Raw genomic sequence first — 57,671 nt, 5'->3', positions numbered from 1 at the left:
TCTATAGTTTCTATCTTTTCCTTTTTTTAAATCTATAATAAACTCCCTATTATCAATACTCAATTTTACTAATTGGCTATTATATTCTCTATGCTTTCCACCTGAAAATAAGAGTTCTGCAACTTTTAAAGAGTCTATACTTTTTGTATCAAAATTGGGTTTTACACCTATCTTATTTATTTTACTTCCAAAAGGCGAAAAAAATTCATGAGTTGTAAGCTTTAAAAAACTTTCATCTGTAAGTATAAATGATGTCTGTTGTACTCCTTTACCATAAGTTTTATTCCCTATAATAAAAGCTCTTTCATAGTCTTTTACTGCTGATGTTAATATTTCTGATGCCGATGCTGTGTTTTTATCCGTTATAAATATTATAGGAATATCTCTTAATAATTCTTGAGACGATCCTCTATATAAAGTTTCATTTCCTTTTTTGTCCTTCATTATAGTCACTGTTTTATTTCCAATAAAGTAACCTGCTATTTCATATGCAGAGCTTGTATATCCTCCAAGGTTTCCTCTTAGATCTACAACTAAGTTTTCTATATTACTATTTAATAAATTCTCAATTCTTTTCTTAAAAAGTTCTGGTGTCTTATTTCCAAAAGACTTTATATGTACATATCCTATATTTTCATCCAATATTTTCGAATCTACTGTTGGTATTTCAACAGCTCTTCTCTGCAAAATAAAAGTAACAATTTGTGTTCCCCTTTTTACATCCAATATAACTTTAGTTCCTTCTTCTCCCTTTATATATTTATCTATTTTTTCAACACTTAAACCTTTTATTTCTTCTCTATTCAATTGTATTACAATATCTCCTATTTTTAAACCTGCATATTCTGCTGAAGATCCTGGAACCATATCCGTTATTATAATTCCATCTTCATGTTTTTTATAGTATATACCTATTCCAGAAAATACATTGTTTATTCCCTCTTGTAATTTTTTAAATTCTTCTCCTGTATAGTATTGAGTATAAGGGTCTCTTATATTTTTCATAATTTCTTCTACACTTTTAGCATTAGATATACTTTCTGGTACATCATAATAATAAACATTATTTATTAAATATTTTATTTGCTCTATTAATCCATCATTGTATTCTTTATATGTATTGTCCTTTAATAATTCCGAAAATTGTTGATCTAGTTTATGATAATTATCATGTTCGTTGTTATTATTAGCAAAAACTACATTATTAGAATTTATTAAAGTAATAAATAGTAAGTAGAGAATAAATTTTATAATATTATTTTTATTATTTAATTTTTTCATTTTATCCCACCTTCCTAGTTGGAATAATTATACCATATAAATATATTTATCTAAACAATATCCTCTTTTCTATATACTTAATTCCATTTATTATGTTATATTAATTTATATAATTTGGGAGAGGAGAACTTTTTATGAAAATTGTTTGTATTGGAGATAGCATTACTTTTGGATATGGTGTTAAAAACACTGAAAATTGGGTAAGTATCTTAAATAATAATATTAAAATAGATTTTATTAACAAAGGATTAAACGGTGATACTTCTTCGGGAATGCTTTTTAGATCTTATGAAGATATAATAAAACTTAATCCTGATGCTGTATTCATAATGGGTGGAACTAACGATTTTTTAATGAATTATGATTGGAATAAAACCTTAGAAAATATAATTTACCTAAGTAGAGAAATTATAAATTATAATATAAAAGTTTATATAGGGATACAACCTCCTACTAATCCTTCAATTGCTAAAACTTTTTGGGTTCCTTTTGTAGACTATGAAAAAGTAAACATAAAAATTAACAATTATAGAAAAAACATTATAGAATTTTGTGAAAATGAAGACTTAGATTTCTTTGACTTTTTTACTCTTTTTAATGATCACAAGGATGAATGGGACTCTCTTTACGTTGATGGAATACATCCAAGTGCTAAGGGTCATAAATTAATTAGTGAAAAAATTCACCTCTAAAATATGCCTATTTTTCATAGTAAAATATTTTGATAATTTTTTAACAAAACTCTTTTACTTTTTTTAAAAACGTGTTAAAATGTTTTCGTCGGTATTCTTATGAAACCGAACACATGTGGTTTAATAAGAAATTTTCGAATTATATCCTTGTATAAAGGAATAAGAACGGAGGTAAAATTTATGGAGAAAAAATTAAAAACTAATCTTCAACTTAACACAAAACAAATAGCCATAATAGGTATGCTTTCAGCTATTTCTATTTTATTGGGAGTTACTAGAATAGGATTTATCCCAATTCCCCCTGTTAATGCAACCATAATGCATGTACCTGTTATAATAGGAGCTATACTAGAAGGTCCAGTAGTAGGAGCATCTATAGGGTTTATATTTGGGATATTTAGTGTAATAAATGCTATGACCAATTCTACCCCTTTATCTTTTGTTTTTATGAATCCTATTGTATCTGTATTACCAAGAATTTTAATTGGTATTATATCTTATTACTGTTATAGGTTAGCTTTTGTTAAATTTTCTAGTTTTAAAATAGCCTTAGGTGCTGTTGTAGGATCTTTAATAAATACTTTTGGTGTTTTAGGTTTAATGTACTTAATCTATGTAGAAAAATATGCAAAAATATTTAACATAAGTGTACCAGCTGCTAAAAAAGCTATCTTTGGAATTGGTGTGGCTAATGGTATTCCAGAAGCAATTTTATCTGCTGCTATAGCCATTCCAGTAGTTACTGCTATAAAAAAATTAAGAAAATAATATATAAAAATTATGGCTAACTTAAAAGTATAAGTTCCTTGCTTTTAAGTTGGTCTATTTTTATAATCTAAAGAAGAAATTATTATGAAGGAAATTAGCATTAGTTCAATAGATGGTATAAAAATAGGTCATGCTGTATATAAAGTTCATGGAATTGTTTTATATGATTTAGATATAGGTATGAGTAATATACGACCAAATAAGTCTATGGCTTATAACACTTACGGAAAAACCATGAATCTAGCTCATTCCATGTTCGATGGAGATACTATATTTACATTGGGAACAAATAAAGTTAAATGCGATGTGAATACCATTGGAATGTTAGCTGTAAAAGTTATGGAGAGGTCTGTTTTAAATGGAATAAAAATGCTAAATCTCATTATGAATACATAAGTTTTAGTAACTTAGTTTAATGAATGACTAATGGCTCAATAACTACTCCTCCCATCTTTCTATTTTAACGTAAAAAAGCCCCTCAAAGGGCTTTTTTATTTAACATTATTTTTATTCAACTTCAGATGGATCTTCTTCTTCAATATTTTTATTTGTATTCTGTGAACTAGATATTATAGCTATAGTATTTTCTAATTCATTAAATATCCTTATATTGCTTCCAATATTTAAATCTTTAACTTTTACCTCTTCACCAAGTTCTAAATTACCAACATTTAATGTAATATTATTTGGTATGTCAGAAGCTTTTCCTTCTACTTCTACCTCTGTTAAATATACTTGTATATAAAGTTCTTTTTTCTTTAATTGTTCTCTTCCTTCAAAGAATATAGGAATAGTCCATCTTACCTTTTCTAATGCTGATACCTCTTGTATATCTATATGTATTATACTTGATGTCACAGCATCCCTTCCAACTTCTTTTATGATCCCCTGTTTATTTTCACCATTTAATTGAAAGTTCATTTTTGATTTTTCTCCCTTTTCTTTAAGAAAAGCTATAAGTTTTCCTCTTTCAAAATTTATGCTCTGACCTTCTCTATCTTTTCCATAAATTATTCCTGGTATAAAACCTTTTTTTCTTGCTGTTTTTCCTTTTTCATTTCTTTCTGTTGCAATTAAAATCTCTGCCATAATAAAACCTCCTTGAGTATTAACTACAATTAAATATTAAATATTATGATTTTTAATTGAGTTACATTATAATCTTGTAAATATCCCCTTGTAAATATTATACACTTAAACCACATTTTTTACAATATATTTATATATTAAGATTATTTTTATTTAATTATATACATACTTTTTATTATCTTCATACAATAAAAATTATTCTAAATATTTCATGAATAGGATAAGCTTATATATATATCCTTCATATTTTAAATACAATTTATATAATAATTCTACATATCTTTTATATTTATTATATTATTACTATAGATAATTTAGTAATAAATGAACAAACTATATTTTAAGGTCTTTTTATTGTATTAATTCAATTTTAATAGTAAAATAGTAATCAATACTTAATTTTGAGTATTTTTCTATTAAAACAAATTGTTTAGGAGGAATTTTTATGAAAAAGAAAAACGACTTAATTTCAAAAATTGCCATTGTAACAGCTGTAGTAGGAATTGGATCTTATATATATAAAAAAGTAAAAAACTGTAGACATTCCTGTGATACTAAGGATTCAGAATACTATGAAGATGATTCTAGCTTTGAAATAATTTTAGATGATGATTTAGAAAATGATGAAGATGAAGATGTAAATGAAGAAATATCTAATAATGAAGAGATTGCTATTGAAGATACTATAGAAGATAAAAATAAGGATGCATAATATGCATCCTTATTTTTATCTTCCCATCGAAGCTTCTTCAATCTTTTTTAAATTATTATTTAAATTTAATACAACTTCAGCAATATTTAAAGAGTGATCCCCTACTCTTTCAAAATTGCTTATTATATCTAAATATATAGCACTAACTCTTGCTTCACAAGCTTGAGAATTCAATCTCTTTATATCATTATCCCTAGACTTATCTTGAAGTTCATCTATTTTATCTTCTAATACATAAACCTCACTTGCTAATTCTATGTCGTTATTTTGAAAACTTAATATAGTCTTCTCTAAAGCCAGTATAACACATTTATATATTTCAGATAATTCTTTCATAGCCGCTTCAGAGAAAATAAGTCTTTTAGATATCTTTTCTGAAGATAAGTCTGCAATATTTTTACCATGGTCTCCTATACGTTCTATATCTTTAACCACTCTAAACATAGACGTTACAACATCTATCTCCTTTGTAGATATTTGAGTGTTTGAAAGTTTTACTAAATACTTAGTTATCTCCTCTTCTAGTAAATCTACAAAGTCTTCACCTTCCATAGCTTTTTTTATTAATTCTTCGTCTCCAGTATGTAAAGATTCCACTGCTTGTTCTAATATTTCTTTAGATTTTTCAGCCATTCTGACTATTTCTTTACTACATTGTCCTACCGCTATTACAGGTGTTTCTAACAATCTGTCGTCTATATACTTTATTCCCAATACCTCTTCTTCTTCTTCTTGAGGTATTACTTTATTTACAAAGGCCACAAGATATTTAATAAAAGGTATTTGTATAATTACATTTGCTATGTTAAAAAATGTATGTGCATTAGCTATTTGTTTTCCCACATCACCTGGCGTTATGTATCCTACGAGATTACTTACAGGCGTCAATAATAATACAAATATTACGGTACCAATTATATTAAAAGTTAGATGTATAGTTGCTGCTCTTCGTGCATTTCTATTAGTTCCAACACTAGATAAAAGAGCGGTTACACAAGTACCTATATTATCACCAAATAACACAGGTAGGGCAACATGTACAGGTAATGCACCATTATTAGCTAATACTATTAATATACCAATAGTTGCTGATGAGCTCTGTACTATAGCTGTTAAACCTATCCCTACTAATACTCCTAAAATTGGATTAAAAGCTAATGTAGCTATTACAGATTTAAATCCTTCTGAGTCTGCTAAAGGTGCCATAGAAGATGACATAGTCTTCATTCCTAAGAATAACATACCAAATCCTAGCACTATACTTCCTATATCTTTAATTTTATTTCCTTTAGAAAATAAAAGCATTATAGCACCAACACCTATAAATATAGGTGCTATGCCAGTTAGATTAAGAGCTACCAATTGCCCTGTTACAGTAGTTCCTATATTAGCTCCCATTATTACACCTGTTGCTTGGAATAAATTCATAAGCCCTGCATTAACAAAACCTATTACCATTACTGTTGTCGCACTACTACTTTGAATAACTGCAGTAACTACCACACCAGTTAAAACTGCTTTTATTGGATTAGAAGCTATCTTTTCAAAAAAACCTTTCAGCTTGTCACCTGCTACGTTTTCTAGTCCATCTCCCATTATCTTCATTCCATATAGGAAAAGTCCTAGACCTCCAAAAAGCCCTACAAGCATTGACCAAATGTCCATATAATTATTCCCTCCAATAATTTAAACTGTCCAAACATTATGGATTGTTTACATGCTTTACTTTTGTTTTACTAATTTTAATATACATTAATTCAACACAAAATAAATATTTTTTTAATTTAATTAACATAGATTTAACATCAATATTCATCAAAAGTTTACAAAATAGAGGACATCTTTTAAGATGTCCTCTGATTTATATTTTAAAACCATATACTTTTTTCATGAGGTATTAGCTTATTTTATACTTACAACTTCATATCCAAAATCTTTTATTATATTTTTTATTTCTTCATTTGATATACTTTCTTTAAAATAAGCTTCTGCTTCCTTATCTTTTAAATTTACCTCTACATTTTCACATCCTAATTCTGATAAAGCTTCCTCAATATGTTTTACACAATGCATGCAACTCATACCTTCTATTTTTATTGTTTTTTTCATTTTGAAATTCTCCCTTCTTTATTTAAATATTTTTATCTTATAGGTTTAAAAGATTTTAACCTTAAAGCATTTAATAAAACTGACACTGAACTAAAACTCATAGCTGCTGCTGCAATCATTGGGTTTAATAGGGGACCATTAAAAAATAAGTATAATAATCCCATGGCTATAGGAATTCCTATGGTATTATAAGCAAAGGCCCAAAACAGGTTTTCTTTTATATTTTTTATAGTTTTTTTGCTTAATAGTATTGCTGTTGGTACATCCATTAGATCGCTTCTCATTAAAACTATATCTGCAGACTCTATAGCTACATCCGTACCTGAACCAATAGCTATACCTACATCTGATTGAGCTAAAGCTGGAGCATCATTTATTCCATCTCCTACCATAGCCACTTTTTTTCCTTCCCCTTGAAGTTTTTTTACCCAAAGTGCTTTATCTTCTGGTAAAACTTCTGCTAGTATTCTATCAATACCTACTTTTTTACCTATAGCTTCTGCAGTTCTTTTATTATCTCCTGTAATCATAACAACTTCTATATTCATCTTATGAAGCTCTTCTATAGCTTTTTTACTATTTTCTTTTAAAACATCTGCTACAGCTATTATTCCCTGTATATTATCATCTATAACAATATACATTGGTGTCTTTCCTTCCTCTGCAAGCTTTATAGCCGACTCTTCTGCCTTATCTAAATCTATATTATTTTCTATCATTAACTTTTTATTTCCTAAGAGTAAATTTTTGTTTTCTATTTTAGCTCTAATTCCATGACCTGGTACAGCCTGAAATTCTTCAACAGTTTTAAATTGAATTTTCCTATTTTTAAGTTCCCTTACAATAGCTTCTCCTAAAGGATGTTCAGATCCTTTTTCAGCACTAGCAGCTATTGCTAAGATTTCATTTTCTGCTATTTCACCTATTGTAATTATATCTGTAACTTTTGGATCTCCTTCAGTTATGGTACCAGTTTTATCAAAAATTACTGTGTCTATTTTATGAGTAGTTTCTAAAGCCTCACCGCTTTTTATTAAAACTCCATAATCTGCTCCTTTACCTGTACCCACCATAATTGCTGTAGGAGTGGCTAACCCCAAAGCACATGGGCAAGCAATTACCAATACAGATATAAAAATAGTTAAGGAAAAACTAAAATTCTTACCATATAACCCCCATGCTAAACTTGATATTATAGCTAAAGTAATTACTATAGGTACAAAATATCCAGCTATTACATCTGCCATTCTAGCAATAGGGGCTTTACTTCCCTGAGCTTCTTCTACTAATTTTATTATTTGAGCAAGGGTAGTATCTTTTCCTACCTTTGTAGCTCTGTACTTTATGTATCCATTTTTATTTATACTTCCACCTATTACTTTATCATCTTTATTTTTTTCTACGGGTATACTCTCTCCAGTAAGCATGGATTCATCTATAGATGTAATGCCTTCTACAATAATTCCATCTACAGGTAGTCTTGCTCCCGGTTTTACTATAACTATATCCTCAACTTCTACTTCATCTACAGATATAGATATCTCCCTATCTTCTCTTATGACTGTTGCAGTTTTTGGAGCTAAATTCATAAGTTTTTTTATGGCTTCAGATGTTTTTCCTTTTGTAACTGCCTCTAAGTATTTTCCTAAAGTAATTAAAGTTAGTATAACTGCTGCAGATTCAAAATATAATCTATGCACATATTCTATATTTCCCATAAATATTTCATATACTGCAAATATTCCATATAAATATGCAGATAAAGTTCCTATGGCAATTAGAGAATCCATATTAGGTTCTCTTCTAAATAGGGTCTTAAATCCAACACTGTAAAATTTATTTCCCATAACTACTACAGGCGTAGTTAATATTAATTGAGTCAGGGCAAAATTTTGTGGACTTTTTATTGGATCTAAAAATTCTGGTAAAGGCATTCCAACCATATGTCCCATGGAAACAAATAAAAGTGGTATTGAAAATATTATAGAGTATAAAAATCTATTCCATAAGGTTTTTATTTCCTTTTCCTTTCTTATTTTCCTCATATTAATACTTTCTTCTTCTGTTATCTTATATCCTGCCTTTTCTACAGCTTCTTTAATTTTAGATATCTTAACTACATCATTTATATAATCAACTTTGAGTTTTTCAGATGCAAAGTTTACACTAGCTTCTTCTACTCCTTCAAGTTTTTTGACACTTCTCTCTACAGCTTTTGCACATGCAGAACAAGTCATTCCTTCTATATTAAAAAGTTTACTCTCTGTATCTTCTAAAAGTTTATATCCAGCTTTCTCTATAGCTTTTTTTATATCCTCTTTCTTTACCTTATCTTCATCAAAGGTGATATTTAATTTTTCAGATGCAAAGTTTACGTTAGCTTCTTCTACTCCTTCAAGCTTTTTGCTACTTCTCTCTACGGCTTTTGCACATGCAGCGCAAGTCATTCCTTCTATATTGAAAATTTCCTTTTTCAAATATATACCTCCTTTTCTCTATTATTTGTCTATTAATTTAAATAATACCCCCATTATTTCATCTACTTTTTCTTCTCCTGTATCATGTAAAAAAGCATTTTTTACACAATGATTTAAATGTTGTTTTAATATATGCATATTCGCTTTCTTCAATAGCCCTTGAGCAGCAATTATTTGATTTGAAATATCTATACAGTATCTTTCATCTTCTATCATTTTTATGATTCCTTCTATTTGTCCTTTAGAAGTTTTTAAACATTGAATGGCTTTTTTCTTCTCTTCGTTCATATTTTCTCCTCCTATCCTCACCCCATATGGGGGGTGGTATAATCATATTATATACCTTTTTAGTGCAAATTTCAAGTTTAACTTAATATCTATCTCTACTATAACTAAATAATAATTCATAAGCTCTAAGTATATTTACTACACTGAAGCTTATGAATCTATTTATATTTTTTAAACTTTATTCTAACTGTTGTACCCTTATCTAACTTACTTTCTACGTCTATATAAGCGGAATGAATATTCAATATTCTTTTTACTATTGTTAATCCTATACCACTTCCATCTATTTCATGTCTACTTTTATCTCCTCTATATAACCTTTCAAATATAAAGGGTAAATCTTCTTTTTTTATCCCTTGTCCATTATCCTCAATTATAGTTTCTATATTGTTTCTAAATTCTTTTAAAACTACTTTAATATCTCCTCCATTTTCAGTAAATTTTATAGAATTAGATATTATATTTATAAAAACCTGCTTTAATGCATTTTCATCTCCACATATATAATAATTTTTATCTTCATTTATATCTTTTTCAAAAAATATATGCTTATCTTTAGCTATAATTGAAAAATCTTTTATAACTCCCTCTAATATATCTTTCAAAGATACTTTATCCATACTCAGACTAATATCTTCACCTTCGATTTCTTTTAATATATTTAAGTTATCTAATAATTTTCCAAATCTTATTACTTCTTCATTTAACCCTATTAAACTTTCCTCATCTATAGGAAATATTCCATCAATCATAGCTTCTAAATTATTTTGCAATATATTTAAAGGAGTCCTTATTTCATGAGAGATATCTGATACCAATCTTTTTCTTAAAGAATCCTGTTTTTCTAATTTTTCTTTTAATTCATTTATGCTATCTTGTAAGTTTTTTATTTCTAGTATATTACTTTTACTTTCTACTCCTATACCATAATATCCTTTAGAAAGGGCTACAGAAATATCTGATACTTTTTTTATAGGATTAGATATTTGTTTTGATATATATAGACTTATAATAATTGTAATAACAATAGTAAATAATATGGATATTAATATACTATTATTTAAACTATTTATAAATCGCTCATCCTCTTCTGACAACAATATAGAACTATATTGTCCAATAGCTACATATCCTACAATTTTTTCTCCTGTCTTTATCTTGTAAGTTTTACTAGTATAAATACCTTTGTTTTTATTTTGCATCATATTCATCATATGGCCCTTTTGTTTTATTCTATCCGGATTCATCATCCATACGATCTTCTTATCAGTATTCATAAGAGATAAACAATAATTATTCATATACGCTTCATGAATTAATTCTTCACCTGACTCTTCTGTCCAGTTTCCATCTCTTTTATAAACTTGAGAAAAATATTCTATTATTCTTTTATCTCTTTTATTTTGCATATCCTCCATATAATTATTAAAACTCTTATTTACATTTAAATTTATAAGTGCAAAGGATATAATAAGTCCAAATATAGAACATATTAAGATTGATATAAGTATTTTTTTTCTTATGCTATGCATTAACTTTCACCACCAAATTTATATCCAACTCTAGTAACTGTTAATACGTACTTAGGATTTCTACTATCCTTTTCTATTTTCTTTCTTATATTTTTTACATGTACGTCTACAGTTCTATCAAATCCTTGAAAGTCTAATCCTAGAGCTGAATTTATCAACATTTCTCTAGTAAACACCTTTCCTTTATTCGAAGCTAATGCATATAAAATTTGAAATTCATTAGGAGTTAGCTTTACATCTCTTTTTTCTATTTCTACTATTCTTTTTATTTTATTTATTTTTAATTCCCCATTATTGAAACTCAAAATTTCTTCATCTTCCCCACCTATTCTTCTAAAAAGTGCATTTACTCTAGCAGTTAATTCCCTGGGACTAAATGGTTTTACTAAATACTCATCCCCTCCTATATTTAAACCTTCTATTCTATTAGATAAATCTCCCTTAGCTGTCAACATAAATATATATACATCTGATATTCCTCTTATTATTTTACATACCTCTTCTCCTTCTATATCTGGAAGCATTAAATCTAATATTATAAGTTTAAAGTTTCCTTTTTTAAATATTTCTATTCCTTCTATTCCACTAGTTGTAGAAATAACTTTATATCCTTCTTTCCCTAAATAAGCTTTTAATACAGAAGATACTTTTTCTTCATCTTCAATTATCAAAATACTTTCTTTCACAAGTATACCCTCCTATTTAATTTTATATTTAAATAATACCATAGTTAAATAAAGATACTATGAAGATACTTTATTTTTCTTCATAGTATCTTCATAAGAAACTTCTATAATTAATTTAAACTTTAAATATTTTTATTAAAAGGATGTGTATATATTGTGTTTAATTGCATGAACATGTTTTCAAACTTTGGAGGATCTACCAAGAGTTATCCTATACAAGGTTCATTTTTAGGAGGATTCCCTATATTTGGGATACTTAATTTTATAATATTTGCTGCTTTAATATATTTTGCTGTTACTTTCATTGTGTCTAAATTAACTCCTGTAACTAGAAAATCTGAAAGTGTATCCGATATATTAAATAAAAAATTTGCATTAGGAGAAATAAGCGAAGAAGAATTTCTTCATAAAAAAAGTATATTAGATGAATAAGATAAATAAAAAAGTAGACTAAATAAAAGTCTACTTTTTTATTAACATTTTTTATTTATCTGAATAGTATGTTATTGTATTAATTTTGAGGAGTGAACAAACTTTGTACCAAAATTGTAATCCTTATATGAATCCTTATCATAGCCATTATGGAAACTGTTGCACATTTAGAAATTGTAAATTAACAAGAGCTTATATTCCACACCAACCTTATGGAAAACTTTTTCCTCTTAATGAGGCATTAAAAAGGGGAACTTTATTTGTTAATTTATATATTCCCTATCCAGAAAAATCTTATTGTAAGTAAAATCAATTTCTAGGAGGATATTAATGGAATGTTCATGTCATCATAATAATTCTAACCGTTTAGAATTATTAAAAACAATTCAAGAGTATGAATTTGCAGCAGTAGAATTAAATTTATACTTAGACAATAACCCTAATAATCAAAAAGCTATATGCGATTATAATTGTGTCTGCGAAAGTTTAATGAGATTAAAAAATCTATATGAAGAGAAATTTGGTCCCTTAACTAACTTTGGGCATGCAAAAAGTAACTGTCCTTGGCAATGGGTAGAAGAACCTTGGCCTTGGGAGTAAACTTAATAGGAGGAATTAGATTATGTGGATTTATGAAAAAAAATTACAGCATCCTGTAAAAATAAAAAATAAAGATTTAAAAATGGCTAAATTTCTACTTACCCAATATGGAGGACCAGATGGAGAACTTAGTGCAGCAATAAGATACTTAAATCAAAGATATACAATGCCTACTGGAAAATCTAAAGCTCTTTTAACTGATATAGGTACTGAAGAGTTAGCTCACGTTGAAATGATATGTTCTATGATATATCAATTGACCGAGGACGCAACAGTAGAAGAACTAGTAGAAGCTGGTTTAGGCTCCAATTACGCTATACGAAATAAAGCATTATTTCCAGCAGATGCAAATGGAGTACCTTGGACGGCAGCGTATATTCAAGCTCATGGAGATCCTGTTACAGATCTACATGAAGATATGGCTGCTGAACAAAAAGCTCGTTCAACTTATGAGCATTTAATAAAATTAACAGATGATCAGGACGTAATAGATGTATTAAAGTTTTTATGGGCAAGAGAAATAGTACACTTCCAAAGATTTGGTGAAGCTTTAGTAGATGTTTATGGTTATATTGATAGTAAAAAATGTTTTGTAATGGAAAAATGTAAAAAATAAAAATTCTTTACATTCATATATTAAAATAGGCTGTTAATCAGCCTATTTTCTTTAATTCTTTCCATTCTCTTTTTAATACTCCATAAAGATATATATCGTATCTCTTACCATCTCTATTTACTGCTTCCCTATAGATACCTTCTTTTTTGAATCCTAGTTTTTCATAGGATTTTATTGCCCTTTCATTGTAACTTATAGTTATTAATTGTAGTCTATGAAGGTTTAATTCTCTAAAAGCAAAATCCATAGCTAAAGATAAGGCTTCACTGCCATAGCCTTTTCCCCATTCACTGCTATCACCTATACCAATTGCTATACCACCTACTCCATTGTTCCAGTTTATTTTTTCTATTTCTACATAGCCTAATATTTTATTTGCGTCCTTTTTTCTAATAGCAAAAAAATAATTATTAGAACTAGACACTTCTTCCATAAGCCATTCTCTAATTTTCCAACTAGTTTTTGGGGCACTAGGATTAAAATCAAATACTCTTAAAAAGTTTGTATCCTCATACCATTTAGTTATGGTTTCTATATCCTCTTCTCTAAGTGCTGTAATCTTAATTCTATCACTTTTTAATAAATCTTCACTAAACATAAAATCACTACCTTTATCTATACTATGTTTATTATTCTACATATTAATTTAACAATAGTAAAGGAAGTTACATTAATTTAAAGGCTCATCTTCTTTTTGTGCTTTTTCTAATCTTTCTTTATATATTTTCCTATAATCTAACTTTTCATAATTTCCAAAGGTTTTTATATTAACTTCTCTTATTCTATTTATAAACTTCTTTACTCTATCTTCCATTACATCTCCCTCCCTTTTTTATATATTCTATATTATTTTCCCCAAATTCTTTTTTTATATTGACTTTGTGTAAATATCAATTTATTATATGTTCATACTACAATTCGTAAGATAAAAATTTTGCGTAACAAAATTTTTATTAATGAACAAGGAATAATGAAGAATGAACAATAATTGTTCATTGTTAGTTGCTCATTAATAAAAAAAGTGCATCGCACTTTTTTAGGAGGTGTATTTTTTGGAAGAACATGCTTTTTCAAGAACTGAACTAATAATTGGTGAAGATAACCTTTCAAAATTAAAAAATAGTACTGTAGTAATATTTGGTATTGGTGGAGTTGGGAGTTTTGCAACTGAGGCATTAACTCGAAGTGGTATTGGTAATTTAATACTTATTGATAATGATACAGTTTCAATAAGTAACTTAAATAGACAAATAATCGCTAATTTAAATACTATAGGTATGTCTAAGGTAGAAGTTATGAAAAAAAGAATAGAATCTATAAATCCTAATTGTAATGTAATAACACATGAAATTTTTGCTAAAGAAAATAATTTACTGGATATAATAACTCCTAATGCGGATTATGTAATAGATGCTATAGATACTGTATCCTCTAAACTTTCACTTATAAGTCTATGTAAAGATAAAAATATTCCAATAATAAGTTCAATGGGTACTGGAAATAAATTAGACCCTACAAGGTTTAAAATTGCGGATATATATGAAACAAAAGTTTGTCCATTAGCTAAAGTTATGAGATATGAATTGAGAAAAAGAAATATACCTAATTTAAAAGTCCTTTATTCTGAAGAAGTACCTATAAAAATAAAATCCAATGATGAATCATCAACCAATTCTATTAAAAAAACTAGAAAAAAAATAGCACCTGGAAGTATATCTTTTGTTCCTCCCGTTGCTGGAATGATTATAGCTTCTCAAGTTATAAAAGATATTTTGAAAGTATAAAATAAGCTAGGAAACTTTAATCTCCTAGCTTATGGTTTACTCAAAATAGCCTTGTAATTTCTTAATTCTAGTTGGATGTCTAAGTTTTCTTATTGCTCTTGCCTCTATTTGTCTTATTCTTTCCCTTGTCAAATTAAATTCTCTTCCAATCTCTTCTAAGGTTCTACTCTCTCCATCTCCAACTAAACCGTATCTTAATCTAACTATTCTTTCTTCTCTGGGTGATAATGTAGATAAAACATTAGATAATGTATCTCCTAACATTTGTTCTGTTACTTTATCTTCTGGTAAATATCTATCATCTGATATAAAATTTTGTAATATAGTATCTTCGTTTTCACCTACAGGTGTTTCTAAAGATACAGGATCCTGAGAAACATTATATATTCTCTTTATTTTTTCTATAGAAATTTCTGCTGTTTCTGCTATTTCTTCCTCTGTTGGTTCTCTATCTAATTCTTGTTCTAATTTCTTTTTAGTTCTTATCATCTTACTAATCACTTCATTCATATGTACAGGTATTCTTATAGTCCTTGATTGATCGGCTATTGATCTTGTTACCGCTTGTTTTATCCACCAAGTAGCATAAGTACTAAATCTATATCCTTTTTTATAATCATATTTATCTACAGCTTTCATCAATCCTAGGTTTCCTTCTTGCACTAAATCCAAAAAACTTAATCCTCTTCCTATATACTTCTTAGCTATGCTAACAACTAATCTTAAATTACTTTTAATTAACTCACTTTTTGCTCTTTCATCGCCCTTTTCAATTCTCTTTGCTAAATCAATTTCCTCTTCAGCTGTAAGTAAATCTGATTGACCAATCTCTTTTAAATACATATTTATATAATCGTCCACTACTTTTGCGTTACTAGCCTCCAATTATTTTCACCCCTTTTACATATCCTGTTATGCTTATAGGTAATTCATATTTGAAATATGGCACCAGATTATATACTTCAATAAACTTCTACTTATTCCTTCTTTATTTTTAATATTTTATAGAAAGGTTACAATTTATTAAATTTTTATACAAATTTATACATAGAATAGCTATAGTGTCTTACTAAAATAAACACTATAGCCTATAAAACTACATATAACCATCTGGGTTATTTTTATGCCATTTCCAAGCTGTTTCTATAATCTTTTCTAAAGAATTATATTTTGGGTGCCAACCTAACTGTGTTTTTGCCTTTTCAGAAGATGCTATTAATACTCTCGGATCTCCCTTTCTTCTATTTGCTACTTCCCACTTTATTTTTCTACCTGTAACTTTTTGGACCATATCTATTACTTCCTTTACTGAAAATCCTTCTCCATTTCCTAGATTATAAATTCCGCTTTTTCCTCCATTCTTTAATTTATTCATGGCTAAGAGATGAGCCTCTGTAAGATCCATAACGTGAACATAGTCTCTTATACAAGTTCCATCCTTTGTATTATAATCATTCCCAAATACTTGTATTTTATCCCTTTTTCCTAAAGCTACTTCTATTATTATAGGAATTAAATGAGTTTCTGGCCTATGGTCTTCTCCTATCTTTCCTGTGTCATATGCTCCCGCTGCATTAAAATACCTTAAAACAGTGTATTTTAATCCATAAGCTTTATCACACCATTTTAATATTTTTTCTACAGCTAATTTAGACTCACCGTAGGGGTTAGTAGGATTAGTTTTATCTTCTTCCCTTATAGGTATATTTTCTGGTTCTCCGTAGGTTGCTGCTGTAGATGAAAATACGATATTTTTCACGTTATGTTCTATCATACTTTTTAATAATACTATAGTACCACCTATATTGTTATCAAAATACTCTAAAGGTTTTTCTACACTCTCTCTAACTAAAGAACTAGCTGCAAAATCTATAACTCCTTCTATTGAGTTCTCATTAAATATTTTATCTAGTAAGGCTTTGTTCCTAATATCTCCTTTATATACTTTCCCCCCTAATATAGCCTTCCTATGTCCTTTTTGAAAATTATCTAATATAATTATGTCTTCTTTTTCTTCTAAAAGTCTAGCTACCATATGACTTCCGATGTATCCTGCGCCACCACATATTAAAATACTCAAATTTATTCCTCCCAAAGTTCTAATATTATATACTCTTTAATTGTAATTTTATATAAAAATTCAATTCTTCTTTTGATTCTAAAACTTTTAACTTATTATTCTTTTTAGCCATATCTATAGTATCGTAATATCCATTAGTTGTCTCTAAAGCACAATTATATTTCATAAGTGCCTTCTCCTATTTCACTTGTGTAAAACCCTGGCTTGTACCCTATTATTTTATTATAATTATTTGAAACCTTTTTCTTAAATAAATCTAATTTACTCTTTTCTACTAAAGCTATAGCACATCCTCCAAATCCAGCTCCAATCATTCTAGCACCAATACAACCTGAAACATTTAGTGCTTCACCTACTATGGCATCTAATTCTTTTCCTGTTACTTCATATAAATCCCGTAGTGAAAAATGAGATTCTGCTAAAAGCTTTCCAAATTCTTTTAGATTTCTTTTTGATAAAAGATAGTAAGCTCTTTTAACTCTTTCATTTTCATACACTACATGAGTTGCCCTGTTTAATACCCTGTTATCTTTTATTAAATATTTTAAGCTTTCAAATTCCTCTAAAGAAAGTTCGCATAAATAGTTTATTTTCTTTTCTTTGTTAATTAATTTAAGAGCCTTTTCACATTCTAATCTTCTTTCATTATATTTAGAATCACTTAACTCTCTTCTTTTATTAGTATTCATTATAGTTATAACATAATTCCCTAAATCTACAGGAGCATATTTATATTCTAGGGTATTACAATCTAATAGTATAGCCATATCTTTTTTTCCCATAGCCACTGCAAATTGATCCATTATTCCACAATTTAATCCAACAAAATCATTCTCTGCTTTTTGACTCAACTTAATTAATTCTACCTTATCTAATTTTCCATCGTTAAATATATTATTTATCATAATTGCGATTAAAAGTTCTAAAGAAGCTGAAGAGGACAATCCTGAACCATTTGGTATGTTTCCACTTATCAATATATCCATTCCTCCAACTTTATACCCTTTATCAATGATTTCTTTTATAACACCCTTAGGATAATTACCCCATCCATGTTTCTTTTCATATTTTATATCCTCTAAATTTATTGAAACTTTTAATGGTATATTAGTAGATGCTAAATTCACTTTATTATCTTTTCTTTTTCTTACACATCCTAGAGTTCCAAAGTTCAAAGCACATGGAAAAACATGTCCTCCGTTATAGTCTATATGTTCTCCTATGAGATTTACCCTCCCTGGTGAAAAAAAGTTTCTCATGGAACCTTCTCCGTAAATCTTTATAAATTCTTTTTTAAGTTCATTTATATTCATATTATTCCTCCATTTCACCATTAATGTTTGATAAATCCCATAGATCTTATAAATTTTATGAATCCATATTTACCCTTTTCATCTCTTTTAAATACTCCTGTATTTTTTAATATATTTGTAAATATTTCCCCTACCTCTTCTTTTATTACATTCTCTGCTTCTTCTTTCAGTAATTTATCTCCATATTTATTTAAAAGTTCTTCTATCCATTGTAAGTGTTTTTTCATAAAGATATTTTCATCAGATTTTATCTTTAACAATAGTTCTTTATTTCCCATTAAAATTTTTTCTATACAATTTAATTCTTCTTTTAATCTCCCTGGAAGAACAGCAAGTCCCATTACTTCTATTAATCCTATGTTTTCTTTTTTTATATTGTGATACCTTTTATGTGGGTGAAATATACCTTCTGGATGTGCTTTATTAGCTCTATTATTTCTAAGAACTAAATCCATTTCAAACTCTTCTTTAGAATTTAATCTACTTATTGGAGTTATGGTATTATGAGGAATTTTCTTGTTCTTCTCTAAGCTATAGCTTAATATATCTAATTCTTCATCATCATAATTTCTCCAGCTACTTAAAATATATTGGCAAAGCTTTACCAAGGCATCTTTGTTCTTTGATGTTAGTCTAATAACTGACATTGGCCATTTTACAATTCCCAATTTAACATCTTTAAATGATTCATGATGAAATTCTTCTTCTATTAATGCTTTTTCCATTGGAAAAACATGATTTCCTCCTTGAAAATGTTCATGGTTTAAAATAGATCCACCTACTATGGGTAAATCAGCATTAGAACCTATGAAATAATGAGGAAATTTTTCTATAAAACATAAAAATCTATGAAAGGTTTTATTAGAAATTTTCATAGGTACATGTTTTTCATAAAATAATATGGAATGCTCTTTATAATAAACATAGGGTGAATACTGTAAATACCATTTTTCCTCTTCTAATTCTACTGGTATTACTCTATGGTTTTGTCTTGCTGGGTGATCTAATCTTCCTTTATAACCTACATTTTCTAAACAAAGAGGGCATTTAGGATAAGAGATTTGAGGTACATTTTTTGCTTTAGCAATATCTTTCGAATCTTTTTCAGGTTTTGATAGATTTATAGTAATTTCCATATCTCCATAATCTGTATCATGTTTCCAGCTCAAATTCTTATTAATTCTATCACATCTTATATAATTTAAAGCCTTTGCTATATTATAAAAATAATTAGTAGCCTCCTTAGCTCCTTTTTTATGATAGATGTTATAAAAATTTCTCACTATTTCCGATGCTCTTGGAGTTAAAACACCCATTATTCTAGTATCAAATAAATCTTTATCAGTTCCGGTATCCTCTATAATGTCATTGTCTATTGCATACTTCAACATATTATTTAATATATCTGTTGCTGTATTTATGTCCTCAAATTCTACATCTTCTTTGTAAGGTTCATCTAATTTAAATAATTCTAATAAGGAATTTCTAGCAGCTACTTTATCTATTTCTTCAATTAAATTATTCTTCTTACCAAATATGAGTAATCTTTCTATCTCTCTTTTTATATCAATCATAAATAATTACCTCCTTACAGAAAACCTTTTCTACAAATTTAATTAAAAAGTGCATAAGCACACACTTTTTAATTAAACTCATTTTAATAGCAGCTTTCCCTAACTATAAGTTTGGTCTCCATAGTATACTTTATGGATTTATTTTTATCTTCTATAATCTCTAGTAATTTTAAAGCAGCTATGTTACCTATTCTTTTCATATTAAGATCCACTGTGGTAAGTTTAGGATGGATTATATTAGATATTAATGTATTGTCAAATCCAATTATGGAAATATCCTGTGGTACATTTAAGTTTAACTTATTGCATGCATTTACAACACCTAATGCCATTAAATCATTACATGCAAATATGGCCGTAGGTTTATTTTTATTTAAAAGAAATTCTTCAACCTTTTTTTGAGTATTTTCTACAACTTCTATACTATTACCTTTACCTACGTCTAATATTTCATTATACTTTAAATTATTTTTTTCTATAATATCTGTATAAATTTTCTCTTTAATATCATAGGAATAGCTCTTAGAGCCTCTTATAAATGCTATTTCCTTATGACCTAATTCCAACAAATATTCAAAAGCTTCTAATGTTCCAACTTTTTCATCATAACATATAAAATTACCTTTAAGTTCTTCTGGTGATCCATTTACTATTATAATGGGTAATTTCATTGATATATCTTCTAAATATTTGTTTTTCAAATTATCTAAGGTAGGGTCTATAATAATTATTCCATCTACACCCTTTGACATTAAATTTTCTATAATTTCTTTTTCTTTTAAAGCTTCTCCTCTAGTATTACATAATACAATACTATATCCTTGATCTTTACTATAATCTTCTATACTCTCTACTATAGTAGGAAAAAATAAATTAGTTATTCCCGGAACAATTACCCCTATAGTAGAAGTTTTTTTAGTTATAAGACTTCTTGCTAACATATTAGGCTTGTAATTTAGCTTCTCTATAGCTTCCTCTATTCTCTTTCTCGTTTCTTCTTTTACAGGGTAATTATTGTTTAAGACTCTTGATACTGTACTTATAGAAACTCCTGCTTCTCTTGCTACGTCATTAATAGTTGGCATCATTAAATCATCCTTTTGGCATCTTTAGTTAGTTACAATTATTCCTTTAATTTATTCTATCACTTCATTATGGCAAATTCTATTAAATTATTGAAAATATTATTTTTTAGCAATATATTTTCTAATATCAAAGGCTACAGCTCCTATGATTATAATTCCCTTTATAACTTGTTGCCAATATGCAGATACACCTAAGATAACTAATCCATTATTTAAAACCTCAAATATTAAAACACCTGTTATTATACCTTGAACCGTTCCAATTCCACCTGAAGTTGAAACTCCTCCTATAGTAGCCGCAGCTATGGCATCTAATTCATACATTAGACCATAATTATTTGTAGCTCCACCTGTTCTTGCAGCTAGTAATGCTCCTGCTAATCCATATAAAGCTCCCGCTAATGCATAAACTTTTACAAGTGTAAGATCTACATTTACCCCTGAAACTTCTGCAGCATTTGGATTTCCCCCTATGGCATATATATGTTTTCCAAACTTAGTTTTATTTAATATAAACCACATTACAAGTATTACTAGTCCAGCAATTATTATTAAATTAGGTATACCTAGCGTTGACCCTGTTCCCAGTTCTGAAAAATCTTTTCTTAGACCTCCTATAGGTTGAGCATTAGTATATATACATGCTGCTCCATATACTATAACCATCATTCCTAAAGTAGCTATAAAAGGAGGTACTTTTAAGTAAGCTACAACTAATCCATTTATTACACCTATAAGAAGCCCTATAAATATTACTAATAATATAGGTATTATTAAAGGTAGTTGAGGTGCATTTTTAAATAGTTTATATGCATAATCTGGTCTTTGTAATAAACTAGCCGATATACATGCAGTAAATCCAACTACACGTCCTGCTGATAAATCTGTTCCTCTGGTAATCAATGCTCCACCAACACCTAGTGCTATTATTACACGTACAGATGCTATAATTAATACATTTATAATATTTCGTTTTGAAAGGAAATTACTATCTAGAAATCCTATGGATAATAACAAAGCTAAAAGAACCAAATATATTGCATACTTACCTGCAAATTCTTTTATATTTTTTGTATTTATTTTTTTCTCCTTGTTTACAAATTCCGACATATAAAAACCTCCTTACATACTAAATAAATCGAGTAGCATATTTCATTATTTCTTCTTGGGTAGCTTCTTCACCCTCTATTATTCCGCTTAATCTTCCATCACACATTATCATTATTCTGTCAGACATTCCAATTAATTCGGGCATTTCAGAAGATATCATTATAATACTCTTTCCCATTTTTGATAGGTCAGATATTATACTATATATTTCATATTTAGCACCTACATCTATTCCTCTTGTAGGCTCATCCATTATTAATACATCTGGTTCTGTAAGTAACCATCTTGAAAAAATAACTTTTTGTTGATTTCCACCAGAAAGATTTTTTATTTGAGTAGCATGAGAAGGTGTTCTTATATTAAGTTTTTCTATACTGTTTTTAATATCTTTCATTCCTCTTTTTTGATTTACAACAAATTTTAAATCAATGTATTTATCTAAACCTGCTATTATAGTATTGTCACCTACTGTTAATACTGGAAAAATTCCAGTTGAGCGCCTCTCTTCTGTTAACAAAGCAATACCATATTTCTTGCTATTTATAGGACTTTTAATTTTAACTTCTTGTCCATTTATATATATTTTCCCTGTTTCTATTTTCCTTAATCCAAATATAGACTCAACAAGTTCTGTTCTTTGAGCTCCAACTAAGCCTCCAATTCCTAATATTTCTCCCTTTCTTAGTTCAAAACTTATATCTTTAAAGGATTTGTTATTAGCTGAAGTTAAATTTTCTACTTTCATTATAACTTCACCTGGGGTGTTTTCTTTAGGTGGAAATCTATTTGTTAAATCTCTTCCTACCATCTTTGATATAATCAAATCCGTTGTAAGCCCTTCTGCTTCCCAAGTCCCTATATACTTACCATCCCTCATTATAGTTACTTCATCAGCAATTTTTAAAATTTCCTCCATTTTATGAGATATATATATAATTGCTACTCCTTGATTTTTTAAATCACTAATTATATTAAAAAGATGAGTAACCTCATTCTCTGTTAAAGAAGAAGTCGGCTCGTCCATAACTATTATTTTGGAATTATAAGAAACAGCCTTTGCAATTTCTAAACCTTGAACTTGTGATACTGATAATTTGGAAACTAATGTATTTGGATCTATATTCATTTTCAATTTACCTAATAAATCCTTTGTATCTTCATACATCTTTTTATGGTCAACAATGCCCAATCCAAATACCTTTTTTACAGGAAATCTACCTAACCACACATTCTCCATAACACTTCTATGTGGTACTGGATGAAGTTCTTGATGAATCATAGAAATTCCATTTTCTAGTGCATCTTTTGCATTTTTAAACTGTACTTTTTTCCCACCTAAAACTATTTCCCCATCATCCGATCTATATATGCCAAAGAGACACTTCATAAGTGTAGATTTTCCAGCTCCATTCTCCCCCATTAAAGCATGTACTGTTCCTTTTTTTACTTTTAAATCTACTCCATCTAAAGCCTTTACACCAGGGAAATTTTTGGAAATACCATTCATTTCTAAGATAATATTATTTTCCACCATATAGATACACCTCTTTGAGAATTATTCTACATATGTGATATGTAAATAATGTTCAGGGAAAATCTTCCCTGAACTAATATATTCTATTTTTCTACATCCTTTAAGTTTTCCTTAGTTATAGATTTATATGGAACCCATTTATATTTCCCATCAGTTATTCCCTCTACTGATTTAATAGGATCTTCCTCTTTAGCTAATGAATATGCTATATCAAATATAGCTTTTCCTTGGTTTTTAGCATCATTTAATACCGTTCCTAGCATTTCACCTGCTTTTAATGAATCTAATGCTGGTGCAGTAGCATCTACACCTACAACTGGTATAAATTTATCTCCTTTATAATAACCTGCTGCCTTAAGAGCTTCTATAGCTCCTAGAGCCATATCATCGTTATTTGCAAATACTGCTTCTACCTTGTCCCCATAAGCAGATAACCAAGCTGACATTTTTTCTTGTCCTTGTGCTCTTTGCCAATTTGCAGTATCTGTAGCTAATTTTTCTGTTTTTATACCTTCTTTTTCTAACTCCTTAACTGAATGTTCTGTACGAAGTATTGCATCTTGATGTCCTGGTTCTCCTTCTAACATTACATATTGTAACTTTCCATCTTTATTCTTATCTGCTGTAGGATTCTTCTTCCAGTAATCTGCAATTATTTGCCCTTGCATAGCTCCCGATTCTTCAGCTTTTGCTCCTACATAATACATCTTATTCCATTTATCCATATCTTCCTTTACAGGTTCACGATTGAAAAATACAACAGGAATATTAGCTTTTTCAGCTTTTTCTATAAGAACAGAAGCTGCAGTTCTATCTACCATATTAACAGCTATAACATCATACCCTTGAGTAATAAATGTATCTACTTGATCATTTTGGGTTGCTTGTTGACCTTGTCCATCAACAGCATTTATAACAATTTTTTCTCCTGTTTCTTTAGACTTTACATCTGAATTTTCTTTAATAGCATCTCTAACTGTAGATATAAAAGTATCATCAAACTTATATAGGGCTACTCCCACTTTAAGTTCTTTTCCTTCTTTTCCTCCTTTCTCTTTTCCAGAACCACAACCTGCAAATAGAGTAGTTGCTAATACCGCTGCGGTAACAAGTGATATAATCTTTTTCATTAAGACACCCCCAAATTTACATGATTTAATTAACATAATCATGTTGTATTTATATTATAAAAGTAATAGTGTTATTACTATTATTCTTACTTCTAAAATGATAAAAGAAAACCTTTTCTATTATCCTATCAAAAAATCCCTCAACACTATTACCCTTTGTCCTATGAAATTATAATTACGAATAAAGTCAAAAACTTCATTTATGAAAACCTTTTCTAGACCTATTATATACTCTTTTTCCATTCCTGTCTATATGAATATACTAAAAATTATGTCAAATTCTAATAACAACTTTTATTATTTTCTCCTAAGTTGTAGTTTTTATTACAAAATCACTTTTAAATATCTATTTTTAAACAAATTAAGTTCTTTAAATACAAATTTGGTAAAGATATTACAAAAAAATACGAATAATTAAAGTGTATTCTCAAATATATAATAAATTAATATAAACAGAGTAAATGGAGGACAAAAATGACTAAATTAAACAGAAACGTAATTATTAAATCAGTAGGTACATATGTACCCCACAAAAAGGTTCATAAGAATGAGCTTATCCAACACTTCGAACAATATGGTTCACAAAATGAAGCTAAGGAGCTAATGGATGAAATAGGAAGAGAAACTATTTCCATGATGGATGAAAACGAAACGGTTATAACTATGTCATTAGCTAGTAGTAAAATATGTTTAGAAAAGGCTGGGTTAACTCCTAATGATATTGATGTAATAATATCAGCTTCTAACACACCAGAATTCTTATCACCAACTGGAGCAATGTTAATTAGAGATGGTTTAAATTCAAAGGCTCATCAAGTACTTGATGTTAATTGTGATTGTATAGGTATGTTACAAGGATTAAATGTTGCAACAAGTCTTTTAAAATTAAATAAACAATATAAAAGAGCTTTAGTTGTTGGAGCTTTTGGTTGCCTAAGAAATTCTAGAAAAGATAATATAATATCATACGCTACAGTTGGAGACAATTCCACAGCTATGATATTAGAAGTGCAAGAAGAAGAAATAGAAAGAGGATTTTTAGGTCATAGATCCTTTACAGATTCTCAATATATAGAAGCTATACAATTCCCAGCATGCGGCATGTCTAAAATATTTGATAAAAATATAGATGAATTTGAAAAGAGATTAAGATGGGATAACTTCAATTCTCATTTTATACCACAAAGTTCAGCTGATGTAATAACAGAATTGTTAACAGATTACAATTATAAACCTGAAGATGTTACTCAATTCTTTTTATCTCAGTTCTCTATTGAATATAATGAATTAACAATGGATGCTATGAGCTTACCACACAATAGATTTACATTTATAGCAGATAAATATGGCTATACCGGTCCATGTAGCCCATTGCTTGCCTTACACGATAGAATACAAGAAAAACCCTTTAATGAAAGTGAATTATGTATAATGTGTTCTGTAGCTGCTGGTTGCATTATCACAGCATTACTTTATAAGTGGTAAAATTTATTTTAGAAGGGGATGTAGTTTTGAATAGTACTTTATCAAAATTTCAACGAAATACAATTAATGTAATAATGAAAAGTTTTGCTTTCGGCGTTGTATTAGGTAATATAATTATGATATGTTTAAAATTATTTAATGTATATGATAATTTTGAACTATTTAAATTAGAAATTTATATTGCGGTTTCCATTATAGAATTACTTATACTTTTTATTTTACATAAAAAAATAAAATCCAATAAAAATTTTATTGATGATAACTATAATAATATTGGATTTATGTTTGTTATAATTGCATATATTAATTGTATAACTTTTAATTATACAATTCCAAGTAATGAATTTTGTTTAGCTATACCATACTTTATGACATTTACTTGTTTGTTTTTAAACAAAAAAATAATAACTGTAAGTGCTATTTTTGCATTTATATCAGAAGTAATATTATTAATTCTAAAACCTTCTCTAATTCCTTTAGGTGAAAATTTAATAATAGATATGACACTTAAAGTCACAGTTATACTATTAAATATTTCAGGGATTTATTTATTATCTGTTACAGCTGCTAATTTGCTAGAAAAATCTAGTAACTCAGAAGATAAATTAATAAAAAATAATGATAAAATGACAAATTTATTTAATCAAATTAAAAATATAAGTAATACATTAGTAATTTCTAGTAAAGATTTGACCACTGCTTCTGAAACATCTGCTAATGCTTTACAGGAGATATCCGCTAGCTGTTACAATATTAATCAAAGCTCAGATAGTGTAATGGAGGATACAAAAAAGAATAAAGAAATATTACAAGATTTACTTTATAGCAGTAATCAAACTTCTGATAAAGTAGTTAAGACTGGTAATTTTTCCAAAGAATTAGTATCAATATTTAATAAAAATGAAGAATCTCTAAATGAAATTTTAAGTATTATTTATAGTATAAAAGAAGGAACAACTAAAACATTTGACTCTACTAAATTTCTAAAAAATAAATCTAATGAGATAGATCAAATTATAGCCGTTATTGCTAACGTCTCAGAGCAAACAAACCTACTATCATTAAATGCTTCAATTGAAGCAGCAAGAGCTGGAGAAGCCGGTAAAGGATTTGCTGTAGTTGCTAATGAAATAAGAACTTTATCTGATAATACTAATAAATCTTTGCAAAATATCGCAAAAATAATAAATGATTTTAAATCTAGTATATTGGATGTGGAAAATCTTATGCTAAATAATAATACAAATATCACAGGTGGAGTTAGAATATTAACGGATATAGTAAAAGAATTAAAAACTAATATTAATAACTTAAATAATGTTAACACAGATGTTAATGAAATAACTATATTTATTAATAAATTACTAAAAGAAATAGATACTGTAGTTAATTTAAATGAAAAAATTTCAAATGGAACTGAATTAATAGTTGATGAATTCAAAACAGTAACAGTAGCTATTGAAAACAATACTGCTGTATCTGAAGAATTAAATACTAGTGCTGAAGAATTAAATGACATAGCAACAAATATGTCTAACCTTATTGATTAAAAAGTGTAAAATATCTATGTAAACTATGTAAAGAGTATATAATAATTCCAAAGGCATCTATATATTTAAATATCTTGAATATATAGATGTCTTTGCTTTATCTAAATAATGTTAATTATTAATAATATCTACTAATCGTGAATAAAGTATTCTATAAATATTTTATTTATTTTTAAAAATGACATTGAATAATTGATTTTATTAGTAATATATTCTAGTTCTTGTTCCTTGAATATAAATCCAATCTAAATATAAATCATTTGTTCTTCCATATACAAATTCTGACTTACCCCTAACTCCTGTATGAACATTACTTCTTAAATGACTTATCCACGCAGCAACACCTAAAGCAGATCCTACTATAACACCTACACTTTTTATAACTGCTTTTAAAACTGCGCTAGGAGTCAATTTAGCTATAAATGTACATGCTCCTGCTATACCTCCTCCAGCATAACCTAAGTCACTTGCAAGATTTGCAAAATTTATATTATATGATTCTATGTGCTTTTGCCCTTCTCTCGGATTACTTGGAAATGCAAATAACAGATTATTATTATTTTTTTTATTAGGTTCCACATAGTCTTTTCTGTTGGCTTGTCTTAAACCACTTGGTAACATAATTTTAGAATTGAATCTATTAGCATCACTCTGATATAAATCTATTAACTCTTTATCTGTAAACCCTAGATTCCTCAAAAATACTAACATTTCATCACTACTTGGATTCATACCTTCCCTATATCCTAATCTATCTAATTCTTGATGCAAACTTTGTTCAAAATCAACTGATACTCCTTGAGCTAATACTACTTGAGGTTTAATTAAACTAATAATACACGATAGCATTAATATAAATGCTATAACACTTTTTTTATTCATACTTGATCCCTCCATCTTAGTAACTTAACTTTCAATAAACAAAATATCAACACTTTATTCCACTAATTAGTAAACTTATTAAAAAAGTAAATTAAAAAACAAATTAAATTAATTATTGCCACTACACTTTCTAGTACACTAGATATTGTAATTATTGCATTTTTATTAAAATATAAATTTTCTCCTTGTTCTTTTTTTATAATAATTATATTAGATATTGACTTAAAGCTCATTACCATAATGTTTATAATCATTATATATATATGATTTATATTACTTTTTTCCAATTTGTATAATAAAACCAGTAATCCTAAAAATACCACTAACACAATATGAATAAAACTTAATACTTTAGATAATTTAGACTTATTCTTTAAAACATTTGAATTGGCATTACCCATAAATCCCCCTCCTAAAATAATATTTAAAGCCCTGCTCATAATTTAAAAGCTTTATTAGTAAAATGGTGTTATTAAGACAATATTACTCTTATATCTTAAGGCAGAATAGCTATGTAGTACCATAATAAGACACTTCACTTCATTATTTTACCTAATTATATCATTATTACCACATCATTTCAATAGAATAAACAAAATAATGAGATTATTATGAATATTGTTTATAAAGAATAAAACTTATAAAAAACACGAAGTTTAAAATTTAATATTAAGACTATTTTAAATACGTACTTTATAAGTTTCATTACATAGAAAAAAATAGCTTTTGACTTACAAAAGCTATTTTTTTCTATAATAATCTATATTCATCTTCTTTATAATAAAAATCTCCACTTAATATATTATCTATTGTTCTTGTTAATTTTTCTTTATCTTTTGGTAGGGTACCTTTTAAGGGAACATAATTGGAGGCATGGTTACTTCTAAATATACAGTTAGTTACATCCATATTTTCTAACATTAATTTTGTTTCTATCATAACTTCTTCTGGCTTTAATAAAGTGATTTCTCCTTTTTTCACCTGTTCAGCCATTTTGGTATCTTCATTTAAAAGAAGAGTTAATACTCCTAGGTAATCTGGATCTATTAAGCTTACTGCCTTCCCCGTTTCTATGGCATGTTCTTTCCACTTTTCCTTTCCACCAAGGCTTGATATTACAGTTACAGATAGCTTTATCCCACTAATTTTTACCTTTTTAGAAGCTTCTATAAAATCTTTTAAATAAACTCCTTTATTTATGTCTTTTAAAATTTCATCACTACCACTTTCCAGTCCCATATAGATTATTCCTAATCCCAACTCTTTAAGTTCTTTTAATTCTTCTATGGATTTTCTTAGTATATCTTTAGCTGTACCATATATACCAACTCTGTCACATTGTGGATGAGTTTCCTTTATTTTTAATAATATTTTTTTTAAACTTTCCGTTTTTAAACAAAGCGCATCTCCATCTGCTAAAAATATTCTATTTATTTTTCCATAATATAATCTACCCTGCTCTAAGTCTTCAAATATCTCTTTTAGTTCTCTTACTCTAAACTTCTTACCTTTATACATAGAACAAAAACTACATTTATTATGAGAACATCCAATAGTGGTTTGTATAATTAGACTGTTGGCTTCACTGGGTGGTCTATATACAACTCCTTCATACCTCATAGAATCATATTCCTCCATTAAAGTTACTTTTCTACTTCTCTATACTCTACATCTATAATTTCTCCATTAAATACTTTTTCTTCATTTTTAACTTCTTCTATATCTATTTTATTATTATTATATTTTACGTTATTCCTGATCTTACTAAACTTTTTCATTAAAAAATTCATTCCAAAAACAGCTGCTATCAGTAATAATATGAAAGGTAACACGGTAGTAAACAATACAAAAGCTAAAATTATCATTCCTATTGGAACTATCATTCTTATTAGTGTATTTATATTTCTATTTATAAAATCCATTATATCACCTTCTTTATGTATAATAACCTTTATTAGATTATATCATATAGCCATATAGGTAATGATAATTAATGATTAACAATTTATTAATTTTTTATTATATATATATGTTGTATTATATTTATGCAATAGCACTTTTAGAAAGGACTGATATATTTTGAAAAGAATTCTATTAAAATCAATACTAGTATTAGTAACAATTATTTTGTTATTACTTGTTATAAAATATGTAACATATATCAATACTACTTTTAGTATTAATATTTAGTAGCATTTATTAAACAATTTGTAAGATTGGGTGGTGTAAAAATGGAAACTTATCCTAAGTATTATATTGAGATTATAATATATCTAATAAGGATATTATTTTTAATTAAAGGAATTAATTATCTTATTATAGAAGATTTCTACTTTGCCTTAATTTCTTTTTCCTCTATTGTTTTGACCTTTTTTTCCTTTATTTATTTTAAGCTTTTTAAAAAAACTTTAGATAATAAATTAAATTTATCTGTAGTTATATTTATCTTTATATCTCTTTATTTAGGAACCTTAAGTGGATTTTATAAATTTACTTGGTGGGATACAATGTTACATTTTGTTTCTGGAATAATCTTAGGATTCTTCTCTATAGATATTCTACAAAATTTAATCAAAGATAAAAATCTTCTTAAAAAATTGCCAAAAAAATTTATATTTTTATATATAATATCTTTTGTGGCTTTAGGATGTGTTTTATGGGAAATATATGAATTTGCAATAGATTCTTTACTTGGCTTAGATATGCAAGGTTCTAGCTTTACTGGAGTAACGGATACCATGATAGACTTAATAGCTGGTACTTTAGGTGGTATGTTAACAGCATTTACTAATTACCATAAAATATCTGAATCCATTAATTCAAACTAATGTTATAATAATATTTGAATCTTAATTTGGAGGTGTACTCATAATGAAAAAAGCTATTTTAAAACTTTTAAAATTAAATAGAGATACTTTTTTATCTGGTCAATGCATAAGTGATGAATTTCAAGTATCTAGAACTGCTATATGGAAATGTATGAACTCATTAAAAGAGGCGGGGTATGAAATAGAATCTATACCAAATAGAGGATATAAACTTATTTCTACACCAGATATATTAACATATGAAGAAATTGAACCCTATTTAAATACTATTAATATGGGGCGAAATATTATGTATTATAAAGAAGTTGATTCTACAAATAATAAAGCTAAAGAGTTAGCACTTAATTCTCCTGAAGGCACAGTGGTTATAAGCGAGTTACAAACTTCAGGAAGAGGAAGACTAGGAAGAGATTGGTATTCTCCTTTTGGAAAAGGAATATATATGTCAACAATATTAAAGCCTGATGTTGATCCTGTTAATGCCTCTAAAATAACTCAAATTGCCGCAGCAGCTCTTTGTAAAAGCTTTAATGAAATCGGAATTAAATCATATATAAAATGGCCTAATGACATAATAATTAATAATAAAAAAGTCTGTGGAATTTTAACAGAGATGGATGCTGAGCTGAATCAAATAAACTATATAGTATTGGGGATTGGCATAAATGTCAATATGGAAAAGGATAGTTTTCCTGAAGAAATAAGCACTATAGCTTCCTCTTTAAAAATAGAAAGCGGTATACATATAAATAGACAGGAGTTAGTTTCCACTATTTTAAATAATTTTGAAATACTTTATAATGAATATTTAAATAAAAAAAATATTTTATCTTCTATTAAAATTTGTAGAGAAAACTCTATACTTTTAGGAAAAGAAATTAAAATTATAAAAGGAAATGAAGTTTTACAAGGAACTGCTATGGATATAGATGATGAAGGTCTTTTAATAATTAAAGATAAAGATGATAATTTAAATAAAATAATATCTGGTGAGGTTTCCATTAGAGGACTTAACAGTTATATTTAAAGGGGGTAACCGCTTTGCTATCTTCTAATTCTAATAAAAATAAAAACGAAGATACTATTATATATAAAAAAGAAGACTTACAAATATCTAATGAAAATAATCAGATTTCTCCTAAAGATATAATTGATAGAGATGCAGAGGAAAATAATTTTTTTTCCAAGAACAAACTATATTTTACAGTTCCAATAGCCTCTGCTTTTATTGGATTTTTTATAATAGGATGCACTTACATTTACGAAAACAATTTAAATAAACGTATCCTTTCTTGGCAGTCCCAATCAGAAGCTTTGGCATTATCCGGTGATTTAGATAATGCTTTAAAAATAGTGGAAAAGCTTGTGGTTAAGCGACCTAACTATACTTCTTTACAAATGAACTTGGAATTTTTAGTGAAAGGTAGAGATTTTCAAAAACTTTTATCCAAAATAGAAAATCTTAAAAAGCAAGGTAAGCATAATGAAGCTTTAAAGGAATTATCTTCTCTAGAAAAAGAACTAGAAAATTCTACTGGTCCCTTTTGGTCTACTTTAAAGAAACAACAAATTAGTTTAAAAAATAGCATATTGATTGCTCAAATAAAAAATAATATGACCAATAAGAATACTATTGACCAGTTAATACCCTATTATATAAAAATATCTCAAATTGAATCTGAGGAGAGCCAAGCATTACTAGAAAAAGTAAAAGAAGAAATATCAAATATAGCCTATGTTAATGCTGATAACTATTTAAAAAGGAAACACTTTGATGAAGCCGTAAAAGAATTAGATAAAGCTTTACAATATGATAAGGATAATGAAAAATTATTATCCTTTAAAAATATAATTCAAAGGAAAAAGGAACAATTTGAGATAGATGAACAAAAAAGAATAGAACAAGCTATTAATTCAGCTAAAGAAGAAGAAACTAAAAATAAAACCGATTCAGTAAAATCCTTATCAATAAATGGTTCCTTTAATGAAAAAGGTGAGTTTATCGTTAAAGGTGAAATAGAAAATATAGGAACCAAACCTATTTACTCTGTAGAAGTTTTTTATTCAATATTAGATTCAAAGGGAACTGTGTTAAAGTCTAATTCAATATATGTATATCCAAATTATCTTAAACTTAAAGATAGAGGAACCTTTGAGTTTATTCATAATGATTTAAAGAATGCCTCTACTGTTAAAATTGATAAGTTTACGTGGCTATTAGAATAGGAGTGTCTAATTTATGAAGAAATACAATTTTAAATTCATACTATCATCTATTTTATCTATTGTTTTTATAAGTTTTGGTATAACCGGATCATATGTTATACACAGTACCATGAAACACTCTACTCTATCCACTAACTCTCAATTAGGCTCCATAGAAGATCTAAAATCCATTCAGAATAGAGATAAGGGATTAAGCAAAATCATAAATGAAAGCCAAAAGTTAGTAATGCTTGTATATGCGGATACAGAAAAAGGTCTTAGTCAAGGTTCTGGATTTTTATATAATGATAAAGGAGATGTTATCACTAATGCACATGTAGTAGGTGATGCTATAGATGTAAATGTTAGATTAATAGACTCTACCTTATATAAAGGAACAGTTATTGGTAAGTCCCCCTCTTTAGATATTGCATTAATTAGGGTACCTGCTTTAAATAAGAAATCACCTTTAAAAATTAATAAAAATTATAAACCTAAAATAGGTAATGAAATTATAGCCATAGGAAGTCCTTTTGGATTAGAAAACACTATTACTACAGGAATTATAAGTGCTATAGATAGAAATTTTACTATAGGACAATATGAATATAAAAACATGTATCAAATAACAGCTCCTATTGACAATGGAAGTAGTGGAGGGCCTTTATTGGACAAACATACTGGTGATATAATTGGAGTAAATTCTGCTAAAGCTGGCGATTCTAGTATAGGTTTTAGCATCCCAATAAATCAAGTTATAGAGTATGTTGAAACTTGGTCTCAAAATCCTGCTGTGGATGTTACCAAAGATACTAGTCCTAAAGCAAGCATAGATGACATAAAAGAAAAAAAATATACTTCTGAATATTTAATTAGATATTTTTATGATGGTATAAATGCCCAAAACTATTTAGAAGCATATACTCTTTTAGGTAGTGAATTACAATCTAAGCTAACTTATGAGAACTTCAAGAAAAATTATGCTGATATAAAAATTACAAATATCAAAAATATTTCATCTAAAATAAAGGAAGATGAAAGCATTTCTGTAACTACTACAATTCAAAATGCCTATGATAAAGTTACTCAAGAAGTAAAGATGAATTTTATCTTGGATTTTGAAAATAATACTTTAAAAATAATAAATTATAAAGAGATAAAATAAAAAAACTGCAATGCAGTTTTTTTATTTTACTATTCATTGTTCACTATCTTATAAAGTTTTATTTTAAATCTTGCTCCTTTATCGATGTCACTTATAAGCTTTATTTCCCCTTTATGCTTTTCCACTATAGCCTTAGTTATTGCTAACCCTAAGCCTGTTCCGCCTTGTTTAGAATTTCTAGAAGTGTCTACTCTTATGAATGGGTTAAAAATATCTTGTTTTAATTTTTTAGGAATTCCTATTCCATTATCTACTACTTCTATTCCCACACTATCTTCATACTCTTCTAAGGATACTTGGATTTTAGTACCTTTTTCATTGTATTTTATGCTATTTTCTAAAAGATTGGATATAGCCCTATATAAATTTTTCTCATTTCCCATTATAAACACTTCATTCTCTGGTAAATAAAAGCTATAAACCATATCTTTGTCCTCCATTTGTGGTATATGATTAGCTATTATTTCTCTAATCAATTCACATATATCCATCTTCTCAAAATCTATAGAAAAATCTATGCTTTCAAACTTAGATAGTTCAAATAAATCCGTTATAAGATCATTTACTCTTATACTATTATTTTCTATTATTTTTAGATATTTCTCTTTTTCCTTATTAGATATTTCTTTATTTTCTATTAGATAATTTGAATATCCTCTAATGCTTGCTAATGGATTTTTTAGATCATGAGAAATGTCTAGCATTAATCTTTTTCTATTATCCTCTGATTTTTCCTTTAATTTTCTTTCCTCTTCTATTTTTTCTACCATTAAATTAAAGGCATCTCTTAAATCTCCAAACTCATTTTGAGATTTTAAATATATTCTAGTAGAGTAATCGCCCTTTATGATTTTTTTTACTCCCTTCATAAGCTCTTTTAAAGGCATAGTTAAATTCTTAGATGTAAATTTTGCATACATTATCATAATAAGTGCAAATATTATAATATACCCTAGTATTGCAATTCTAAAAAAAGTTCTAGGCTTTATCTTTTGGTCTTTTATAGTTGTAATAAAATAATTATCGTTAGGTAGATAGACCACTAGAAAAAAGTCTTTATTTTCATTATAATCTATGTTTATTATGTAGTTTTTATTCTCAAATAAACCATCATTATTTTCTTTAACTAGTTTATAAAATTCTTTCTTTGTGTAAAAGTTCCTTTTATTTTTTTGTTCACCTTTCACCTTAACTACTTTAAAGTTGCTATCAACTACCTCAACCCATCCTTCCACCTTTAAAACTTCTGAGGCATCTATTTTTTTATAGTCATCTGCCATTATGTTTTCCGCTAATAATTTTGATTTTTCTTCACTAAGTAGATTATTTATTGGTAGGAACAAAGTAATCCACATAATTATTGTAATTATAAAAAATATAATTAATGTTATAAACATCATTATATTAGATATAATATAGTTTCTTAGGAGTAAATTTGATATTTTTTTCTTATTTTTCATTCTAGTTTTCATATTATTCTACCTTTTCTAATTTATATCCTATTCCTCTAATAGTTTTTAAATATATAGGCTCTTTTGGATTATCTTCTATTTTATCTCTTATATGACTTATATGTACCATTATTGTATTAGCATCGCCATAGTATTCATAGCCCCATACCTTTTCGTATATTTGTTTTTTTGTATGTACTCTGCCTTTATTCTCCATTAGAAACTCCATTATTTTATATTCCTTTGCATTTAATTCAATTGGATTTCCATTTTTGTAAAAAGTGCAGGAGTCTTTGTTTAATGATAACTCTCCATTTTCAATTTTATTAATATCTTTACTGCTATTTTGAGAATAGGTTCCAACCCTTCTAAAAAGAGCTTTTACTCTTGCTACTACTTCCATAGGACTAAACGGCTTTACTATATAATCATCTGCTCCTAACCCCAGCCCTAATATTTTATTTTCATCTTCTCCTCTAGCTGTTATAAATATTACTGGTATATTACTTTTTTCTCTAATTTTTTTTAAAACTTTAAATCCATCTAAACCTGGCATCATTATATCTAATATTGCTAAATCTATATCATTTTTATTAAAAACATCTAATGCTTCTATACCATTACATGCTTCATAAACATTATAATCTTCCTTTATTAGATGTAATCCTAAAAGTTCTCTTATATCCTGTTCATCTTCTGCTATTAATATATTCATATTAATAAACTCCCTTTCTAAAAATAATTAATTTAATTTTAATTATATCATAGCTTTTAATAGAAAAATAATTTTAGTATTATTTACATCTATATTCCTCCAATCCCAAAATATATAAACTCATAAAAATAGATAATATACCTCCTATTAATTTAGACACTATAAATGCTGAAGTCATACTAGGTTCCATTCCTGAGACAAAAGCAAGTTGTCCTCCAAGCATAAAGGGGGCACTTACAGCTAAAGATGAATTTATTATTTTTCCTCTATAGTCCATTTCTTTAAAAGATTTAAATACTAATATATTGTTAGCTAGGTTTCCCAACACACCTGTAGCTGAAGCTATATTTATTCCAATTTTATTGCCTATTCTTTGTAAAGTTTTATAAAAAAATTTGTTTACAACTAAGAGCATTGGATATGCCCCTCCTAATATGAAAGCTATTTTTCCTACCACTTCTATTGCTTCAGAAAAAGGTATCATATTTTTAAATATTTTCATATTGAAAATCATATAGCTTCCTTGAGCTAATAAACCTATACTACTTAAAATCAAAATAAGCTTTCCAATAATATTAAAAATATTAATGAGTTTATCAGGAATTTTTATAAGACCTATAGATAGTAAAAAAGAAAATAAAATGATAGGTATCATATTGTACAACATGTATCCTTTGTCTACATCACATAATAATCCTCCTGCAATGCATCCAAAGGGTGTTGCCATTATTCCTATTATTAATCCTTTAAAGAAAAATTTAAAATCATCTTTATCTATTATTCCCAAAGCTAATGGAATTGAAAAGCTAAAAGTAGCTCCTATATTAGATGCTAATACAATTCCTGAAAATACTCCCATACTGTTATCTAATGCCAAAGTCTTTGATAGATTATATCCCCACCATGCTTAATGCTAAAGTTCCCATAGATTTTATTCCCTCTTGAAATTTTTCACCTAGTTTAAATTTATTTCCCAGTAAATAATCTATACCTCCTATTATAAAAAATATTCCGATTAAATATATTACTAGTTTGTTCAATACTACTTTTCCTCCATTTAATTATACATATTTTAAATAGATTTTTAACATTTGATAAATAGCTTTTATATTTCCACTAAATAACATAGAAAACTCTACGGCAAAAAGATATCCACATTCATGGCATAAACCCTCTACTTCAACACATCTTCCACAAATATATCGTTTATTGTTTTCAGAAACTACACATTGGTAACAAGGTCTTTTCCATTTATTTTTAAGGTATGTATCAAGTCCACATTCTAAATTAAAAATTGGCATGTCCTTTTTCATCATATCCTTTATTACTTTTACAGTTTCTTCTTTTTCTTTATAACTTAAAGAAAGAAGTTCTGTTCCTTTATAGGGAGTATGAAAATTAAAAGAAATAGAATTTATATTGGGATGATCCTTTGCCAATTTTGCCACCTTGGGAACAGTTTTATAATTAAGCTTATTTATTGCCATGTATATACATATATTTGAATTACTAGCTTTTTTAGCATTATCCAATATAGTATCAAATGTATCTCCCCTTATTAAATTATGTGCTTCTTTATCTCCATCAATGCTTAAGAATATGACATCTGCTTCTTCTATATTCAAATCTATTGTACCATTTGTAACAATATTTACTATATAAAATCCTATATTTCTTGCTGCTTTAATTAAATCCCTTATATTCTTACCATTATCCTCCCAAAGCAGAGTTTCCCCTCCACAAAAAAATAATATTCTTATGCCGTCATTATAAAAAGCTTTCATTTCTTTTACTATACTTTCATAAGGGTGCATAATTTTATTTATATTATTTACAGCACAATGTTTACAACTCAAATTACAATAATCTGTCAAAATTATTGTACCTAATATAGGCTTTTTCTCTTTAAACATAATTGTTTTCATACCAAATAGAGCTAATTTTAAAAAATCTCTTTTTTTCATATGATCCTCCTTAATCTATAAACTTATTTCATCTATCCAAGCTTTCTTCATAGAGCTTTCCCATAAATGATTTAGATAATATATGGAATACTGTTTTTCCACATAATGATATGCAAATCTTCCTAGTTCCGTTAGATAGATTTTATCTACTTCTTCTTTTGACATACTAAATATTTTTAAAAAATTAAAAAGTAATCTAAATTCTTTTTTTATATCTTTGTTAAATAGTTTATAAAATCTATTCTTATCTATAATTCCATCATAGCATCTCCAAAATATCCAGAATATCATCTTTTCTCTATTACTCATAGTGTTTACTATATTTATAGGCAGTTTGTTTTCATTTAAAACTTTTATATATTCTTCAACATTAAATGTATTTAAGTAAAAATAATTTGAAAAAAGCGAACTAGCTCCTGCTCCTATACCTATGAAACTTTCTCTTGTGACAGATGTATATCTATTATCCTCTGATTTTCCATAGGTCCATATAGAACTTCTCTCATAACCACACTCTTTTGATACTTTATCAATTATATTAAGTATTTTTCTCTCCCCTAATTCACTAAATCTCTTTAACTTCTTTTCTCTTATAATTTTATCCATAGGTGTCATAGGAAATACTATTAGCGGATATATAGAAAGTTGATGAATATTATAAGAATAAACCTTTCTTAAATCCTGTTCTATATCTTCTATAGTTTGTCCAGGTAAATTAGTCATAATATCTATATCTACACATTTAAAGTTAAATTTCTCTATTTTTTCTAAAGCATTTTCTATATCTTTAACTGTATATTTTCTTCCCAAAAATTTTAACTTATCATCATTAAAAGTTTGTACACCTAAACTTAAAAGATTTACTCCTAAGGATTTCAATTTTGTTAAAAGCTCTTCTGAAACTTCTGTTGGATAGATTTCTATACCTATATTCCCATTAAATTCAAATTCATCTTTTATATAATTAATTACCTCATTTAGTTCATCAACTAAAAGTGTGGGAGTACCTCCCCCTATATATAGAGATGTGATATTTTTATTTTTTAGATATTTTTTATACATTTTAATTTCTTTCATTAAGGAATTTTTATAATCTTTAGCTTTTTCTTTTTCATAAAGCACTTTGTTATACGGACAATATGGACATATACTTTTACAAAAGGGTATATGTATATATATGCCTGTATTCTCATCTATTTCTCTAAAATCTACCATACTTTGACTATAGCCTTTAAACATAAATTTATCTTTTTTACCAAGTATTATTCTTCTAAATATATCTGTAATCATTTTTTTCTCCTTATTCACATAATTCATTTTATCTTGAGTGAAACCTTTTTCATTTCTTATAAGTTTTAACTTTTCATCTATCTTTTTTATAAACTCTTCTCTATTCAAAAAAACATCTTCTTAATTACACTTATAGTGTAATTTTATAACATAAATGTAACTAAGCAAAATAAAAAATATCGCAGAATGAAATTTGATACCATTCTACGATATTTTTTATTTAAACTAGATTATTCTACTATATTTTCTGGATTTCCTTCTATCCATTTTTCTATATTTCTAAATACTATTTCCGCTCTTCTCTCCATTGCTTCTTTTGTAGCAAATCCTATATGAGGTGTTAATACTGAATTATTAGTCTTTAATAATTCATACTCCTCTGGTACAGGTGGTTCCATATCAAATACATCTATTCCTGCTCCACCTAATTCTCCTTTATTTAAAGCTTCAGCTAATGCTTTATTATCAACAACAGGACCTCTAGCAGTATTTATTAATAGTGCATCTTTCTTCATCATTGCTAATTTTTCACTATTTATAAGTCCTTTTGTTTCATTATTGGACGGAATGTGAAGAGTAACTATATCACTATTTTTTAATACTTCATCTAAGGTAGTTTGCGTAGCTCCTAATTCTTTAATATGTTGCTTTTCACTTCTATTATATACTAGAACATTACATCCAAAGGCTTTACCTATTCTGATAACTTCTGTTCCTATATCTCCAGCTCCTATAACCCCTAAGGTTTTTCCAGCTAAATCATATTGAGAATATCCTTGTTTTGTATTTCCATTTCTAACTTCATCATTTAATGGAACTATATTTCTTAATAATGATAAAATCAATCCAAATGTAAGTTCTACAACAGATGAAGTACTGTAACCTGCTGAATTGCAAACCATTATATTATTTTTTCTGCAAGTTTCCATATTTATATGATCTATCCCTGTAAAAGCAACAGAAATCATTTTTAAATTTGTAGCTGCTTCTATAACTTCTTTTTTTAATGGCATATTGGCCAAAATTAATACATCTGCCGTTTCAACTCTTTTCTTTAGTACTTCTATATCTTCACTTTTTTCATTGTGTAGTATTAACTCATGATCTTTGTCCATTAATTTTAATGCTATATTTTTTATTTTCTCTTCACTTACACCTAGGGGTTCTAATACAACTATTTTCATAAAAATACCCTCCTTATATAATGCAGTTATATAACCTAATGGATAGATATTCCATTTATAACAAACATTATAATTTATTTCTCCTAATATTATAATATAAGTTGTATTATAATATTTCAAGTTATTATATTGTTATATTAAAAACACCTTATCTAGTTCCTCTATATTGCCTAATTCGGTCAATAAATCTACTATTCTTATGCTTCTAGGTACAAGTATTGTATAAACACTTGATACATGGTTACTTCCTTTATGATGTTCTTCATCATATTCATCATCATACTCCTCATCATCTTCTATTAAATATTCTATATTCTTTACTTTAATCTTGTTTTCTAGAAAATATTTTTGCAGCTCGTCTCCTATTAAAGCACTTTGATTACTATAATCTATCCTCATTCTATATAAATTATTCTTTTCTAAAAATTTATTTTCAAATTTTTTAAGGCTGACTAAGGTTATAACAACACATACCGCTGCCATTATACTTAAACTATAAAAGCCCCATCCTACTGCAAGTCCAATACAAGCTACTACCCATAAACTTGCAGCAGTAGTCAATCCTTTTACAGATCCTTTTTCTCTTATTATAGTACCCGCTCCCAAAAAACCAACTCCACTAATTACCTGAGCACCTAATCTACCTAAGTCTGTTTTTATAACCGCTCCTGCATTGGGGTTCTTTATTCCTATTTCTAATATATTATGCATTAAATTAAGCTGTATCATAGATATAACAGCTGCTCCTACACATACTAATATATGTGTTCTAAATCCAGCTGGTCTATTATTATATTTCCTTTCATATCCAACAGCTCCCCCAATTGTTATAGCAATCAATAATCTTATAGCTATTACTTCTATACTCAATTTCTCTCGCCCCTTTTTGGTAATTTCTTTATTTTTCAGTGTATAAAATAAGTATACCAAAATTGGACCTTTATACAAAATAAATGTATTTTTATTAATATAAAAAGACCTGTTTTTACAGGTCTTTTTAATGATAAGCTGTTTTACATAATTCTCTATTATTCTTCTTTTAGTGCCTTATCAATGGCAACTTTATTGAATCCAACTATAATTTCACCATTAATATCTATTACAGGTACAGATTGTTGCCCTGATTTTTCTATCATTTCTTCTTTTTCCTTTTCATCTTGTGCTACATTAACATCTTTATACTCTACATTTTTTGAATCAAAATAAGCTTTTGCTTTCTTACAATAAGGGCAAGTTGGTGTTGAATATACTTTAATCATTATTTTCCCTCCTCTTTTTAGATATATATTTTTCAGCAGATAATGCTGCTACAGCTCCATCTGCATTAGCTGTTACTAATTGTCTAAATTGTTTTGCTCTTACATCACCTGCTGCAAAAACTCCTTCTATATTTGTTTTTGTACTTTCATCAGCTATTATATATCCTCTTTCATTTAAATTTATATAATCTTTATATAAATCTGTATTAGGAACCATACCTATATAAACAAATATCCCATCAACATTTATTTTATATTGTTCTTTTGTCTTTAAATCTTCTACTAAAACCTCTTCTAATTTATTTTCACCAAAAGCATTTTTAATATCTGTATTCCAAAGTATTTTTATCTTACTATTATTAAACACCTCATCTTGAAGGGATTTCTCTCCTTGAAAATAATCAAGTTGATGCACCATAGTTATATTCTTTGCATATCTTGATAAAAATATAGCTCCTTCTAAAGCTGAATTTCCTCCTCCTACCACCATTATACTCTTATTCTGATAAAATTCTCCATCACACAACTCACAATGGTGAATTCCATTACCATGGTACTTTTTCTCTTCTGGAATAGGAAGCGGTCTGTATTTAGCACCTGCTGCTATTATTACTGCTTTAGGTTTATATATATATTCATATGTTTCTATTAGCTTTTCTTCCTCTGTTAATTTTATATATTGTATTTCGTCAAATTCATCTATCTTTGCTCCTAAATCCACTGCATGATCATATATCTTATTTACTAATTCTTCACCGGATATACTTCTAAAACCTGGATAATTCTCTATAGAATAGGTAGATCTTATCTGACCTCCAACAAGCTCATTTTCTAATACTATAAAATCTAATTTCATTCTAGATGCATATATAGCTGCCGTTAATCCCGCTGGTCCAGAGCCTATAATAACTAAATCCAGTATCTTTTCTTCTTTATTCACCTAATCACCTGCCAATCAATATTTTATGTTAATTAATAGTAATTATTAACTAATATAGTAATATACATCTTTATTTCTGTCAATACTTCACATTATAAATTTTATAATTCTCCTATTTTTAATATCCTATTATATTATTAGTAAAGAGTGATTTTTTTATTTATTATTTTTTTATAAAACTATTGATTTATTAATATTTATGCACTATAATGTGTGATGTTGCATAAATATTAATTAAAAGGAGTTTGTTTAAATGGAAAATGAAGTTAAAGTTCAATATTCTTTAAAAGAATTTTTACAATTTTTTGTACCTTCTTTAATAGGAATATTACTTTTTATGATACCTATATCACATAATAATGAAATTACCATACCTATAGCTGTATTGTCTAAATCTTTACAGTATTTATTAAAAAGCTTTTTACCAGCTATAATGGTAGCACTCATAAGTATAACTTGTATTTTTACTATAATTGCAAAAGTTATAAAACCTAAATTTATTTTAAATACTAAGTTTTTAAATTCTTTATTTAATGTTTCTCCATTATGGTTTTTTGCTCGAATATTTGGATTTATATTTGTAGTATCAACCTATTTTAAAATAGGGCCAAGCTGGATTTGGAGTGAAGCTACAGGCGGACTTTTATTGTATGATCTTCTTCCTGTCCTATTTTCTGTATTTTTATTTGCAGGCATGCTTTTACCGTTATTATTAAATTTTGGTCTATTAGAATTTTTTGGTGTGCTTTTAAATAAAGTAATGCGTCCTATTTTTACATTGCCCGGTAGATCTTCCATAGATTGTATAGCTTCATGGCTTGGAGATGGCTCTATAGGTATTTTACTAACTAGTAAGCAATATGAAGAAGGGTACTATAATAAAAGAGAGGCTGCTGTAATTGGGACAACTTTTTCAGCTGTATCAATAACCTTTAGTTTGGTAATTATATCTCAAGTAAACCTTTCTCACTTATTTGTTCCTTTTTATTTAACAGTAACTTTAGCTGGTATAGTAGCCGCTATAATTATACCTAGAATTCCACCACTTTCTAGAAAACCAAATACTTACTATAGTGATGCAAAATCAGAAAATTCTGAGTTAGTACCTAAAGGATATACTCCTGTTAAATGGGGTGTGATAAAAGCTGTTAATAAAGCAAAAACAAACACTAGCGCTTCTAATTTTTTAAAAGATGGAATGGAAAACATATTAGATATGTGGTTAGGTGTAACTCCTATAGTTATGGCCATGGGAACTTTTGCTCTTATTTTAGCAGAATTTACTCCTATTTTTAAATGGCTTGGAATGCCTTTTATACCCTTATTAAATCTTTTAAATGTACCTGAAGCCGCAGCTGCTTCTCAAACACTTATAGTAGGATTTGCTGATATGTTTTTACCTTCTGTAATAGGTGCTTCTATAGCTAATGAAATGACTAGATTTATTATAGCTTGTGTATCTGTTACTCAATTAATATATATGTCTGAAGTTGGAGGACTTCTATTAGGATCAAAAATACCCGTTTCTTTAAAAGATTTAATAATAATATTCCTTCAACGTACTTTAATTACTCTTCCCATAATTTCCCTAATAGCACATATTATATTTTGATTATATGCTGAATGTAAATTTGCATTCAGCTTTTTATTTTTTGTAATAATGCTATAATATATATATAATTTATATTATATAAAAAGGAGATATTTATGAATTATTATGGTATTATAATAGGATTTGTTTTCTTATTATTAACTGGAGTAGGACATGTAATAGTTATTAAATCAGAATATTATTTTGGAACTAAAGTATGGCCTCTATTCTTAATAATAGCTGTTTTATCTTTATTCTCATCTTTAAAAGTAGATAGCAATATTTTATCTGGAGTATTGGGCATAAATGGCTTTGTATTTTTATGGGCAATACTAGAATTATTTCAGCAAAAGGAAAGAGTTAAGAAAGGATGGTTTCCTAATAACCAAAAAAAATTGCTATAAAACTGTACAGTTTTATAGCAATTTTTCTATTATTTCTTTTTTTCATACCATTTAGAAATTATCTTAATAGTTTCTTTTGATGGATAATATACCTTATCCTTCCCATTTTCCCCTATAGCAAATACTGAAAAACCTAGTAGCCAAGTTTCCTTTTCAAAAACTTGTCTATACGCTTCGAAACAATTAGCTTGCTCTTGTCCATTTTCTATATTAGATACATTTACATACCAAGGCTTTATAGAAGCTTTATTTCTTTTAGGAAATCCTAACTCTCCAAAGAATATAGGCTTACTCCATTTATTATGAAATGTTTTTAATTCCTCTTTTACATTCTGATTTCTATTATGTCTTTCTGTTGAGTTTAATGCTTTGACCAAATTTCTTACTTCATTAGTATCATTATCTGTTAATTCAAAATAAGCTGCTATACTTATAAAATCTACCTTTGAAAAAAGTTGATTGTCCAGCTTTTTATTATATGATTCTTGAGTTTTGTAATCCCAATCAGCTGTATACCACCAATTTGTTCTATAAGTTATTAACCCGTTAAATCTCTCTTTTACATAATCAATAGTTTCACACCAATAACCTTCTGCATATTCCATATTTACAAAATTAGAAGCTACATTTAAAACCTCTACCTTTAAAGGATTTGCTATATCTTCTATTAGTTCATTTAGTATTTCTGTTTTCCATTTCCAAAAAAACTCATTAATATCATCTGGCTTCCAATCCGTTTCATAAAGTTCTCCGTCTTTTATCCAAGGATAGGCTTCTAAAATAACCATTATATTATTTTTCTTTAATTTTTTTATGAGTTTTCGTGCCTTCTTTTTACTTTCTTCATTTATTCTCATCTCCGTAGATGTTAAAGATTTAATTTCAACCATTACAGGTACATTCACAGTATTTAAATTTAATCTATCTACATCTTTCATCACCATATCAATATTATAATCCATTGACAGATTAGCAGATTTAATTTTTCCTTCTAAAAATTTCTCTCTATTAAATTTACTTACTATGCTCTTAAATGGTATCTGTTCTTTTATGTAGGAAGGCCATTTGGGAATATATAATAATATAAATATTAATATAAGTGCTACACTTATATTAGCATACTTTTTAACCATAAGTCCCTTCCTCTCTTAATAATGATTTTTATATTAAATTATAATATTTAATTTTATTTGTTCTTTTTATACCTTCCTAAATATAATCCAGATATCAATATTAATATAGCTAAAAGAGATATGAGAAATATTATTAGATTTCTACCTTCTTTTGTTAAACTATAAGCTTTTTCTTCTTTCTCAAATGAATTCTTATACTCTTGTCCATAATAGTCATATTTTATTTCTCCATCTTTATCTATTAAAATTGCATTACCTTTTAATCTACCTATTAAATTAATATCTTTTAAATACTTTTCTGCTAAATTTATATCTTTTTCATTTACTGCTGTGATTATCATTAGATTACTTTTAGAATTATATGGTGAATTTATTAATTGTATAGATGCAGTTCTATTTCCATACTCCTCTAGAATATCTATTTTATCGTTACTTTCAAATCCACTATAACTCTTATTATATTTTATATGCATGTGATTATTTAATTCTTTTATTAGTGTATTTTTACTAGGAGAACCAAGTATAATTAAATTTTTGTTTTTATCATTTTGAGATAGTTCACTAGCTCTTACAATGCTTATCTCCGTATTATTATCCTCTATAAAAGCACCCATATATATCATAATATTACCTAACCAAGTAAGTTCTCTAGAAGAACTTTTATCAGAAATTACAAAAGTTAAATTATTATTTTTATTTTCTATAAAAGGAAAAGGATACTTTTCAAATATAATTTCTTTTTCCCTATCATTAGGTAACCTTAAATAGGAATCATTTGATATATATACCCAAGGTGTATTTTCTTCTCTAACATTGCAATAAGTATCTTTTAATCTTAAATCAAATCCTATTTTTACTTCATAAAAATTGCTATTTCTAACCTCTTTAGGTATAGAAATTTGAAATATATCATTATCTGCCGTTTTTTCACTTAATTTTTTACTTCCTATAGGTATATCATTTATATAAACAGTTAATAATGCTTTATCAAAGTCTATGTTTTTTGAATATCTTACATTTAACACAAGACTTGCTCCTTCTTTTATATATTTATCTCTTTGAATTGGTATTGTATATGAAGTTTCTTGGTTAAAAGCTCCAGATAATGTAGTATTTCCATACCCTAAGTCTTTAAAACTTATCTTCTCTTTTTCCTTTTTATTATTTTTTAACGAAACATCTTCTTTTAAAACTATAGAAGAATTCTTAACTTGTGATAACACCTCCTTATTGCTAAGTAAGTTCCCTCCCCTAGATATAAGTTCCTTATTTTCAGATGTTATAATTACAATTTTTCTATCTTTATTATATGGAGAATTAGTAAGTTTTACAATCGAAGAATCTTTTACACTATTTTTTTCATTATCTGTTAATAAATTTAAAATCTCTTTAGGTAAGCTTTTATATGAAGCAATAAAGATTAAATTATAATTTTTCTCATCTTTTAAATCTGAATATCTTAAAATTTTAGTATCTATATTCTCACCTTTTCTTCTATTTCCAAAAACAGAACATATTCTCATAGCTACACTTGCTTCTTCTGAAGTAAATTTATCTGGTACTACTATTGAACTATTAGTTAAATTAGAATCACTAGCTTTCATAAATGGATATGGAAAGTCTTTTAAAACTATATCTTGTTGTTTTTCTTTAAAATTTAAGTTTACAAAAGATTCTTTATGAAATAATATCCAATTAGCAGTATTTGTGTCGTCTGTACAAGGTTTATCTGTTATTCTCTTATAAGTTTTTATCTGTATTTCATTAAACCCAACATTTACATATTCTAAAGGTATATTTATATTTAAGATTTCTCTAAAACTTTTTTTAGTTTCTAAATTTGATGAATAAACTTGATTGCCATTTACAAGAACCGTTAATGTAGATATATCTTTATTTAATATCTGACTCGGTGTATATATTAAATTAAAATCGACTTTTTGAAGTTGCCATTTGGAATCCACATCAAAATAAAACATGCTAGATCCTAATATTCCATTTGACTTAATATCTTTGTTGAGCTTTAAATTTTTAGATTTGATCTCGTTATTATTTATAGCCTGTACACTTCCCACGAAACTATTAATTAATAACACAGTGAGTAAAAAGCTAATAAGTTTTTTCATATATATCACCTCCAACTATATATCTAGATTCCTAATCTTTAATAGAAATCTAAAACCTTTCTGTTTTATACCACTTTACTTCTCTTTTAAATAAATTATCAAAAAAGTATTGAAACATCCCTTTAATAGAAACTATCATCCACATTTGACAATAAGTAAAGTACATAATAGGAATTAAAGCTATATTTTTAAAATTACTTTCCCCCTTTTCTAAGGTCAATGTTAAACCTACTTCTAATATAAATAATAAATAAGCTAGTATCCATAAAACTAAAAAATTACCTAATACATTTATTTGTAAATCACTAAATAAACTAGTTATAAATATAAGATCCGAAATTATAACAGAAGATAAAAATAAAAAATATACTGTAAAAAAATAAACTATATCAAATAAAATGCTTTTATCTTCCTTGTTCCCAATGTTTTTCATATGTTTTAATAAAACATATATATTTCCTTTAACCCATCTAGTTCTTTGTTTAAACCAAACTTTAAGACTTTCTGGCTCCTGTTCCCAGGTTACTGCTAAAGGCATAAACTTTATTTTATATCCTAATTTATATATCCTAAAACTTATTTCCGTATCTTCAGCTATAGCCTTTATATCCCATCCTCCAATTTCCTTTATTATATCCCTTCTTATTATAAAATTTGTCCCTGGAATAGTGCACAGATTAAATAGTTGCCATCTTCCTGCTTGAGCCATCCATTGAAAACTTAAAGTTTCTATGTTTATGAATTTAGTTAGTAAGTTTCTTTCTTTATTTCTTGTTCTAAACTTACCAATAACCGCTCCTAAGTTTTCATCCTTTTTTATAGTTTGTACCAAGTATTTTAATGCTAATTTATTGGGCGTATTATCAGCATCATAAATAGCTATAAGTTCTCCTACCGAATGGTTAAACCCTATATTTAATGCATTGGATTTTCCTTTTCCACCTGTTATATTATCTGTATTTATAATTTTTAAGTTATCCATATCATATTCCCTTTTTAAATTTTCTAAAAGAGTAGCTGTATTATCCTGTGAATTATCATTTACAACTATTATTTCCATTTTATTTTTGGGATAATCTAATAATAATAAAGATTTAACTGTCTTTTCTATAACCTTCTCTTCATTATGAGCAGGGACAATTATAGATACAAAAGGATAATCATTACTAGGCATTTTACTAAGTTTAATTTTCTCTGCGCATTTATAATAACTATAACCTGATAAAGATAATATTATATTCATTAAAAGTAATACCCATATAGATGCTAAAGAATATATAAATAAATAATCTAAAATACTATAATTCATATCTATCTCCCTAAAAACTTATTTTGATCTTTTTTCTTAGATTGTAAAAATAAAATGAAAAAAATCATGCAAAAAATCGCTACAATTCTTATAATAACTACATTTATTTTTGATATAAAAGACTTATTTTTTTCTTTAGAGCTATCTACTTTAATCTTATATTTATCTTTAGGAAAATTAACTTTTATATCTCCATTTTTAGACTCTATGCTTATGTCTTCCCATTTAACCCAGTTATCTTCGTTTTTTAAATCTATAAATTCTACATCTTGCTCTTTAAAAAATTCTACTATTTCCTTTAAATTTTTTAAAGATAGATAAGAGTGATAAAATACCCCCGCAGTATATCCTTTAGCTAAAGATATTATATTGAAGTTTCTCTTTATCTTCTCTAAACTCAATGGATTATCTGGTTCAAAATATCCTAGATTTTCAGGTATTAGTTTATTAAAATGCTCAGTTTCTCTTAAAACATAAGGAAAAATACTACTAGTAAACTTCTTATCACTATTTTGATATTGACCTGAATAGGTAGAGAAGTATTTTTTTATTTCTTTGTAGCCTTTGCTATCCATAGCATAATGAGGTGCTTCAAAGGCTATTGGATATATGCTATTTTTTATACATTCTTTTAATCCATTTCCTACTTTATCATATACATACTTTTCTATATCCACATCTAAAGGTATATCCTTTTCTCCATCCCAAAATTCAAATCCTTCACCTGATGTTTCTTTCATACTGTTTTGATGGGTATAACCATGTAATATAAAACTTCCTCCATGTTCTTGCATATATTTTAATGTATCTATTAGTTCTTTATTTTCCGATATAGTATTTAAATATCCTGTTTTAGTATCTATAAAAACAGGAATTAGAGCCACCATATAAGGTATATTCTCTTTATAAAGGTATTCTGCCATTTCCCTTAAAATTTTCACATCTCTTAGAGGGTGTAAATCTTCTATTCTTAAAAAAATCTTTCCCTTGTCTTCTCTTTTTATATGGAATACATTATTTAAAACATCAGCTAAGATTACTAAAGATATGTTACTATCATCTATTTGAGATATAACCAATAAATTTTTATCTCTTAAAATATGAGGATAATATTTTTCTCCATCTCCCATATAGGATAATATCTCCACATCATCACTTTTAGGAGATAATATTGTATATATTCCGTTATAATCTTCCACTATAGCATTTTCTAACTTTGGTACAAAATCTCTTTTATTTTGTGAATAATGCATGGAAATTATTGTGTCTTTAGTTATTCCTTCATATTCTAAATTATAATTTTTGCTACTTTTTAGTAGATTATTTACTCCCAATCCACACCATATAATTTGTCCTTTGTAACCTTTTAAATCAGAAATTAGTTTATCATTTTTAACTTCTTTATTTATGCCTACTACAAATGCATAAGCATATTTTTCTAATTCTCTTTCTCTATATTTGTCCACATCTAATAAAGTTATATCTTTATTATAAGCACCTGATATAAGTTCTTTAAGATGATTTATAATATTATCATTAAATCCAAAAATATTAGTAGATTCATATACGATTATAACTTTTTCTTTATCTTCTTTAGCTTTAACTTCATTGTTATTTAGTGAAACTAATATTATACTTAGAAATAATATTATAGATAATATAATTGATACTATTTGTATACTCTTATTATTTTTTCTTAATTTATAACTCTTATACATCGTACTCTAACTCTTTTTCAGCTATTTTCTTAAATTCAAAAGCATTTTCTACCGTTTTATCATACTGTAAAATCCCTATTTTTATATCTAAGTTAATATGATTATTTTCCTTGTTTTTATTTAAATTTATTTCTTTTAAAGTTTCTTTAATTCTGGCTTTAACTACTTCTGCTCCATTTTTATCTGTTTCTGGCATTAATATAGCCAAAGTATCTTGTCCTAATTTACAACTTATATCTTCTTTTCTAGTAAAGGATGTTATTATTTTTCCTATTTCCTTTAATAGTTCTTTCATTTTTATTTCTCCTATTAATGCTTTTATTTCATCATAAAACTCTAACTTTATCATCATCAATGATAATGGCTTTTCATATCTTTTAGACTTACTTATTTCTTTATCAAGATCCATATAAAAACTTTTTATATTTCCCAGTCCTGTAGTCTTATCAATGGTTACTAAGTTCTCACACTCTTGTTGAAGATTTATATTAGTATCTTCTAAGATATTAATATATTCTCCTATTTTAGCAAGTAGAACAGCAGTTATAGGTATTGCAAGCATCCACATATAAGTATTTATTATCACTTCTATACCATAGACCAAATTATTATATAAGGTATAACTGCCTAATCCAAATATAGATATAGCACTAGATATTATACTCCAAACAGTTCTTTTAAAATAAGAAATAAATAAAATTAAAAATAAAACTGAAAGCATAATAAAATCTATTATAGTGTTTTTATCTATATTAAAAAATAAAAAACTTAGAATACAAAATAAGTCTAATAGGAACAAAAGTATATAAGCATCTAATTTTTTTATAGTTTTATTCATTACTACCCCACCTCGTATTAAAATTTCTTATTGACTTTTACTAGCTGGTCTTTATTTTACAAATTCGGTATAGTATTAATCATCTATTTCTACTTATATTATCATAAAAAATAATTATAAAAAATATGTTTTTTTATAATTTATGATATAATTTATATTTTATTCTTCATATACTAAAAAGCAGTTCAAAAAAATTTTCTTTGAACTGCTTTTTATTTTTATTTTCTCATCGCTCTAGCTTTTCCTTGTACTTCAGCAGGATTACCTTGGTTTTTATATCCCGTTTTAGAGTTTAGACTATCTAAACTATGAGATACAATAGACTTAATTTTCTCTTTTTCATTAATAGTGTCAATTTTATCTCTTCCCATATGCAATCTCTCCTATAACTATTATATAGTTAATACTTAATAATAGTCTTACCCTAGAGCTATTTTTTTATTCTATTTATCTCTTTGGAAATAGTATTAAACCTGTCCTCATCTCTGTTATCTATGGAACTATTTAATAGAATGTATAAAGTTTCTAGATACAATTCTTTTTTCTCTTCTTTTTTTATAAAATCTATATCTGTACTCTTTAAACTATTAAGTATTTTTCTTTCTCTATATATAGCATCTAAAGATAATATATATTCCTTAAATTCTTCTTTATTTAGCAAAAAAAATACTCTATTTTCTCCTTTTACAGAAGAAATTTTCATATGTTTTTCATCTAAGAGAGTTAATACTATTTTTTTATTTTCATCATCTATAGTAAATTCATCCTCTCTTTTTCCCTTCCATAAACTCTTATAAAAATTGTTTAAAAAATCTATAAACCCTTTAAACTTTTCTTCATGGAAAGTAAAGTTATTAAAACCCGTACTCTTTTTAAAACATATATTATAAAACTCTTTATTTTTAAAATTTTTTCTTAGAATCACTAACATATAATCGGAATATTTATTTAAAACCCTTTCCGGTATAAACTTCAACCCATATTTAAATTTACTATTTAAATTTTTTTTTGATACAATAAAATTATTTATTTCCACAACTTTTCTCCTTTTTATTCTCTACTTTGACTTACATATTATAACCTAAACACTTAATTTTTATACCTTTTACGAAATATTAAAATAATTTAATTTTGATAAGCTTTTCATTTTTATGAATTTTATAATTTAAGTTAATTATTATAAAAATTGAACTTTTATAATAATTAAAATATAATTATATATGTAATTATATTTTAATAAGGTGGGGATGAAATTGTCATATTCTATTGAATTAATAAAAAAAGAAGACCAAAAAACTAGTGCTTGGTCTGGAGGCACTACTACTGAATTATTTATATATCCTAAAAATACTGAGTATAAAAAATTAAACTTTGGATGGAGATTAAGTTCTGCAAAAGTAATTGATGAAGAATCTACATTCTCTCATCTTCCTAACATTTGGAGATATATAATGGTTTTAAATGGTAGTTTAAAACTTATTCATGAAAATCATCATAGTTTGAACTTATCACCTTTTGAAGTGGATAGCTTTAGCGGCGATTGGACAACTAAAAGTTATGGAAAAGTTACAGATTTTAACTTAATGTTAAATAAGGATTACACTGGAAATATAGATGCATTATATTTAAAAAAAGATATTAAATTTTCTATAGATAAAAATCTTTCTCATGTGGAAGCTTTTTATACTCTAGAAGAAGGTACTTATGTTTCTATAAACGAAGAAGAACATATAAAATTAGATGAAAATGATTTATTGATTATAACCTTTGACAAAGATAATTCTAAAAATAACATTTCCATATGTAATAACTTAAAAAATTCAAAGGTAATAAGATCCTCTATAGACTACTAAAAATTAAAGAATATGCCTAAAATTATTTTAAGCATATTCTTATTTTTGTTATATATCAAGCAGATTTTGAATATGTTAAGGCAGTTAATACAACTTTAAAAAATAAGAAAGATATACATGCATTAAATAAAGTAGCTGGTAAAACAATTGATAATATTAACGTCTTAAAGGAAGCTGGAAGTCCGACTATATAAAAGGCTGACCCCAAAAATATAGCTCCACTTATAAAAGTTCCTATTATAGATACTAATACTATATTTATATTATTTCTAAATTTATTATCTAATATTTTAAATAATAAATATACAATTTGGCAAGTTGCTATTTTATCTATGAAATTAGGTAATTGCCCTCCTGGAAAAGTAGTAGTCATTGCTGTCAAAACACCTGAACATAAACCTATTACCATTGCAGTTTTATAATTATCTACTAAATATATAGATATAAACATCATTATTAATAAAAAATCTGGCTTCATTCCTAAAAATAAGGGTGGAGTAATCTGATGCAATATGAATCCAATAGCTAAAAATACAGAAGTTAATACTAAATCTCTTAATTTCATTTGACATAACGTCCTTTCTAAATTCCATTTTCTTTTAAATTTACAATATATATTCTCAATGTTTAGCTTTCACAACATAGTTGCTCCCCCTTTCTTAAAATTATTAAATAAAAAAACCTTCATCCTAAAAAACTAGGACGAAGGTATTATTCGCGGTACCACCTAAATTGTGCAAAATGCACCTCTTTTACAGGATACTAACATATCCTTCCCTTTCTAACGGTAGGTTTCCGATAATTACTACTCTCTTTACATTAAAGATTTCGATTTACTTCTACAAGGCCCATTCATTAAAATCTATATTGTTGAGTTTCCACCATCCTCAACTCTCTTTAAATAATCAATTTTAACTACTCTTCCTTATCAACGAATTTCTTTATACTCTTATTATTCTTAATTATATCATCTTGTATATTTTTTTCAAGCTTTATTTTTAATGAAATCCACTTTCCAAACTTTCATTTTATCGTATCTTTCCCCAAATTCCCCTATATAAGAAAACCTTTTTTCTCTATATATAAAATCTTTATAATATTTTTCTCTCCATAAACCACTCCAAGGAACTTCATACCCTATTTCTGGATCTTCACCATCTAATATTAAAATAGCACCATCCACTAATTTATCTAATATAGCATTAAAAGCTATTGGAGATAACCAATTAAATGGAGACATATCTAATGTATCCTCACCTATTTGATATGTTCTATAATAAAATACAGCTATGTTCTCTATTGCATATAAAGAAATAAATCCTTCAAATTTATGAGAATATATTTCTATTTTAGGATTTTTAGAAAACTTAGTTTTCCATATCTCTTTAGTACTTATATCTTCTATTTTAATAAATGCAAAAGAATCTAAATATTCTTCTTCTAATTCCTTTAATATTTCATAATTCTTCTTATTTTCCATCTGTATGGCAAATGGAATTGTATCTATAGAAAGTTCATTCTTTTTCTTATTATAAGACTTATTTCTGATCATAGTTCCTTTCTTTACTTCACATTCTAATGTAGGTAGTATTATACTTTCTCCATGAGCAAAATGAAACTCATTTATACTATTCATAAATAGTGCTAATGGTTCATATGTATCTAATCCGCAGCAAGGATAAAAAAGACTTCCTTCTTTTACGGGTATATTAAATATTTGATTAAATCTTGTAGTTATCTTATCTTTAGTATAATCATCATCAAAGATTCCATAGCAGCATCTTACGTATTTACTTCTATTTATGTTAAATTCAAGTCCTTGATCTTCTAATTCATCTAATATATACTTGTCCAACAAATACAACCCAGATTCTTGAAATCTTTTAACTTGTTTCTTACTTATTATTATTTCAAACTCTTCCATGAAAAATTTATATGCTTCTGTATGTATACTTACATAAGTTTCAAGTTTAAATTCTTTACCTATAGTAGAAACTACATGTTTAAAGAATTCTTCAGGGCTAAATTGTTTATTTACTAGAGATCTAACCCATATAGATTTATCCATATATTTCTCCTTTTCTTATAAATAATTTTATACTAATTAAATTATATATTATAGCTTAGTAAAGTCAAATTCTACAAGTAAAAATTTAGTTGTGGAATATTTTTTGCTTATCTGTTACAATAATAAACATAAATAACCTAATTAAAGGAGGCCTTTTAATGAACATAGTTACCATGAGCGATATAGCTTATGAAGAGTTTTTAGACTTTTTAAAAGAAAACGGTGTTGAAAATAATGTTCTTAGAATACACTTAGCAGGTATGGGATGTAGTGGTCCTGTATTTAATCTTATTATAGATGAAGAAAAGCCAAATGATGAGATAGTTAAAATTCATGATGTAACTTTTTTAATAGACAAAAATCTTATTAGTCAATTTGGCGGATTTGTTATTGAATGTGCTGAAGAAAATGGCTTAGCTGGATTTTCTTTAGAACCTATTGTAAAACCTGATACTGGTGGATGTTCTACTTGTAGTGGATGCCACTAATAAAAAAACTGTGTCGTAGTTTTAAATAAAATGTACCCTTTGTCAAGGACAGTTTAAAAAAAGACTAGGCGGTACTAAGAAGATGATTTCTGTATTTTACAGGAGTCATCTTTTTTAAATTCCATTGACCTCTATAATTATTATAATAATCCATATATTCATCAATTTCTTCCAAGAGTTCAGCAAATGTATTACAATTTTTAATATTTGTTTCATCCTTAAGATGTCCAAAGAATGACTCCTGTGGAGCATTATCCCAGCAGTTACCTCGTCTAGACATAGATTGTTTTATATTATATTTTTTAAGCAATTTCTGAAATATGGGACTAGTGT

At 27.0% G+C, this 57,671-nt stretch carries 59 protein-coding genes, 2 pseudogenes and 1 other annotated feature (1 of these 62 running past the window's edge); of the genes and pseudogenes, 19 read left to right on the top strand and 42 right to left on the bottom strand.

All coding sequences use genetic code 11. The features are described 5' to 3' along the window. A protein-coding gene (locus tag B5D21_RS02520; protein WP_011099138.1) for a S41 family peptidase crosses the window boundary here: on the bottom strand, positions 1 to 1,281 show its 5' portion. Its footprint begins 411 nt before the window's first position; 1,281 of the gene's 1,692 nt are visible here — the first part of the coding sequence; it begins with the start codon at positions 1,279 to 1,281; its stop codon lies off the left edge, out of view. A 134-nt stretch (positions 1,282 to 1,415) separates the two neighbouring features. Here B5D21_RS02520 and B5D21_RS02515 point away from each other — a divergent pair, with 134 nt between their 5' ends. From B5D21_RS02515 to B5D21_RS14235, 3 genes are all read left to right on the top strand, one after another. Beyond that, positions 1,416 to 1,973: a GDSL-type esterase/lipase family protein gene (locus tag B5D21_RS02515; RefSeq protein ID WP_011099137.1), complete on the top strand. Its 558-nt coding sequence runs from the start codon at positions 1,416 to 1,418 to the stop codon at positions 1,971 to 1,973. Positions 1,974 to 2,153: 180 nt separating this feature from the next. Continuing rightward, positions 2,154 to 2,741, top strand: a complete 588-nt coding sequence (locus tag B5D21_RS02510; RefSeq protein WP_035125374.1) for an ECF transporter S component — start codon at positions 2,154 to 2,156, stop codon at positions 2,739 to 2,741. 84 nt (positions 2,742 to 2,825) lie between these two features. Next, complete coding sequence (locus tag B5D21_RS14235; RefSeq protein ID WP_011099135.1) at positions 2,826 to 3,137, top strand: hypothetical protein; 312 nt, start codon at positions 2,826 to 2,828, stop codon at positions 3,135 to 3,137. 111 nt (positions 3,138 to 3,248) lie between these two features. Here the strand turns inward: B5D21_RS14235 and B5D21_RS02500 are convergent, their stop codons facing one another. Further along, on the bottom strand, positions 3,249 to 3,830 hold the full coding sequence (locus B5D21_RS02500; RefSeq protein ID WP_011099134.1) for a 50S ribosomal protein L25: 582 nt from the start codon (positions 3,828 to 3,830) through the stop codon (positions 3,249 to 3,251). A gap of 445 nt (positions 3,831 to 4,275) precedes the next feature. Between B5D21_RS02500 and B5D21_RS02495 the strand changes: the two genes are divergently transcribed. Continuing rightward, the gene (locus tag B5D21_RS02495) at positions 4,276 to 4,542 is read left to right on the top strand and encodes a hypothetical protein (RefSeq protein WP_035125376.1); all 267 of its coding nucleotides are present in this window, start codon (positions 4,276 to 4,278) and stop codon (positions 4,540 to 4,542) included. A 15-nt stretch (positions 4,543 to 4,557) separates the two neighbouring features. On the opposite strand, the gene B5D21_RS02490 is transcribed toward B5D21_RS02495, so the two are convergent. The 6 genes from B5D21_RS02490 to B5D21_RS02465 all read right to left on the bottom strand — a co-directional run bounded on the left by B5D21_RS02490 (position 4,558) and on the right by B5D21_RS02465 (position 11,634). Beyond that, positions 4,558 to 6,207 carry a Na/Pi cotransporter family protein gene (locus tag B5D21_RS02490; protein ID WP_011099133.1) on the bottom strand — a complete coding sequence of 550 codons (1,650 nt, stop codon included), beginning with the start codon at positions 6,205 to 6,207 and terminating at the stop codon, positions 4,558 to 4,560. Between the two features lie 237 nt (positions 6,208 to 6,444). Beyond that, positions 6,445 to 6,651, bottom strand: a complete 207-nt coding sequence (locus B5D21_RS02485; RefSeq protein WP_035110206.1) for a heavy-metal-associated domain-containing protein — start codon at positions 6,649 to 6,651, stop codon at positions 6,445 to 6,447. A gap of 32 nt (positions 6,652 to 6,683) precedes the next feature. Further along, a complete protein-coding gene (locus B5D21_RS02480) occupies positions 6,684 to 9,128 on the bottom strand; it encodes a heavy metal translocating P-type ATPase (protein WP_078688067.1) in 2,445 nt (814 codons plus the stop codon). A gap of 21 nt (positions 9,129 to 9,149) precedes the next feature. Next, the gene (locus B5D21_RS02475) at positions 9,150 to 9,416 is read right to left on the bottom strand and encodes a metal-sensing transcriptional repressor (protein ID WP_035110207.1); all 267 of its coding nucleotides are present in this window, start codon (positions 9,414 to 9,416) and stop codon (positions 9,150 to 9,152) included. A 158-nt stretch (positions 9,417 to 9,574) separates the two neighbouring features. Then, complete coding sequence (locus B5D21_RS02470) at positions 9,575 to 10,948, bottom strand: sensor histidine kinase (RefSeq protein WP_011099131.1); 1,374 nt, start codon at positions 10,946 to 10,948, stop codon at positions 9,575 to 9,577. After that, positions 10,948 to 11,634, bottom strand: a complete 687-nt coding sequence (locus B5D21_RS02465) for a response regulator transcription factor (RefSeq protein WP_011099130.1) — start codon at positions 11,632 to 11,634, stop codon at positions 10,948 to 10,950. Before B5D21_RS02465 ends, B5D21_RS02470 begins: the two co-directional genes overlap by 1 nt. 156 nt (positions 11,635 to 11,790) lie before the next feature. Between B5D21_RS02465 and B5D21_RS02460 the strand changes: the two genes are divergently transcribed. The 4 genes from B5D21_RS02460 to B5D21_RS02445 all read left to right on the top strand — a co-directional run bounded on the left by B5D21_RS02460 (position 11,791) and on the right by B5D21_RS02445 (position 13,282). Then, entirely contained in the window at positions 11,791 to 12,066 is a 276-nt protein-coding gene (locus B5D21_RS02460; RefSeq protein ID WP_035110208.1) for an SHOCT domain-containing protein, read from the top strand. Positions 12,067 to 12,193: 127 nt separating this feature from the next. Further along, positions 12,194 to 12,373 (top strand): spore coat associated protein CotJA, encoded by a 180-nt coding sequence (locus B5D21_RS02455; protein WP_045923660.1) that lies wholly within the window; start codon positions 12,194 to 12,196, stop codon positions 12,371 to 12,373. A gap of 23 nt (positions 12,374 to 12,396) precedes the next feature. Next, a complete protein-coding gene (locus B5D21_RS02450) occupies positions 12,397 to 12,666 on the top strand; it encodes a spore coat protein CotJB (protein WP_023437718.1) in 270 nt (89 codons plus the stop codon). 22 nt (positions 12,667 to 12,688) lie between these two features. Beyond that, positions 12,689 to 13,282: a manganese catalase family protein gene (locus B5D21_RS02445; protein WP_011099129.1), complete on the top strand. Its 594-nt coding sequence runs from the start codon at positions 12,689 to 12,691 to the stop codon at positions 13,280 to 13,282. A 37-nt stretch (positions 13,283 to 13,319) separates the two neighbouring features. Here B5D21_RS02445 and B5D21_RS02440 read toward each other — a convergent pair whose 3' ends face one another. Together B5D21_RS02440 and B5D21_RS14025 are read right to left on the bottom strand one after the other, a co-directional pair. Continuing rightward, complete coding sequence (locus B5D21_RS02440) at positions 13,320 to 13,880, bottom strand: GNAT family N-acetyltransferase (protein ID WP_011099128.1); 561 nt, start codon at positions 13,878 to 13,880, stop codon at positions 13,320 to 13,322. A 72-nt stretch (positions 13,881 to 13,952) separates the two neighbouring features. Further along, on the bottom strand, positions 13,953 to 14,096 hold the full coding sequence (locus B5D21_RS14025) for a hypothetical protein (protein WP_155274203.1): 144 nt from the start codon (positions 14,094 to 14,096) through the stop codon (positions 13,953 to 13,955). A 238-nt stretch (positions 14,097 to 14,334) separates the two neighbouring features. On the opposite strand from B5D21_RS14025, the gene B5D21_RS02435 reads away from it, so the two are divergent. Continuing rightward, entirely contained in the window at positions 14,335 to 15,066 is a 732-nt protein-coding gene (locus tag B5D21_RS02435; RefSeq protein ID WP_035110212.1) for a tRNA threonylcarbamoyladenosine dehydratase, read from the top strand. 36 nt (positions 15,067 to 15,102) lie between these two features. On the opposite strand, the pseudogene rpoD reads toward B5D21_RS02435, so the two are convergent. The 9 genes and pseudogenes from rpoD to B5D21_RS02395 all read right to left on the bottom strand — a co-directional run. Further along, a pseudogene (gene rpoD / locus B5D21_RS02430) lies at positions 15,103 to 15,927 on the bottom strand (RNA polymerase sigma factor RpoD); the annotation flags it as partial. 235 nt (positions 15,928 to 16,162) lie between these two features. Next, positions 16,163 to 17,146: a UDP-glucose 4-epimerase GalE gene (gene galE, locus B5D21_RS02425; protein ID WP_035125378.1), complete on the bottom strand. Its 984-nt coding sequence runs from the start codon at positions 17,144 to 17,146 to the stop codon at positions 16,163 to 16,165. Positions 17,147 to 17,171: 25 nt separating this feature from the next. Further along, positions 17,172 to 17,312 carry a hypothetical protein gene (locus B5D21_RS14020; RefSeq protein WP_155274202.1) on the bottom strand — a complete coding sequence of 47 codons (141 nt, stop codon included), beginning with the start codon at positions 17,310 to 17,312 and terminating at the stop codon, positions 17,172 to 17,174. Then, positions 17,302 to 18,459 carry a galactokinase gene (locus tag B5D21_RS02420; protein ID WP_035125380.1) on the bottom strand — a complete coding sequence of 386 codons (1,158 nt, stop codon included), beginning with the start codon at positions 18,457 to 18,459 and terminating at the stop codon, positions 17,302 to 17,304. The genes B5D21_RS14020 and B5D21_RS02420 overlap by 11 nt, the downstream gene beginning before the upstream one ends. A gap of 20 nt (positions 18,460 to 18,479) precedes the next feature. Further along, positions 18,480 to 20,033, bottom strand: coding sequence for a UDP-glucose--hexose-1-phosphate uridylyltransferase (locus tag B5D21_RS02415; protein WP_011099123.1), 1,554 nt, complete (start codon positions 20,031 to 20,033; stop codon positions 18,480 to 18,482). 83 nt (positions 20,034 to 20,116) lie between these two features. Then, positions 20,117 to 21,121 carry a LacI family DNA-binding transcriptional regulator gene (locus B5D21_RS02410; RefSeq protein WP_011099122.1) on the bottom strand — a complete coding sequence of 335 codons (1,005 nt, stop codon included), beginning with the start codon at positions 21,119 to 21,121 and terminating at the stop codon, positions 20,117 to 20,119. 96 nt (positions 21,122 to 21,217) lie between these two features. Then, complete coding sequence (gene mglC / locus B5D21_RS02405) at positions 21,218 to 22,228, bottom strand: galactose/methyl galactoside ABC transporter permease MglC (protein ID WP_011099121.1); 1,011 nt, start codon at positions 22,226 to 22,228, stop codon at positions 21,218 to 21,220. A 19-nt stretch (positions 22,229 to 22,247) separates the two neighbouring features. Beyond that, positions 22,248 to 23,762, bottom strand: coding sequence for a sugar ABC transporter ATP-binding protein (locus B5D21_RS02400; protein WP_011099120.1), 1,515 nt, complete (start codon positions 23,760 to 23,762; stop codon positions 22,248 to 22,250). An 83-nt stretch (positions 23,763 to 23,845) separates the two neighbouring features. After that, the gene (locus tag B5D21_RS02395) at positions 23,846 to 24,892 is read right to left on the bottom strand and encodes a galactose ABC transporter substrate-binding protein (protein ID WP_035110217.1); all 1,047 of its coding nucleotides are present in this window, start codon (positions 24,890 to 24,892) and stop codon (positions 23,846 to 23,848) included. Positions 24,893 to 25,366: 474 nt separating this feature from the next. On the opposite strand from B5D21_RS02395, the gene B5D21_RS02390 reads away from it, so the two are divergent. Both B5D21_RS02390 and B5D21_RS02385 read left to right on the top strand, forming a co-directional pair. Next, positions 25,367 to 26,377: a ketoacyl-ACP synthase III gene (locus tag B5D21_RS02390; protein ID WP_011099118.1), complete on the top strand. Its 1,011-nt coding sequence runs from the start codon at positions 25,367 to 25,369 to the stop codon at positions 26,375 to 26,377. A gap of 26 nt (positions 26,378 to 26,403) precedes the next feature. Further along, positions 26,404 to 27,927 (top strand): methyl-accepting chemotaxis protein, encoded by a 1,524-nt coding sequence (locus B5D21_RS02385; protein ID WP_052040385.1) that lies wholly within the window; start codon positions 26,404 to 26,406, stop codon positions 27,925 to 27,927. 201 nt (positions 27,928 to 28,128) lie between these two features. Here B5D21_RS02385 and B5D21_RS02380 read toward each other — a convergent pair whose 3' ends face one another. From B5D21_RS02380 to B5D21_RS02365, 4 genes are all read right to left on the bottom strand, one after another. Further along, complete coding sequence (locus tag B5D21_RS02380; RefSeq protein ID WP_035110220.1) at positions 28,129 to 28,809, bottom strand: hypothetical protein; 681 nt, start codon at positions 28,807 to 28,809, stop codon at positions 28,129 to 28,131. Between the two features lie 62 nt (positions 28,810 to 28,871). Further along, entirely contained in the window at positions 28,872 to 29,210 is a 339-nt protein-coding gene (locus B5D21_RS02375) for a hypothetical protein (protein ID WP_035110222.1), read from the bottom strand. A 349-nt stretch (positions 29,211 to 29,559) separates the two neighbouring features. Beyond that, a complete protein-coding gene (locus tag B5D21_RS02370; RefSeq protein WP_035125382.1) occupies positions 29,560 to 30,429 on the bottom strand; it encodes a radical SAM protein in 870 nt (289 codons plus the stop codon). A 23-nt stretch (positions 30,430 to 30,452) separates the two neighbouring features. Further along, positions 30,453 to 30,731, bottom strand: coding sequence for a hypothetical protein (locus B5D21_RS02365; RefSeq protein WP_035125384.1), 279 nt, complete (start codon positions 30,729 to 30,731; stop codon positions 30,453 to 30,455). Positions 30,732 to 31,040: 309 nt separating this feature from the next. Between B5D21_RS02365 and B5D21_RS14520 the strand changes: the two genes are divergently transcribed. Genes B5D21_RS14520 through B5D21_RS02345 form a run of 4 tightly spaced genes read left to right on the top strand, consistent with a single transcriptional unit; the run spans position 31,041 to position 35,007 of the window. Continuing rightward, a complete protein-coding gene (locus B5D21_RS14520) occupies positions 31,041 to 31,637 on the top strand; it encodes a DUF2238 domain-containing protein (protein ID WP_052042388.1) in 597 nt (198 codons plus the stop codon). A gap of 43 nt (positions 31,638 to 31,680) precedes the next feature. Continuing rightward, positions 31,681 to 32,664: a biotin--[acetyl-CoA-carboxylase] ligase gene (locus tag B5D21_RS02355; RefSeq protein ID WP_011099112.1), complete on the top strand. Its 984-nt coding sequence runs from the start codon at positions 31,681 to 31,683 to the stop codon at positions 32,662 to 32,664. Positions 32,665 to 32,678: 14 nt separating this feature from the next. Then, on the top strand, positions 32,679 to 33,863 hold the full coding sequence (locus tag B5D21_RS02350) for a tetratricopeptide repeat protein (protein ID WP_011099111.1): 1,185 nt from the start codon (positions 32,679 to 32,681) through the stop codon (positions 33,861 to 33,863). Between the two features lie 13 nt (positions 33,864 to 33,876). Beyond that, positions 33,877 to 35,007, top strand: a complete 1,131-nt coding sequence (locus B5D21_RS02345) for a S1C family serine protease (RefSeq protein ID WP_011099110.1) — start codon at positions 33,877 to 33,879, stop codon at positions 35,005 to 35,007. A gap of 29 nt (positions 35,008 to 35,036) precedes the next feature. On the opposite strand, the gene B5D21_RS02340 is transcribed toward B5D21_RS02345, so the two are convergent. The 9 genes and pseudogenes from B5D21_RS02340 to trxB all read right to left on the bottom strand — a co-directional run bounded on the left by B5D21_RS02340 (position 35,037) and on the right by trxB (position 43,810). Then, the gene (locus B5D21_RS02340; protein ID WP_011099109.1) at positions 35,037 to 36,479 is read right to left on the bottom strand and encodes a HAMP domain-containing sensor histidine kinase; all 1,443 of its coding nucleotides are present in this window, start codon (positions 36,477 to 36,479) and stop codon (positions 35,037 to 35,039) included. Position 36,480: 1 nt separating this feature from the next. After that, on the bottom strand, positions 36,481 to 37,173 hold the full coding sequence (locus B5D21_RS02335; protein ID WP_011099108.1) for a response regulator transcription factor: 693 nt from the start codon (positions 37,171 to 37,173) through the stop codon (positions 36,481 to 36,483). Positions 37,174 to 37,252: 79 nt separating this feature from the next. Continuing rightward, a pseudogene (eutH, locus tag B5D21_RS02330) lies at positions 37,253 to 38,213 on the bottom strand (ethanolamine utilization protein EutH). Between the two features lie 21 nt (positions 38,214 to 38,234). Next, positions 38,235 to 39,137 carry a radical SAM protein gene (locus tag B5D21_RS02325; protein ID WP_011099106.1) on the bottom strand — a complete coding sequence of 301 codons (903 nt, stop codon included), beginning with the start codon at positions 39,135 to 39,137 and terminating at the stop codon, positions 38,235 to 38,237. A 15-nt stretch (positions 39,138 to 39,152) separates the two neighbouring features. Next, the gene (locus B5D21_RS02320; protein WP_011099105.1) at positions 39,153 to 40,535 is read right to left on the bottom strand and encodes a coproporphyrinogen-III oxidase family protein; all 1,383 of its coding nucleotides are present in this window, start codon (positions 40,533 to 40,535) and stop codon (positions 39,153 to 39,155) included. Between the two features lie 122 nt (positions 40,536 to 40,657). Continuing rightward, positions 40,658 to 41,611, bottom strand: a complete 954-nt coding sequence (locus tag B5D21_RS02315) for a 2-hydroxyacid dehydrogenase (protein WP_035110228.1) — start codon at positions 41,609 to 41,611, stop codon at positions 40,658 to 40,660. 132 nt (positions 41,612 to 41,743) lie between these two features. Further along, the gene (locus B5D21_RS02310) at positions 41,744 to 42,481 is read right to left on the bottom strand and encodes an MgtC/SapB family protein (RefSeq protein ID WP_035110230.1); all 738 of its coding nucleotides are present in this window, start codon (positions 42,479 to 42,481) and stop codon (positions 41,744 to 41,746) included. 158 nt (positions 42,482 to 42,639) lie between these two features. After that, positions 42,640 to 42,870: a glutaredoxin domain-containing protein gene (locus B5D21_RS02305; protein ID WP_035110231.1), complete on the bottom strand. Its 231-nt coding sequence runs from the start codon at positions 42,868 to 42,870 to the stop codon at positions 42,640 to 42,642. Then, positions 42,863 to 43,810: a thioredoxin-disulfide reductase gene (gene trxB, locus B5D21_RS02300; RefSeq protein ID WP_011099102.1), complete on the bottom strand. Its 948-nt coding sequence runs from the start codon at positions 43,808 to 43,810 to the stop codon at positions 42,863 to 42,865. Before trxB ends, B5D21_RS02305 begins: the two co-directional genes overlap by 8 nt. A gap of 253 nt (positions 43,811 to 44,063) precedes the next feature. Here trxB and B5D21_RS02295 point away from each other — a divergent pair, with 253 nt between their 5' ends. Further along, positions 44,064 to 45,422, top strand: coding sequence for a YjiH family protein (locus B5D21_RS02295; RefSeq protein WP_011099101.1), 1,359 nt, complete (start codon positions 44,064 to 44,066; stop codon positions 45,420 to 45,422). A 95-nt stretch (positions 45,423 to 45,517) separates the two neighbouring features. Continuing rightward, positions 45,518 to 45,805, top strand: coding sequence for a DUF4491 family protein (locus tag B5D21_RS02290; RefSeq protein ID WP_035110232.1), 288 nt, complete (start codon positions 45,518 to 45,520; stop codon positions 45,803 to 45,805). Positions 45,806 to 45,834: 29 nt separating this feature from the next. Here the strand turns inward: B5D21_RS02290 and B5D21_RS02285 are convergent, their stop codons facing one another. From B5D21_RS02285 to B5D21_RS02260, 7 genes are all read right to left on the bottom strand, one after another. Beyond that, entirely contained in the window at positions 45,835 to 46,938 is a 1,104-nt protein-coding gene (locus tag B5D21_RS02285) for a glycoside hydrolase family 113 (RefSeq protein WP_011099100.1), read from the bottom strand. Positions 46,939 to 46,991: 53 nt separating this feature from the next. Beyond that, entirely contained in the window at positions 46,992 to 49,064 is a 2,073-nt protein-coding gene (locus tag B5D21_RS02280; protein WP_035127520.1) for a cellulose biosynthesis cyclic di-GMP-binding regulatory protein BcsB, read from the bottom strand. Between the two features lie 49 nt (positions 49,065 to 49,113). Further along, positions 49,114 to 50,373 (bottom strand): glycosyltransferase family 2 protein, encoded by a 1,260-nt coding sequence (locus B5D21_RS02275; protein WP_035110235.1) that lies wholly within the window; start codon positions 50,371 to 50,373, stop codon positions 49,114 to 49,116. Positions 50,374 to 50,375: 2 nt separating this feature from the next. After that, on the bottom strand, positions 50,376 to 52,091 hold the full coding sequence (locus B5D21_RS02270; RefSeq protein ID WP_011099097.1) for a DUF2334 domain-containing protein: 1,716 nt from the start codon (positions 52,089 to 52,091) through the stop codon (positions 50,376 to 50,378). Then, positions 52,084 to 52,929: a GGDEF domain-containing protein gene (locus B5D21_RS02265; RefSeq protein ID WP_011099096.1), complete on the bottom strand. Its 846-nt coding sequence runs from the start codon at positions 52,927 to 52,929 to the stop codon at positions 52,084 to 52,086. The genes B5D21_RS02270 and B5D21_RS02265 overlap by 8 nt, the downstream gene beginning before the upstream one ends. Before the next feature lie 218 nt (positions 52,930 to 53,147). Then, positions 53,148 to 53,300, bottom strand: coding sequence for a hypothetical protein (locus B5D21_RS14015; RefSeq protein ID WP_155274201.1), 153 nt, complete (start codon positions 53,298 to 53,300; stop codon positions 53,148 to 53,150). A 59-nt stretch (positions 53,301 to 53,359) separates the two neighbouring features. Then, a complete protein-coding gene (locus tag B5D21_RS02260) occupies positions 53,360 to 53,965 on the bottom strand; it encodes a hypothetical protein (RefSeq protein WP_011099095.1) in 606 nt (201 codons plus the stop codon). Between the two features lie 217 nt (positions 53,966 to 54,182). On the opposite strand from B5D21_RS02260, the gene B5D21_RS02255 reads away from it, so the two are divergent. After that, positions 54,183 to 54,782, top strand: coding sequence for a HutD/Ves family protein (locus B5D21_RS02255; protein ID WP_046655960.1), 600 nt, complete (start codon positions 54,183 to 54,185; stop codon positions 54,780 to 54,782). A 55-nt stretch (positions 54,783 to 54,837) separates the two neighbouring features. Here the strand turns inward: B5D21_RS02255 and B5D21_RS02250 are convergent, their stop codons facing one another. Together B5D21_RS02250 and B5D21_RS02245 are read right to left on the bottom strand one after the other, a co-directional pair. Further along, positions 54,838 to 55,347, bottom strand: coding sequence for a tryptophan transporter (locus B5D21_RS02250; protein WP_011099093.1), 510 nt, complete (start codon positions 55,345 to 55,347; stop codon positions 54,838 to 54,840). 130 nt (positions 55,348 to 55,477) lie between these two features. After that, positions 55,478 to 55,723, bottom strand: a binding site (T-box leader). 44 nt (positions 55,724 to 55,767) lie between these two features. After that, positions 55,768 to 56,850 (bottom strand): hypothetical protein, encoded by a 1,083-nt coding sequence (locus B5D21_RS02245; protein ID WP_011099092.1) that lies wholly within the window; start codon positions 56,848 to 56,850, stop codon positions 55,768 to 55,770. Positions 56,851 to 57,008: 158 nt separating this feature from the next. On the opposite strand from B5D21_RS02245, the gene B5D21_RS02240 reads away from it, so the two are divergent. Beyond that, the gene (locus tag B5D21_RS02240) at positions 57,009 to 57,338 is read left to right on the top strand and encodes a HesB-like protein (protein WP_023437674.1); all 330 of its coding nucleotides are present in this window, start codon (positions 57,009 to 57,011) and stop codon (positions 57,336 to 57,338) included. A 64-nt stretch (positions 57,339 to 57,402) separates the two neighbouring features. Here B5D21_RS02240 and B5D21_RS02235 read toward each other — a convergent pair. Continuing rightward, positions 57,403 to 57,671 (bottom strand): IS3 family transposase (locus B5D21_RS02235; RefSeq protein WP_143323994.1); only part of this gene is annotated, 269 nt, incomplete at its 5' end.

It is taken from the genome of Clostridium tetani (assembly GCF_900167265.1).
Classification (GTDB): Bacteria; Bacillota; Clostridia; order Clostridiales; family Clostridiaceae; genus Clostridium_G; species Clostridium_G tetani.
Note: the sequence above shows the minus strand (reverse complement) of the source record. Positions and strands in the feature narration are given on the sequence as shown.

What these genes read in the sequence shown, in the direction of transcription:
- B5D21_RS02455 (WP_045923660.1), top strand. Translation starts at nt 12,194, where the DNA reads ATGAATCCTTATCATAGCCATTATGGAAACTGTTGCACATTTAGAAAT.
- B5D21_RS14235 (WP_011099135.1), top strand. Translation starts at nt 2,826, where the DNA reads ATGAAGGAAATTAGCATTAGTTCAATAGATGGTATAAAAATAGGTCAT.
- B5D21_RS02295 (WP_011099101.1), top strand. Translation starts at nt 44,064, where the DNA reads ATGGAAAATGAAGTTAAAGTTCAATATTCTTTAAAAGAATTTTTACAA.
- B5D21_RS02510 (WP_035125374.1), top strand. Translation starts at nt 2,154, where the DNA reads ATGGAGAAAAAATTAAAAACTAATCTTCAACTTAACACAAAACAAATA.
- B5D21_RS02345 (WP_011099110.1), top strand. Translation starts at nt 33,877, where the DNA reads ATGAAGAAATACAATTTTAAATTCATACTATCATCTATTTTATCTATT.
- B5D21_RS02365 (WP_035125384.1), bottom strand. Translation starts at nt 30,731, where the DNA reads ATGGATTTTATAAATAGAAATATAAATACACTAATAAGAATGATAGTT.
- B5D21_RS02315 (WP_035110228.1), bottom strand. Translation starts at nt 41,611, where the DNA reads ATGAAAATAGTTGTATTAGAACCCCTAGGTGTAAGTGAAGAGAAAATA.
- B5D21_RS02445 (WP_011099129.1), top strand. Translation starts at nt 12,689, where the DNA reads ATGTGGATTTATGAAAAAAAATTACAGCATCCTGTAAAAATAAAAAAT.
- B5D21_RS02280 (WP_035127520.1), bottom strand. Translation starts at nt 49,064, where the DNA reads ATGAAAAAACTTATTAGCTTTTTACTCACTGTGTTATTAATTAATAGT.
- B5D21_RS02515 (WP_011099137.1), top strand. Translation starts at nt 1,416, where the DNA reads ATGAAAATTGTTTGTATTGGAGATAGCATTACTTTTGGATATGGTGTT.
- B5D21_RS02410 (WP_011099122.1), bottom strand. Translation starts at nt 21,121, where the DNA reads ATGATGCCAACTATTAATGACGTAGCAAGAGAAGCAGGAGTTTCTATA.
- B5D21_RS02265 (WP_011099096.1), bottom strand. Translation starts at nt 52,929, where the DNA reads ATGAATAAAACTATAAAAAAATTAGATGCTTATATACTTTTGTTCCTA.
- B5D21_RS02500 (WP_011099134.1), bottom strand. Translation starts at nt 3,830, where the DNA reads ATGGCAGAGATTTTAATTGCAACAGAAAGAAATGAAAAAGGAAAAACA.
- B5D21_RS02380 (WP_035110220.1), bottom strand. Translation starts at nt 28,809, where the DNA reads ATGAATAAAAAAAGTGTTATAGCATTTATATTAATGCTATCGTGTATT.
- B5D21_RS02485 (WP_035110206.1), bottom strand. Translation starts at nt 6,651, where the DNA reads ATGAAAAAAACAATAAAAATAGAAGGTATGAGTTGCATGCATTGTGTA.
- B5D21_RS02490 (WP_011099133.1), bottom strand. Translation starts at nt 6,207, where the DNA reads ATGGACATTTGGTCAATGCTTGTAGGGCTTTTTGGAGGTCTAGGACTT.
- B5D21_RS02420 (WP_035125380.1), bottom strand. Translation starts at nt 18,459, where the DNA reads ATGAATATAAATGAACTTAAAAAAGAATTTATAAAGATTTACGGAGAA.
- B5D21_RS14025 (WP_155274203.1), bottom strand. Translation starts at nt 14,096, where the DNA reads ATGGAAGATAGAGTAAAGAAGTTTATAAATAGAATAAGAGAAGTTAAT.
- B5D21_RS02495 (WP_035125376.1), top strand. Translation starts at nt 4,276, where the DNA reads ATGAAAAAGAAAAACGACTTAATTTCAAAAATTGCCATTGTAACAGCT.
- B5D21_RS02470 (WP_011099131.1), bottom strand. Translation starts at nt 10,948, where the DNA reads ATGCATAGCATAAGAAAAAAAATACTTATATCAATCTTAATATGTTCT.
- B5D21_RS02375 (WP_035110222.1), bottom strand. Translation starts at nt 29,210, where the DNA reads ATGGGTAATGCCAATTCAAATGTTTTAAAGAATAAGTCTAAATTATCT.
- B5D21_RS02275 (WP_035110235.1), bottom strand. Translation starts at nt 50,373, where the DNA reads ATGAATTATAGTATTTTAGATTATTTATTTATATATTCTTTAGCATCT.
- B5D21_RS02325 (WP_011099106.1), bottom strand. Translation starts at nt 39,137, where the DNA reads ATGAAAAAAAGAGATTTTTTAAAATTAGCTCTATTTGGTATGAAAACA.
- B5D21_RS02390 (WP_011099118.1), top strand. Translation starts at nt 25,367, where the DNA reads ATGACTAAATTAAACAGAAACGTAATTATTAAATCAGTAGGTACATAT.
- B5D21_RS02250 (WP_011099093.1), bottom strand. Translation starts at nt 55,347, where the DNA reads ATGAAATTAAGAGATTTAGTATTAACTTCTGTATTTTTAGCTATTGGA.
- B5D21_RS02340 (WP_011099109.1), bottom strand. Translation starts at nt 36,479, where the DNA reads ATGAAAACTAGAATGAAAAATAAGAAAAAAATATCAAATTTACTCCTA.
- B5D21_RS14520 (WP_052042388.1), top strand. Translation starts at nt 31,041, where the DNA reads ATGGAAACTTATCCTAAGTATTATATTGAGATTATAATATATCTAATA.
- B5D21_RS02400 (WP_011099120.1), bottom strand. Translation starts at nt 23,762, where the DNA reads ATGGTGGAAAATAATATTATCTTAGAAATGAATGGTATTTCCAAAAAT.
- mglC (WP_011099121.1), bottom strand. Translation starts at nt 22,228, where the DNA reads ATGTCGGAATTTGTAAACAAGGAGAAAAAAATAAATACAAAAAATATA.
- B5D21_RS02355 (WP_011099112.1), top strand. Translation starts at nt 31,681, where the DNA reads ATGAAAAAAGCTATTTTAAAACTTTTAAAATTAAATAGAGATACTTTT.
- B5D21_RS14015 (WP_155274201.1), bottom strand. Translation starts at nt 53,300, where the DNA reads ATGGGAAGAGATAAAATTGACACTATTAATGAAAAAGAGAAAATTAAG.
- B5D21_RS02270 (WP_011099097.1), bottom strand. Translation starts at nt 52,091, where the DNA reads ATGTATAAGAGTTATAAATTAAGAAAAAATAATAAGAGTATACAAATA.
- B5D21_RS02305 (WP_035110231.1), bottom strand. Translation starts at nt 42,870, where the DNA reads ATGATTAAAGTATATTCAACACCAACTTGCCCTTATTGTAAGAAAGCA.
- B5D21_RS02245 (WP_011099092.1), bottom strand. Translation starts at nt 56,850, where the DNA reads ATGGATAAATCTATATGGGTTAGATCTCTAGTAAATAAACAATTTAGC.
- B5D21_RS02395 (WP_035110217.1), bottom strand. Translation starts at nt 24,892, where the DNA reads ATGAAAAAGATTATATCACTTGTTACCGCAGCGGTATTAGCAACTACT.
- B5D21_RS02285 (WP_011099100.1), bottom strand. Translation starts at nt 46,938, where the DNA reads ATGGTTAAAAAGTATGCTAATATAAGTGTAGCACTTATATTAATATTT.
- B5D21_RS02290 (WP_035110232.1), top strand. Translation starts at nt 45,518, where the DNA reads ATGAATTATTATGGTATTATAATAGGATTTGTTTTCTTATTATTAACT.
- B5D21_RS02440 (WP_011099128.1), bottom strand. Translation starts at nt 13,880, where the DNA reads ATGTTTAGTGAAGATTTATTAAAAAGTGATAGAATTAAGATTACAGCA.
- B5D21_RS02475 (WP_035110207.1), bottom strand. Translation starts at nt 9,416, where the DNA reads ATGAACGAAGAGAAGAAAAAAGCCATTCAATGTTTAAAAACTTCTAAA.
- B5D21_RS02370 (WP_035125382.1), bottom strand. Translation starts at nt 30,429, where the DNA reads ATGAGGTATGAAGGAGTTGTATATAGACCACCCAGTGAAGCCAACAGT.
- B5D21_RS02335 (WP_011099108.1), bottom strand. Translation starts at nt 37,173, where the DNA reads ATGAATATATTAATAGCAGAAGATGAACAGGATATAAGAGAACTTTTA.
- B5D21_RS02415 (WP_011099123.1), bottom strand. Translation starts at nt 20,033, where the DNA reads ATGATTGATATAAAAAGAGAGATAGAAAGATTACTCATATTTGGTAAG.
- B5D21_RS02240 (WP_023437674.1), top strand. Translation starts at nt 57,009, where the DNA reads ATGAACATAGTTACCATGAGCGATATAGCTTATGAAGAGTTTTTAGAC.
- B5D21_RS02450 (WP_023437718.1), top strand. Translation starts at nt 12,397, where the DNA reads ATGGAATGTTCATGTCATCATAATAATTCTAACCGTTTAGAATTATTA.
- B5D21_RS14020 (WP_155274202.1), bottom strand. Translation starts at nt 17,312, where the DNA reads ATGAAATATAATTGTGCTTTAGAGACAACTAATGGATATTACGATACT.